The sequence below is a fragment of the Roseovarius sp. YIN77 genome, assembly GCF_057219155.1.
In genome coordinates this window covers 114,499-163,055 of record NZ_JBXVVI010000004.1, presented here as the reverse complement: position 1 = coordinate 163,055, position 48,557 = coordinate 114,499, and the positions used below count along the sequence as shown (strand labels likewise).

Sequence of the window (48,557 nt, the reverse complement as noted above, 5' to 3'; positions counted from 1 at the left end):
ATGCCCTCTGGCGGCCAGAGCCAGGTTTTGGCCGATCCCTCGGCTGGAAAACCCTACCAGTTCTGTGCGGACAATTTTGGACTCGAAATTGCGAAAAAATGGAGTTTTTCAACAGTATCAGCCCATAACCGTCCTTCAAACCGGGGGGACTCCAAACCGGGGGGACTCCATTCTATCGATGTCTGAGGTTGCCTTGGTTCTCTTCGAGCTCATTGGCTCACGATGGGGTTGGCTGGAGGTAGGTCGGCAAGGTTGAAACCGCAATCTAGCCGAAGCCGCTGCTACAGAATCGACGCCGTGTCCTACGCCCTCCCTCGGGCATCGTTCCCGCTGGGAACTGGTGTTTGGAATCCTCGTGTTGGTCTTTGCAGTCTCAGGCCGCTCTGAAATCGGTTTGATTTCGCATGATGGCATGAAGAATGATTGCGAGACGTCTGGCCAAAGCCGCGCGCGCCTTTCGCATCTTAGACCTGGCAGCGATTGCCAGCGCCCATGACTTCAGCTTGAGCGGTGCTGCACATCTAATCAGCATGACGTTCGCTGCCTCGTAAAGGAGGGTCCGAATTCTGACATCACTTCGTTTCGAGATGCTCCCGGTATAGTCGACTTCACCAGATTGGTGTCGTTGTGGGACCAGCCCCAGATAGGGCCCCACATCGCGCGATTTCCTGAAGCGATGCGGGTCATCAATGGCTGCGGCAAAGGCCAATGCAGTAATGGGGCCAACGCCTGGCACGGTCACACCGCTTTTCAAGCAAATCGGCGGCCGCCCATTTCCGATCAATTCAAAGAACAAGAGCCTTTATCACGCAGCGGCTGTGTTCTCGAACAACTTCGCAACGGTTTTACAAGCTATCGCACGAGAAGCTTGGGACGCCGCTGGCGTACCGATTGAGGTTTCTCAGGAGCTGAACAAAAAGCTGCTACAAGCAACGTTCGAGAATGTCGTTGCGAAGGGCAAATACGACAACCAGTCCACGGATCTGATTGTCGATTGTGACGCGTCGCCCGACCAGCTTCTTGCGTGTCGCAATGTGCGCGCGGACAGCATGGGCGGACAGCGATTTGACATGTGTCGGTTTATAGAACCCAGTTCGCGCCAGATGTGCCAGTCCACGAGCATCATTGTGATCTGTCTTGTGCCCCGCCAAAGCCTTCAAAGCCTGATAGGCCTGCCTGCTCTCTATGCACTGAACAGAAATGCCAAGTTCAACAAGGCCGTGATAGAGCATCGGGGCCATCCTACCGGTCTCGAATACAACACCTTTGCATTCTGGCCCGCAAGCGAGAAAATCGCTGATCGCCATTGGCGACGTGGCGGTCTTTCCTTCCCGGATCAGAACCCCTTCGCGATCCAAAACGCAGATGTGTGTGTCTTCCATCGAGACATCCAATCCAGCAAAGTATTCCATCTCTTAGCTCCTCAAAATGACGTATGATCCCAACCTTACCGTGGCTTCAATCGGCGGGATGATGATTACGACATGTTGAAAAACAAAGTGTTGCTGGTGCAGAAAGTACTGATTGAATAAGTGCGCGAGCGCCTTTCTTGTCAGGCTTTGCGCGTTTGCTGCGGTGTAGGAAAGATCTTGGCGAGTTTGCGGGGGTTTTGGGCGGTGGCGGCGAGTTGGAACTGTTCTGTCGCGCCTTTGGGTCCTCGGAGCCGCATCATCCGCAAACCGATGTATCGTTTCAGATGGGCAAACAGCATTTCGACCTTCTTTCGGAGCTTCATTGAGATGTCATATTGGCGTGTCTTTGCGATGTCGCGTGCGACGTCTCGGGCGGCTTCGTGCACGGGCCGCATGAGGCGTCTCCCGTGGTCTTTTGGGTAGCATTGCGGCCTCAAAGTGCATGCGTCGTAATCTTGCTTGGAGGCGCGGTATCTTGTGAACCCATCTTTGCCGCCATTTGCTTTTGGTGGCTTTGAGAAGTTCCGCCGATATGTTTGCAGGGCTTTACCGTTCGGGCAGATATAGCTGTCGGTCGCCTGGTCGTAGACAAAGTCTTCCCGCGAGAATATGCCGTCGGTGCGTTTGGATTTGTCCCAGACCGGGATGTGTGGCGCGATCTTGCGGTCCTCGACCAGCCAGCCGAGCATCTCGGCCGATCCGTAGCCTGTGTCGCCGACAAGCTTGTCGGGTTTAATCCCGAAGCGCTCCTGCACCCTGTCAATCATGTCCCTCGCCGCACGCGCCTCAGCGGGCCGGATAGGAGCCGTCGATTCGACGTCCACAATGACCGCATTATCCAAATCCACCAGATAGTTGGTGGAATAGGCAAAATACGTGGCACCGCCGTCAGCCTCCGTCCAGCGCGCGGCTGGGTCCACAGGCGAGATATATTTAGAAACGGCATCAGTAGATGCGCCGAAGGCTGCGTCGTCGAGTGCCTCAAGATACTCATCCACGGCGCGGGATGTCAGATCTGGCGGCAACCTTCCTTGCTATCAACGCCACGCGTCTGATTGACATTCGCCGGGATCAGACTGGAATCAACACCAAAGTTGTGACCACCAACCAGCCCCTCATCCACGCAACGCCGCAAGACAGTCTCAAACAGGTGCCGGAACAGGCCGCTTTCTCGGAAACGATCATCGCGGTTCTTGGAGAAAGTCGAATGGTCCGGCACCGGGTCAGCCAGATCGAGCCTGCAAAACCAGCGATACGCCAAATTGACATGGACCTCTTCGCAAAGCCGCCGCTCAGACCGGATGCCCTGGCAATAGCCAAGCAAAGGCATCCGGATTATCAGTTCAAGATCAATGGAAGGACGGCCATGTGAACTGTAAAACGGCGCAAGTAACGGTCGCTCTTCAGACCGGTCAAGGAAACGATCAATCCAGCGTATAGGATGATCCTGCGGCACAAACTCTTCAATTGAGAACTCATAAAACAGCGCGCTTTGAGCCACCTACCTCGGTCCCACCATCGTCAAACCCTCCACTCTCAAATCGAGAGAATCAGAGCCTCGGCAACCAATCAACTGACTTTTTCAACAGTATCCTTAGCGAAGACCTCATTCAGCATTGGTTGGCAAAAGCCCCTTGGCTTTCGAGAGAAAGGCCATCTAAATGAAATGAGAGACCGGAAAGCAAGCGTTACAAGCCCATGTGCTGGCTGTACCGTTACCGTTCTGAGTGCTAAAAACCTGCGGAATATCCGTAGATTGCGCACTCGCAGCAGTCGCCATCATCAATAGCGGGGCGGCGATGATGCACCATTTATAGAAATTGCCGCGCTTGGGGCGTGCTGTATCTGCCTGCATTGTTTCCTCCATTTTGTCTCTCACCTGAAAACATTCCCCGTTACCCTGGGGAAACTTAAAATAAAACGTTAACAGAATCCACGCAGATATAAGTCTTTTTAAATCAAATGGATAGGGTATGTAGGCTTGTTGAAAAATTACACATACAGACTGCGCAACGCCTTTGTAGTTCAGCACTGAGCCACCATACAGGCCAGAAAAATTGTTCCTAAATTAGTTACAGATCGATTTTAGATTTGGGGCTGTTGCCGATTTTGACCCACACATCCCAAAGATAAAGCCCGACAGGCTATATCTGCCGGCCTTACCCTTACTTAACCAGCACGTTTTTGAACTGCCAAGGATCGCTTTCATCTATGTTATCCGGGAATTGCGTTGACCGATCTGTCAGCGGGGTCCAGTCCGTATAGTGCGCCTCGACCGGGCCCAAGTATGGCATCTGGATTTCCAGACAGCGGGCATGGTCCATTTCGTCCGTCTCGACGATCCCGGCCTCAGGGTTTTCCAGCGCCCAGACCATGCCCGCCAAAACCGCAGAGGTTACCTGCATCCCCGTAGCATTCTGAAACGGGGCGAGGCCCCTGGTTTCCTCATTCGACAGGCGCGAGCCGTACCACATGGCGTTTTTCTCATGGCCATAAAGCAGCACGCCCAGTTCATCGATGCCCTCGACAATCTCGTCGACCTCTAGGATTTGATGTTCAGTCTGCACCTTGCCTGATCCGAACATTTCGTGCAGTGACAACACAGCGTCATCGCTGGGGTGATAGGCATAATGGCAGGTCGGGCGGAATTCCGGTGCGCCGGGGTCGCCGAGGGTGAAGTAGTCAGAAATCGAAACTGATTCATTGTGGGTGACGAGGAAGCCGAATTGCGGCCCCGGCGTTGGGCACCACGTACGCACCCGGGTATTGGCACCGGGTTGATCCAGCCAGATCACCGACTGACAGCCCTCTGTATAGCTGTGGGCATTGGCGGGCTTCCATTTCTCATGGGTGCCCCAACCCAGTTCCGACGGTTGGTGGCCTTCAGAAATGAACCCTTCGACAGACCATGTGTTGACGAAGACATCGCGCGGACGGGGTCGGGTGCGGGCTTGGGTGTCGCGCTCAGCAATATGCACACCTTTGACGCCAAGGCTTTGCATCAGTCTGCCCCAGCCTTCGCGGGTTTGGGGGACCTCTGTCGTGTGGCCGGTATCCTTGGCGAGGATCATCAGTGCCTCTTTCACAAACCAGCTGACCATGCCGGGGTTGGCCCCGCAGCACGAAATGGCGGTGGTGCCGCCGGGGTTTGCCGCCTTCTCGTCCCGCACTTTTTGGCGCAGCGCATAATTGGTGCGTTCTGCGTTGTCCTCTGTCCCAAAATAAAAACCCAGCCAAGGTTCAACCACCGTGTCGATATAGAGAACCCCCATCTGGCGGCACAGTTTCATAATATCCAGTGATCCGGTATCAACCGACAGATTCACGCAAAACCCGCGCTGTTCCTGAAACAAGGTCCCCAGCACCTGACGCAGGTTTTCCGGGGTCAGGGCGGTATCGACAATGTTGATACCTCGGGATTTCAGATAGTCGTGGTTGTCGATGTCGGGTTCGATCACCGTCAGCTTATCAAAGTCGAAATCGAAATGACGTTCGATCAAGGGTAAGGTGCCACGCCCAATCGATCCAAAACCAATCATGACGATCGGGCCATCAATGCGCCCATAGTTAGGATAAGTGTCGGTCATTTTCGCCCCCCGCTCAGCTTTGTCAGAACCTTGGGTCTGGCAAACATGGGCCGTTGGGTCAATGGGGAATTGAATTGCGCATAGATGCAACAGGGCCGCGCCCGACCGCGGGTGGGCAGTGGAACAGATGTGGCAGACAGTTTATCGCGCCGGTGCATCTGAGATTGGTGAGGCCGTATGGCATTGCCGAAGCGCCCGCCCATGAGGGCGGTCGGGCGCGGCCCGGCGGCGCGAAGCGCCTTGATTCCGGGCTGAAGAAACGCTCTCTCAATTACAAAATACCTACAGCCACAACTGCAACAAAAACCGCTCATAGTTGTGCCGTAATCCGTGCGTATCTCGAGAATGAACTACAACTTAGAGGCGTTTTATGAAGTTAAAACTATTTCTATCATCCATTCTTTGCACAACGGTTTTTTTATCTGGATGTTCATCAACTCCAAAAGTGGAAAAGCCGATAACACTTACCACAATCGAGGAACGGAACAATTATCGCAAAAGTTTTCTTATTCCTGGAACGGATCAATTTGGCCAGAAGGTTCACTTAAATGTGCATGTCGCTACTATGGCAGTTAAGCCATATCTATACTCAAGTACCGGTACTGGGCTTGGCTATCCGATTGACGTAGAGATTGGACCTAACCGATTGTTCATTTCTAAAAGCAGTGATCCTTCTGATTGGTTGGCGAATGACGATTCAGCTAAAATCTCAAGCACATTTGGCCCCAACACCAACAAAGACCTTATCCACAGATACGCGCGTGCTGTCGCAGCTTCTACTTTTTGTCGCGGTGGCCGCTTGGCAGACAACACAGTTGGGACAAGAGTTAATAATCCCGAAGAAATTGCCAAAATACTTGCCGCCAACAATGGTAATGTGTTCGGGGGAACAATACCACCTGGCGTAACCCCGACCCCGATCCCTGTCGTGGATTGGACACCATATGCGGGTGGAGAGTGGCGTGTTCGTCTACGGTGTTCGCGCTGGAGGCAAGAGTAAATGCCTTTCTTTAAGTCAGGAATTTTTATTCTTGCTATGGTAACCCTCGTGGCTTGTTCGGCGGGGTATTCGGAGAAGGAATGGGCGGAGAAAGAAAGGGCTGAAGCTGAAAAGATTGCCAGCTATCCGCCGGAAACTTTCACCAAGGCTGGACTACGACAACGTTATTCGGGTGCCACCATTCTGGATTACAGCAAACAGCATGGCACGCAGGTTGAATACCTATCACCGGATGGCAAAGCCTATCTTTGGTATCCGGGAAACCAAGGAATCGTCTTTGGTGAATGGAAAACCGAGGACCCGCCCGAACACGCCAGATACGGTCGCATCTGTTTTCGATATGGGGTGAATGCATACAATCCTGTCACCAGACAGATGGGTGGGTATTTTCAGTGCGTGCCGGGCAATCGCAATATTGTGCACGAAGACGAATACACACGCGGTGATCCCTTCAATTTGAAAAGCGGGCGCATCCCCTATGTTCTACCCAAAGAGCGTCAATTCTCATTCGCTCAAATCGGTCGTCGGTTGGGCATTACCATCACACCAGTGCACTGAAGCTTAGGATCTTTCCAGTAACAAAAAAGCCGCCCCAAGGGCGGCTTTTCCGTATTATTGACACGATCTGAACCTTAGTTCTGAGCGTAGTATTCGATCACCAGGTTCGGTTCCATCATGACCGGGTATGGCACGTCGCCCAGGCCGGGGGTGCGCACGAAGGTGGCGGTCATTTTGGAGTGGTCGGCGTCGATGTAATCGGGCACATCACGTTCGGCCAATTGGACGGCCTCCAGCAGAACAGTCAGCTGCTTGGAACGGTTGCGAACCTCGATCACGTCACCCTCTTGCACACGGTAGGAGGGGATGTTGACCTTTTGGCCGTTCACGCGCACGTGGCCGTGGTTCACGAACTGACGGGCTGCAAACATGGTGGCAACGAACTTGGCGCGGTAAACGACGGCGTCCAGACGACGCTCCAGCAGGCCGATCAGGTTTTCACCTGTGTCGCCTTTGACACGGGACGCTTCTTTAAAGATGCGCTTGAATTGCTTCTCGGTCAGGTCGCCGTAGTAACCTTTCAGCTTTTGCTTGGCGCGCAGCTGCAGGCCGAAGTCGGACAATTTGCCCTTGCGGCGCTGACCGTGCTGGCCGGGGCCGTATTCACGACGGTTGACCGGGGATTTCGGACGACCCCAGATGTTTTCGCCCATCCGGCGGTCGATTTTGTACTTGGCAGCGGTGCGTTTGGTCACGGCTGATCTCCTTCATAAGGTTTCGAAGGGCGTTGTCCTTTGCCTTGCGGCTGACAGGCATCCCCTTGCGGGGGCCACCAACACCAAATGAATGCCCCGGCCTTTTCAGACCGGGAACGGGCGGCTTCTATGCTTGCTTTCAGGATGAGTCAATGCCCGATCAGGCCGGAAGTCCCATATCTGTGCGAAAAATCATGGCTTCGGCGCGGTTCAGCAAACGGCGGGCAAAATCGCCATATGCAAAGGGATCGCCTGCGACCCCTGGGAATTTCTCATGGAGCTGTTCGCGCTGGGTGTTTGCCAAAAGGGCGGGATCGCAACCGGCCGGATGGAAGGTCTCTGTATCCATCCCATTGGCCCAGATGATCTGATGCCTGTCCAGTGCAAGATGGATATATGTGACCTCTCGCAAACCGCGTATTGTGGAAATACTCCGGTCATTAACAAGATCGCGCGCGGTGACGAGCACTTCGTCCGTGTTAAACAGCTCCTGCGCACGTGTGCCGCGCAACAACATGCGGTGATCTGGTGACACGATCAGATCCTGTTCTGGTGCACTTTCGCCCAAGGCCCCGGCCTGGATGCGCACGGGGCACAAATGCGGCATTGCATATAGCCGGGCACCGGTCATGCGCCGCCGCCCAATCCAGCGAATATCTTGCACCCCGTCATCCCGGGTCAGCACCCGATCGCCTTCGGACAGATGCTCCACACAAACAGGCCCATACGGCGTTAAAATCCGTGTGCCCGGGGTAAAGCAGATCACCCCTGCCCCCATCAGATCTGATTTAAGCGGGCGCTTGGCAGTGCGGCTGCAATGCAGAACCTGAAGATCCACATTTGCCGGCGGCACATTGTCCTGTGCCATCAAAAGCGGCACTGACACACCCGGGGCATCAACAATTGATAGCTGATAATCCACCTGGCCGTCGGTTAAAATCAAATTTGATCCCTCATACTCTGCGCTACTCTCATCCTTTGTGATGAAATCCGGTACATCAATCACAGCCCCCAACACCTGACGCACGCGCTGCGCGGCACGGTGATGGACACTCATATCGTCAGAAGATTGCAATGGCAGAACATCGCGCATGCCATCAATTCGCATAGCTTGACCGTGCCAGCGCATTTGGGCACCAGCTTTCAATTGCCCGGGATCAGCGCCCGGCCAGCCATTCAACCGTATTTGATGCCATGCAATGACAAACGTGCCGCGATAGCCCGTCTTCATACCTGCTCGTCCTGCTTTTTATTCTTGCCAAAAGGTTAACAGATCAGAGCTGTCGAGGAAAGCCCGCTTTACGCGTCAGACCTTAGTGATCTGGTTGCTGTTGCAGCCAGAGCTACGAGACAAATCAACCCTATCAATGACGTGGTTTTACCAATGCGGGGGTTTCTGGTCCGCCAGCGGGATGGAACCGCCAGTGTCCAATTCACGTTCTGCTTCACGGTTCAACAGCATTTCAACCCGTCGGGTCAAAATCGAAATTTCACGTTCCTGGCGGGAAACGATATCTGAAAGGTCCTCGACCGTGTGGGTCAGGTGGGCGATGGTTTCTTCAAGCTGGGTCATCCGGTCCATAGGGTTGAGATAACGCGGCGGTTTGGGTTGGGCAAGCTGTTATCAACAAGGTTCACCCGGCGATATCAAATGGCAGGTTAAAATCGCCCTATACCATGGCTGGCTGCGCACTCCGTTCAGGTCGTGCGCGTTTAACACCCGCTAAAACCGCGCCGTTTTCGGCCATGTATATTCGAAACCCATTGCGATCGGAGAGCTTGTGGAAATGCACGTATAAAAGCCATCTTTTTCGCCTTTTTCGCAATGTAACCCTTTATCGACGAACAGTTTTTACAATCCTCTCATAAAGGGATTCGATTTCGGATTAATTTTCCGCTACAATCGTAAAAATGAAATTATCTGACACAGAAAGAAAGATACTTCGGGAAATTCAGAGAAACTCAGCCCAATCTCTGGCAGAACTGGCTGCGCGTTGCGACATGGCGCAAAGCACAGTCTGGCGAAAACTGCAGGAATTGGATGCGGGCGGGGTCGTGATGGGCCGACGGGCGATCCTGAACCCGAAGGCAGTGAACGCCAGTCTCTGTGTCTATGCCAGCGTGTCGCTCAAGGACAACAGCCCGGAATCACTGTCGGAGTTTGCCAAGCTGATCAATGACCGTCCCGAGATCATGGAAGCCCATATTCTGTCGGGGGCGACGGATTATATCCTTAAAATGCGCACATCGGATGTCGCTGCTTATGAAGAGTTCAGCAGCAGTTATCTGCTGGGCAATCCGCTTGTGCAATCGGTGGTATCCAGCTTTTCCCTAAAAGAGCTGAAAGCAACAACTGAACTGCCACTTTGAACTCTGCTTGCCCCTCGGGCGCGGTCGGGCTAAACCCCGGCGCGAACGTGATCCCAAGGGACAGCCATGGCCAAGCAGAAAAAAGCCCCCCGCCCCAAGGCCGAAACGCCGAAAGGCTTTCGTGACTATTTCGGTGCCGAAGTCACCGGACGCAAATCCATGTTGGATGCGATTGCGGGCGTGTATCATCGATACGGCTTTGACGCGCTGGAAAGTTCGGCCGTGGAAACGGTGGAAGCGCTGGGAAAATTCCTGCCCGATGTGGACCGCCCGAACGAGGGCGTTTTTGCCTGGCAAGAGGCAGACGAGGACGGCAAGGGTGATTGGATGGCGCTGCGCTATGACCTGACCGCGCCCTTGGCCCGGGTCTATGCCCAGCACCGCAATGACCTACCCACCCCATATCGCCGCTTTGCGATGGGGCCTGTGTGGCGCAATGAAAAGCCAGGACCAGGAAGGTTTCGACAGTTCTATCAATGCGATGCCGATACTGTCGGCACCGCGTCAATGGCCGCGGATGCAGAAATTTGCGCGATGCTGTCTGACACGTTGGAAGAGGTCGGTATTCCCCGCGGCGATTACGTGGTGCGGGTGAATAACCGCAAGGTGCTGAACGGGGTGTTGGAACAGATGGGCCTGTCTGACGACGCCCAGCGTGACAATGTTCTGCGCACCATCGATAAATTCGACAAGGTGGGTGAGGCCGGGGTTCGCGAACTGCTGACCACCGGGCGCAAGGATGCCTCTGGCGCGTTTATTGATGGTGTCGGCCTGCACATTGAACAGGCCGGGCCGGTTTTGGCCTTTCTGACATCGAAAGCCGATGACGTTGAAACCACGCTAGCCAACCTGCGCGTTGCTGTCGGCGACAGCACAATCGGGGCCGAAGGCGTGGCGGAGATGGAACAGATCGCCAACTTACTGGAAGCCCAAGGCTACGGCCCGGACCGCATCCAGATTGACCCCTCGGTCGTGCGCGGGCTCGGCTATTACACCGGCCCGGTGTTTGAGGCCGAACTGACCTTTGAAATCCTCGATGAAAAGGGCCGCCCGCGTCAGTTTGGCTCTGTCGCCGGGGGTGGTCGCTATGATGATCTGGTGGCGCGGTTCACCGGGCAGAAGGTTCCTGCGGTGGGCGTTTCCATCGGTGTGGACCGTCTGCTGGCTGCTCTCCAGATGAAGGGTCGGATGGACAGTGCCAATACAGGCCCTGTTGTCGTCACCGTCATGGACCGCGACCGGATGGCCGATTATCAGGCCATGGTGGCCGATCTGCGCAATGCCGGCATTCGTGCAGAGGTCTATCTGGGCAATCCCAAGAATTTCGGCAATCAGCTGAAATATGCGGACAAACGAAACTCCCCTGTCGCCATTATTCAAGGTGGGGACGAGGCCGACCGCGGCATGGTTCAGATCAAGGACCTAGTCCTTGGCGCCAAGATCGCCGAAACCGCGACGCTGGAGGAATGGAAAGACCAGCCCGCCCAGCGCGAAGTACCCCGCGCCGATCTGGTGGCCGAGGTACAGAACATACTGGATGGTCTGGCCCGATGAATGCCAAACGCTACATCAAGGCCGAAGCAGACGATCTGATCGCCTTTTTCGAGGCTTCAGGTGCTGCACGGATCGAGGCGGATATTCTGCAACCAGCAGATACTCTGCTGGACCTCTATGGCGAAGACATCCGTGCGCGCGCTTATGTCACCCACGACCCCCTGCGCGGTGAACTGATGCTGCGCCCGGATTTCACCGTGCCCGTGGTGCAGATGCATATGGATGGCGGGGCGGAACCGGCGCGCTATACCTATGCAGGTGAGGTGTTTCGCGCACAGGAAGAAGATACCGACCGGCCCAGCGAATATATGCAGGTGGGTTATGAGGTGTTTGACCGCGAAAACCCTGCCGCAGCGGATGCAGAGGTCTTTGCTCTGTTCTGCGAGGTTCTGACACCTTTTGGTCTGCGTGCTGTCACCGGTGATCTGGGCATTCTGATGGCCGCAGTTCAGGGATTGAAAACCACCGAACGGCGCAAAGCTGCCCTGATGCGCCATATCTGGCGGCCGCGCCGGTTTCGCGCGTTGTTGGATCGTTTCAGTGGTCGTAGCTCCCCTCCGGCCAGCCGTGAAAAACTGTTGGCGCGATTGGCCGAAACGAGTGCCGCGCAGCTGATCGCCACCGCGCAACCTGCAACAGGTGCGCGTGATGAAAGCGAAATCCTTGAACGTTTGCAGACCCTGCAGGATGACGCCGCTGAACCGCCCATCAGCCGTGGCGAAGCGGATCTGCTGGATGAGATTGTGCACCTGCGTGAAGTTGCGCCCAATGCTCTGGAACATCTTTTGGACATCGCCGTGGATGTACCGAAAATCCGCCCGGCCTTGGACCGTATGTCCGCCCGGCTAGAGGCACTGTCGTCCAGAGGCATCGATATCGGGACGCTTGAATTTGAAGGCAGCCACGGGCGGACGACTTTGGAATATTACGATGGTTTTGTCTTTGGCTTTACCAGCCCAGCCCATCCGGAGTTCCCACCAGTGGCGACAGGGGGGCGCTATGATGCGCTGACCCGTGTTCTGGGGCGTGGAAAATCGATCCCTGCCGTTGGCGGCGTGATCCGGCCAGAGCTGATCGCCCAGTTAAAAGGGGATAGCGCATGACCCTGAAACTTGGTGTGCCCTCCAAGGGCCGATTGATGGAAAAGACCTTTGACTGGTTTGGCAAGCGCGGCGTGACCTTACGTCGGGCCGGATCAGACCGGGAATATGCGGGTGTCGTGGATGGTGTCGACGGGTTGGAGCTGATCCTGCTCAGCGCCGGCGAAATCCCGCGTGAACTGGCGGCGGGGCGTATTCATCTGGGTGTGACCGGCACAGATCTGGTCCGCGAAAAACTGGCGGCATGGGATAGCCGGGTCAAGGAACTTGCCGCAATGGGATTTGGTCAGGCCGATTTGATCATCGCCGTACCCAAGGTTTGGGTGGATGTCGAAACCTTGGACGATCTTGATGCCGTGGCCGCGCAGTTTCGCCGAAACCACGGTTTTCGCCTGCGCATCGCCACCAAGTACCACAGGCTGGTGCGTGACTATCTGCGCACCAATGGGGTTGCGGATTATCAGTTGGTCGACAGTCAGGGCGCGACCGAAGGCACTGTGAAGAATGAAACGGCAGAGGCCGTGGCAGATATCACCTCAACCGGTGAAACCCTGCGCGCCAATCACCTGAAGATCCTGTCCGACGGGTTGGTGCATAAAAGCCAGGCCACATTGCTGAAGTCCAAGGCCGCGACGTGGGGGGAGGCTGAAAAGGCAATCCTGACGACTCTGCTAAAGACATTAGATCTATAAGATACAGATCAGAATTCGCGCCTGAAGGGTTCCGTTCGCTGAACAATTCGGTCAGGCGCGTCTGTGTCGCCGTCTTACAACACACCGATTTCGGCAAGTGCCGCAGACAGATCATGGGGCAACGCATCTTCTTGCACGGCTCCGGCCTTCAGATCGGGGGGGCTGTCTGCGGGTTCCAGATAACGCCAGCCCTGAAACGGGCGGCGCGGGGCGGCGGTGGTGCGCACGAGTTCTGGCTCCAACACAATCGCACAACGCCGAATGCCGTCTGATCCGATCACCTCATCAAACCGCAAGATCCGTTGACGGCACTGCACGATGCCCTTGATCACCCAGTAAATCGAACCGCCATTCAAAACCTCGGCCTCTCGCCGTGGCCACATCCGGGTGATATGGCGCGGCAATCCGTCCTCCCCTTGGGCGCGTGGCGTGCTTTGCCATTCGCTCAGGCCGTCGACCGACTCGCTGCCAACGGAAAGCTTTATGAGGTTGATATGGTTGGTCATGGTCGGATCAGTATAATACCTTTGTTGAGAGAATCACCTGACTGTTAACGAATTCAACATAATGAGGTAGCGCTTGCAATAGACACCATATCTGGTGTAGATTTGTATTCCTCTCCTCTAGATCAAGGACCTACCGATGAGCCGTTTCGCCGCCCCGATCGCTGAACAAATCTGGGATATGAAGTACCGGTTGAAAAATGCAGACGGCCAGCCCATGGACCAGACGGTCGAGGATACCTGGCGGCGGATCGCGCGTGCGCTTGCAGTTGTTGAAAAAGAGCCCGCCAAATGGGAAGATAAATTCTATTCCGCATTGGAAGATTTCAAATACCTGCCCGCAGGTCGGATCACGGCTGGCGCGGGCACCGGACGATCAGTGACGCTTTTCAACTGCTTCGTCATGGGCACGATCCCCGACAGCATGGGTGGCATTTTCGACATGCTGAAAGAGGCCGCGCTGACCATGCAGCAAGGCGGCGGTATCGGCTATGATTTCTCTACCATCCGGCCACGCGGTGCGGATGTGAAGGGCGTTGCCGCCGATGCCTCTGGCCCTCTATCCTTCATGGATGTGTGGGATGCGATGTGCCGCACGATCATGTCCGCAGGCTCCCGCCGTGGGGCGATGATGGCGACCATGCGCTGCGACCACCCGGATATCGAGGATTTCATCACCGCCAAATCCGACAGCGCGCGTTTGCGCATGTTCAACCTGTCGGTCCTGGTCACCGATGCGTTTATGGAGGCCGTGAAGGCTGGCAAAAGCTGGGATCTGAAATTCGGTGATACGGTCTATCACACGATCGAGGCGCGTGATCTGTGGAACAAGATCATGCAATCGACTTATGATCAGGCTGAACCGGGGGTGATCTTCATCGACCGGATCAACGCGACGAACAATCTCGCCTATGTGGAACAAATCGCCGCCACCAATCCTTGCGGCGAACAGCCTCTGCCGCCTTACGGGGCCTGCCTGTTGGGTTCGATCAACCTGGCCCGTCTGGTGTCTGACCCATTTGAAGATGCTGCCAAACTGGACCAAGAGGCGCTGAACGATCTGGTCGCCACAGCGGTACGGATGATGGACAACGTTGTCGATGCCTCCCGCTTCCCATTGCCGGAACAGGCGCAAGAGGCCCAGGCCAAGCGCCGGATCGGGCTGGGGGTCACAGGCCTTGCCGATGCGCTCTTGATGCTGGGCCTGCGCTATGGCTCTGAAGAGGCCGCGCAACAGACAGAGGCCTGGTTGCAGGCGATTGCGAACGCGTCTTATCTGGCCTCTGTGGAACTGGCTAAGGAAAAGGGGGCGTTCCCCCTGTTTGATGCGGAAAAATATCTGGCGTCAGGATCGCTGAAGCACATGGATCAGCACGTGCGCGATGCAATCGCCAAGCACGGCATCCGCAATGCGCTCCTGACCTCTATCGCGCCCACCGGCACGATCAGCCTTTATGCAGGCAATGTCAGTTCGGGCATCGAACCGGTCTTTGCCTATGCCTATACCCGCAAAGTGTTGCAACGTGATGGATCACGGACGGAGGAAGAGGTCGTCGACTACGCCGTTCAGCTGTGGCGCGAAAAATTTGGTGACAAGGAACTGCCGGATTACTTCGTCAACGCCCAAACGCTGGCCCCATTGGATCACGTACGCATGCAGGCGGCCGCTCAGAAATGGATCGACAGCTCCATTTCTAAAACCATCAACTGCCCCGAGGATATCAGCTTTGAAGATTTCAAAGATGTTTACATGGAGGCTTGGGATACCGGTTGCAAAGGCTGCACCACCTACCGGCCCAATGACGTGACTGGTTCGGTTCTGTCGGTCAGCGAAGCGACCGAGAAAGCACCAGAGGCCGACAGTGGTGCGGATGTGGTCTACATATCCGAACCGCTCGACCGTCCGCAGACGTTGGAAGGCAACACCTACAAGGTCAAATGGCCCGACAGTGAGCACGCGATCTATATCACCATCAATGATCTGGTGGTAAATGGCCATCGCCGCCCGTTTGAGGTGTTCATCAACTCCAAAAACATGGAACATTTCGCCTGGACCGTGGCGCTGACCCGGATGATTTCCGCGGTGTTCCGTCGTGGTGGCGATGTGAGTTTCGTGGTGGAAGAGCTGAAGGCCGTGTTCGATCCCCGCGGCGGGGCCTGGATGAAGGGCAAATACGTCCCCTCAATTCTGGCCGCCATCGGCGGTGTGATCGAAACCCACATGATCCATATCGGATTTATCGCGGGCGAGGGCATGGGCCTGAAATCCGACCCACAGGTCGAAGCGATGCGCGTCGGCGAAGCCCCCCGCGGCCCCGCTTGTCCGGCCTGCGGTCAGTTTGACATGCGCATGGTCGAAGGGTGCATGACCTGCGGCAGCTGCGGCCATTCGAAATGCGGGTGAGACCCTAGCCTTTTCCTTTCACCCAAAATACCTCGGGGTGAATGCGCCGCAGGCGTAGAGGGGCGGCGCCCCTCAGATCTCTTCCACGGTCATAACACCGGGCAGGCTTTTCAGCGCGCCTTTGACCTGGCTGTTCAATGGGTAGTCCTGCGCAAGCGTCAGCTCTACTTCTCCCGGCAAGTCAGGGTTCATCAGGCACAGGCAGACGGGGCCTTTGCTGCGCGCCTTGGCCTGATCCAGTACGGAGGCGACGAGAGGCAGGGCGTTGGCCTGATCAACAAAAACCTTGAGCCCCATACCCCCTGCCCCGGCAACAACCGTTTCCACCGGCAAAAAGCCACGGGCGAGGAGCTTTAGCTGTTCCGCCTCCATCGTCGCCTCGACAGTGACCACCACATTTGATCCGGTCTCCAGATAATCGCGGGAGCTTTCCAAGGTATCAGAGAACACCGTCACCTCGTAAGACCCCGACGGATCGGACAGTTGAACAAAGGCAAATCGATTGCCGCGTGCAGATTTTCGTTCCTGCCGGCCGGACACGGTGCCCGCGAGTTTACAGACCATAGCCCCATTTTTAGCCTTTGTTTCCAACTCTGACAGGGTCAGGAACGGGGTTGCATTGCTCTTGGCGTGGACCCGGCGCAGGGCTGGCAAATCGTCATCCAACGGATGACCTGACAGATAGAACCCGATGGCCTTGAACTCTTCGGCTAGGCGTTCGGCGGGCAGCCAGTCTGCAACCGGTGACAAGCGCGGTTCGGGCAGATCCTCGCCCGCCTCCCCAAACAGCGACACCTGAGAGGAGTTTCTTTGTTCATGAACCGCGGCGGAATAGTTCACCAACACATCAACACTATCAAAAACCTTGCGCCGGTTGCGGTCCAAAACGTCAAAGGCCCCGGCACGGGCCAACATTTCCATGGGCCGCTTGCCGACGCGTTTCAGATCAACCCGGCGGGCAAAATCAAACAGGTTCACGAAAGGTTTGTCGCCGCGACCCTCGGTGACCAGCCGCATCGCTTCCACCCCTACGTTTTTCAGGGCACCCAGCGCATAGACCAGATGGCCCTCTGCTACGTCAAATGTCGCCTGAGACCGGTTCACGCAGGGCGGGATGTAAGGCAGGCCAAGGCCTTTCTTCACCTCTTCGAAATAGACCGCCAGCTTATCCGTTAAATGGATATCGCAGTTCATCACGCCGGCCATAAACTCGACTGGGTGATTGGCCTTCAGCCACGCAGTTTGATAGCTGACCACAGCATAGGCAGCGGCGTGGGATTTGTTAAAACCGTAGTTGGCGAACTTTTCCAGCAGGTCGAAAACTTCGCTGGCCTTTTTCTTGGCCACACCGTTTTCTGCGGCCCCTTTTTCAAATTTGGGCCGCTCGGCATCCATTGCCTCTTTGATCTTCTTACCCATCGCCCGACGCAACAGGTCGGCACCGCCAAGGCTGTAGCCCGCCATCACCTGCGCGATCTGCATCACCTGTTCCTGATAGACGATAATGCCCTGAGTTTCCTCAAGAATATGGTCGATCAGCGGGTGAACGGATTCGCGTTCTTTCAGACCGTTTTTGACCTCACAATAGGTCGGGATGTTTTCCATCGGGCCTGGACGATAAAGCGCCACCAGCGCCACGATATCCTCAATACAAGTGGGTTTCATGCGCTTTAGCGCATCCATCATGCCCGAGCTTTCCACCTGAAACACCGCCACGGTTTTGGCCGCAGCGTAGAGGTCATAGGACGCCTGATCGTCCAGCGGGATTGCCCCGATGTCATCGACCGCGCCCTCTGGAGGGTCATAAAGCTGTGTTCCATCCGGTGCGATATGCAAGTGGCGGCCGGTTTTTTTGATCAGATCGACGGCATTCTGAACGACTGTCAGGGTTTTCAGACCCAGAAAGTCAAATTTGACCAGCCCGGCCTGTTCGACCCATTTCATATTGAACTGGGTGGCTGGCATGTCGGATCGCGGGTCCTGATAAACCGGGACCAGCGCATCCAGAGGTCGGTCACCGATCACAACCCCGGCGGCGTGGGTGGATGCGTTTCTGAGGAGCCCCTCCAACTGCTGGCCATAGGTCAGCAGACGATCGACAACTTCCTCCGATTTGGCCTCTTCGCGCAGGCGGGGTTCTTCGGCCAGTGCACGTTCGATGGACATGGGCTTTACGCCCTCAACCGGGATCATTTTCGACAGGCGATCCACCTGGCCATAGGGCATTTGCAAAACCCTGCCCACATCGCGTACCGCGGCCTTGGACAGCAACGCGCCGAAGGTGATGATCTGGCCCACTTTGTCACGGCCGTATTTTTCCTGAACATAGCGGATCACCTCTTCGCGGCGGTCCATGCAAAAGTCGATGTCGAAGTCCGGCATCGACACCCGTTCCGGGTTCAAAAATCGTTCAAAAAGAAGCGAATAGCGCAGTGGGTCAAGGTCTGTGATGGTCAGCGCATAAGCCACAAGGCTGCCCGCACCAGACCCCCGGCCCGGACCTACCGGAATGTCTTGATCCTTGGCCCATTTGATAAAGTCGGCCACAATCAGGAAGTAGCCGGGAAAGCCCATCCCTTCGATAATCCCAAGTTCGAACTCCAGTCGTTTTTCATAGTCTTCGACCGGGGCAGCGTGGGGGATGACGGCAAGGCGGGCTTTTAGCCCTGCCTCGGCCTGACGGCGCAATTCGTCGATCTCGTCATCTGCAAATTTGGGCAGGATCGGATCGCGGCGATAAGCCATAAAGGCACAGCGCCGGGCGATTTCAACTGTGTTTTCAAGCGCTTCTGGCAGATCAGCAAACAGTGTCGCCATTTCCTGCGGGGTTTTGAAATAATGCTGCGGGGTCAGACGGCGGCGCGGTTCCTGTTGATCGACATAGGCACCCTCGGCGATACAGATCAGGGCATCATGCGCCTCATACATCTTTGATTTTGGAAAATAAACATCGTTGGTGGCGACCAAGGGGAGGTCCATTTCGTAGGCCATTTCGATGAAGGGGCGCTCTAACAGGCGCTCTGCTTCTGACTGGCCGCCGCCCTCCCCCGGATGACGTTGTAGTTCGACATAAAGCCGATCGCCAAACATCGCGGCCAATTGGTCCATCAGCGCCTGCGCCTTGGGTCGTTGACCGGCCTGCAACAACCGCCCAACCGGGCCATCGGGCCCACCCGTCAGACAGATCAGCCCGTCGGAGTGTTCCGCCAATTCCTCCGCCGTGACCTGCGGCAACATCCCGGGCTTGGTCAGATAAAGGCACGAGTTCAGCTTCATCAGGTTTTCATACCCGACCTCGCTTTGCGCCAATAAAACAAGGGGGGCGGGCGGGCGCGGCTTTTCCCCTTGCTGGGCCGGATCATAGCCCAGATCGACCTGACAACCGAGGATCGGCTGGATGCCCGCGCCGGACAAAGTGACCGAAAATTCCAACGCTGCGAACATATTGTTGGTGTCGGTCAGGGCCACGGCGGGCATCTGTGCGTCCTGACACATGGCGGCCAATTTTTTCACCCGAACGGCCCCTTCCAACAGGGAATATTCGGAATGAACACGAAGGTGAATGAATCGGGGGGCGCTGCTCATGCGGGCAGGTTAGCGCGAGCCGGGTGCGGGGAAAACAGCCCATTTCAATGATGCTGCATCACGTCGGTATTTTGTCGGTATTGCGACGGTGCGGATTAGCGCCGGACCTTCCCTGTGAATTGTTCGAAATAATGTTGAATGGCGGCTTTATATGGAAAAGCCTGAAAGTCCTTCATCCCCGCTTTGCATTTCATTTCTTGCCAGAATCTTATTTTCGGGCTTTCCTTGAGATAGGAAATGGGAGGCGCATTGGACTTTACGTCGCATCGGGTCCAGGCGGTTGAGGGGGAGACCCCTCCGAACAGAAAGCGACAAGGGCATCACATGGAACGGGTATCCTTTCTTCTGAATGGGGAGTCCGTCTGTCTGACCGACATCAACCCCACCAAGACGCTGCTGGATTGGCTGCGTGAGGATCGAGGTTTAACAGGGACGAAAGAGGGCTGTAACGAGGGCGACTGCGGCGCCTGCACCGTCATGGTGACAGATGATCGCGGCTCAAAAGCGTTGAACGCCTGCATCCTGTTTTTACCGCAACTGAATGGCAAGACGGTCCGCACGGTCGAGGGTTTGACCGGACCGCAGGGTGAATTGCATCCGGTTCAGGAAAAGATGATCGACCTGCATGGGTCGCAATGCGGGTTCTGCACGCCGGGCTTTGTCATGTCGATGGCAACGGCCCATCGCAATGGCGCGACCGATCATGACGATCAACTGGCTGGCAACCTGTGCCGATGCACCGGCTATGCCCCGATCATTCGCGCGGCAGAGGCGGCAGAGGCCGATCCGGTTCCCACATGGATCAACGATGACCTGCCGTCGGATGTACCCGTCGATGCTGCCCTGCCCCGGTCCAGTGATGAACTGGCCACGTGGTATAGCGACAATCCCGATGGGGTTCTGATTGGCGGGGCAACCGATGTGGGCCTGTGGGTCACCAAAGGGCTGCGCGATCTGGGGCCGGTGGCCTTTCTAAGCGGGGTGGATGATCTGAAATCCATTGATGTCAGCGACGATGACATCCGTATCGGGGCCTGTGTCACGCTGAGTGAACTGATGCCCGCGATCGCAAACTATCACCCCTCCTTTGCCGAAATGATCCGCCGTTACGGATCGACCCAGGTGCGCAACGCCGCCACCATTGGCGGCAATATCGCCAACGGTTCACCCATCGGTGACAGCCCGCCCGCGCTGATCGCGCTGAATGCCACGTTGCATTTGCGCAAGGGTGACACACGCCGGTCACTCCCGCTGGAAGATTTCTTTATCACCTATGGCAAGCAGGATCGCGCGCCCGGCGAATTTGTCGAAGCGGTCAGCATCCCGCGTCAGGCTGATACGCTGCGCTGCTACAAGCTCTCCAAGCGCTTTGATCAGGACATTTCCGCCGTCTGTGGATGTTTCAGCATCACGGTTGAGGATGGAACCGTGTCGGATGCACGCATTGCCTTTGGTGGTATGGCAGGCACGCCTTGCCGTGCCAGTGCAGTCGAGGCGGCCCTGATTGGCAAACCGTGGACATCGGAAACGATTGCAGCTGCAAAGCAGGAGTTTGGTAAGGACTACACGCCAATGACCGATATGCGCGCCTCTGCCGAATACCGTCTGGCCTCTGCCGAAAACATGCTGGAGCGTTATTTTGCGGAGACTGAAGGCTCTGCCACCAATGTGCTGGAGGTGTCCCTATGAGCGTCGCAAAATCCCATACCCATGATGCCGCCCGCCTGCATGTGACTGGTCAGGCGCGTTACATTGATGACATTCCATCGCCCCGGGGCACATTGCATCTGGCCTTTGGACAGTCTGCGGTGGCCCATGGCCGGATCACTTCGATCGATCTTAGCGCGGTGCACGCTGCTGACGGCGTGGTTGCGGTGCTGACTGCCGGTGATCTGCCTGCCGCCAATGATGTGTCACCATCCCTGCACGATGAACCTTTGCTGGCCGAAGGCACGGTACACTATGTGGGTCAGCCGATTTTTGTTGTGGCGGCCACCAGCCATCTGGCCGCCCGAAAGGCCGCCAAGCTGGGCAAGATCACATATGAGGAGCTGCCGCCGCTCTTTTCCTATGAGGACGCGATGGAGGCCAATTCCCGATTTGAGGAAGGCCCCCGGATTTACAACAAGGGGGATGCCGCCAGCGCCATCAGAGGGGCCACCCATGTGATCGAGGGCACCCTGAATATGGGCGGGCAAGAACATTTCTACCTGGAAAGCCAGGCGGCGATGGCCCAGCCGCAGGACAATGGCGATGTGATCGTCAATTCCTCCACCCAGCACCCGACAGAAATTCAGCACAAGGTTGCCGAAGCCCTGGGGGTGCCCATGCACGCCGTTCGGGTGGAATGCCGCCGGATGGGCGGGGCCTTTGGGGGTAAGGAAAGTCAGGGTAACGCCTTGGCCTGCGCTTGCGCGATTGTCGCGGTGCAAACAGGCCAAACCTGCAAGATGCGCTATGACCGCGACGATGACATGGTCATCACCGGCAAGCGCCATGATTTCCGCATTGGGTACAAGGTCGGTGTTAACGCAGATGGCTGCATTCAGGGGATCGAGTTTCATCAGATGACCCGGGGCGGTTGGGCGCAGGATCTGACCCTGCCCGTGGCCGACCGGGCCATGCTGCATTCCGACAATGCCTATGACATCCCGAACATCCGCATCGAAAGTCACAGGCTAAAGACCAATATGCAATCAGCCACCGCCTATCGCGGTTTTGGCGGCCCGCAAGGGATGCTGGGGATTGAACGGGTGCTGGATCACATTGCCGGCCATCTGGGCCGTGACCCGCTGGAGGTGCGCCGCGCCAATTTCTATGCCGATATGGGCGATGATGCGGCCGCGGGCCAGACCACGCCCTATGGGCAGGAGGTCACCGATTGCACCATCAATGCGCTGGTGAAACGGTTGGAAGAAACGTCCGACTATCAGCGCCGCCGCGCGGAAATTCAGGACTGGAACGCGAAAAACCCGGTTCTGAAGCGTGGGATTGCCCTGACCCCGGTCAAATTCGGGATCAGCTTTACCCTGACCTTCCTTAATCAGGCGGGCGCGCTGGTCCATGTTTATCAGGATGGATCGGTTCACATGAACCATGGCGGCACGGAAATGGGCCAGGGCCTGTTCCAAAAGGTCGCCCAAGTGGCCGCCAGCCGCTTTGGCATCCCGATCGACAAGGTCAAGATCACCGCGACTGATACGGCCAAGGTGCCGAACACGTCGGCCACAGCCGCCTCCAGCGGGTCGGACCTGAACGGGATGGCGGTGCGCGCGGCTTGCGATACGATCCGCGACCGAATGGCCGCCCATGTGGCCGAACGCCATCAGATCGCACCCGAGGATGTGCGCTTTGCCGATGGCAAAGTCACTGCGGGGGGCGAGGAATACACCTTTGAACAGGTGGCGGCCTCTGCCTATCAATCGCGGGTCAGCCTGTCGGCGACCGGGTTTTACAAAACACCCGAAATTGAATGGGACCGGATCAAGGGCCATGGCCGTCCGTTCTTCTATTTCGCTTATGGTGCTTCTGTCTCTGAGGTCGTGATCGATACGCTGACCGGTGAAAACCGGATATTGCGCACCGATATTCTGCATGATGCTGGTTCCTCCCTGAACCCTGCCCTTGACATCGGTCAAGTCGAGGGCGGGTTCGTCCAGGGGGCAGGCTGGTTGACGACAGAGGAACTGATCTGGGACAACAAGGGCGTATTGCGCACCCATGCACCGTCGACCTACAAAATCCCGGCCTGCTCTGACCGGCCTGATGTGTTCAATGTAGACCTTTGGGATGCCCCCAACCCGGCGGACACGATCTATCGGTCCAAGGCCGTGGGCGAGCCGCCCTTTATGCACGGGATTTCCGTTCTGATGGCGCTGTCTGATGCGGTTGCCGCCTGTGGCGATGGCAGCGACTATGTCAATCTAGATGCGCCCGCGACGGCAGAAACCATTTTGAAAGCGGTTCAGCGCCAGAATGGTGCGGCATGAGCTTTGATCGCGACATCCTGGCCCAACAGATCGCGGCCCATGGCCCGGTCTGCCGGGTTGTCGTGGTTGATGCCAAGGGATCAACCCCGCGTGAGGCTGGGACCGCGATGCTGGTTTGGACCGGTGGCCAGTATGGCACCATCGGTGGCGGAACATTGGAATACGACGCCACGCTGACGGCGCGCAAAATGCTGGCCGAAGGTCAAGCGCATCTGATGGCGGCCAAACCTTTGGGCCCAGCGCTGGGCCAATGCTGCGGCGGGGCTGTGACCCTGTTGTGGGAAGTGTTCGAGCGCGCCGAACTGCCCGATCAAGGTGGCGTTGATGGGTTTTTCATCCGTCCGGTTGCGGCAGATGCAAACGCTGAAGTGCCGCCTGCCCTGTTACGGCAAGGCCGCAGGCCAGAAGCCGAAGAGATTTTGCACCTGAACGGCTGGATCGCTGAACGGCTTACACACCCACAAGTACCTGTCTGGATCTATGGCGGTGGGCATGTGGGCCGGGCCTTGGCGGCTGTTCTGGCCCCTTTGCCCGACTTTGATGTGACGTTGATTGACACCAGCGCCAATCGCCTGCCCGACCCGATGCCGCTTGGGGTCACCCCATTGGTAGCCACCAATCCGGTGCATCTGGTGCCGCATGCGCCTGATGACGCGCATCATCTGATCATGACCTTCAGCCACGGGCTGGATCTGGATCTGTGCCATGCATTGTTGGGCCGGACTGCCGGATTCATCGGCCTGATCGGATCGCAAACCAAATGGGTGCGGTTTAGCAAACGTTTGGCCACGCTGGGGCATTCCAGGGCTGACATCAACCGCATTACCTGCCCGATCGGCGATCCCGGTCTGGGCAAACATCCGCAAGAAATTGCCATTGGCGTGGCAGGCAGCCTGATCAGGGCGGCCCAACGACAGATCACAGGGGAGGAGATCGCATCGTGAGTGATACGCAGGCAACAAGGGAAGAGGTCATGGCCAACGCACCGGTTCTATTGACGGTGGACGGGCTGACCAAGGCCTATCCGGGCGTTGTGGCCAATGACAAGGTCTCTTTCACCATCAAAGAGGGGGAAGTCCATTCGCTGTTGGGGGAGAATGGTGCCGGAAAATCCACCCTTGTGAAGATGATTTATGGCCTTGTCCGCCCCGATAGCGGCAAGATGATCATGCGTGGCGCAGCCTTTGAACCGTCCGAACCACGAGAAGCGCGCGGATCAGGCGTGGCGATGGTGTTTCAGCACTTTTCGCTCTTTGACGCGCTGAACGTAGCCGAAAACATCGCGCTGGGCATGGAAAACCCGCCCAAACAGGCCGAACTGGCCGAACGTATCCGCGAGGTTTCTGAAAACTACGGCCTGCCGCTTGATCCCTATTCCATGGTCGGCAACCTGTCGGCGGGCGAACGTCAGCGGGTGGAAATCATTCGCTGTCTGCTGCAGGATCCGAAGCTGTTGATCATGGACGAACCGACATCGGTTCTGACCCCACAAGAGGTCAAAATCCTGTTTGAAACGCTGACCAAGTTGTCGTCGGAAGGGACGGCAATTTTGTATATTTCCCATAAGCTTGAGGAAATTCGCACCCTATGTGACAGCGCCACGGTTCTGCGTTTGGGCAAGGTGGTCGATACCTGTAACCCACGCGAAAAATCGGCGCGCGAACTGGCCGAGATGATGGTCGGCCAAACCCTGCATGTGCCAGAAAAGGCCCCCGGCGAATTGGGCGACGTTGTGCTGTCCGTGCGCGGCCTGACAATCCCCTCGCCCAGCCCGTTTGGAACCACTTTGAAAAACATTCACTTTGAGGTCCATGCCGGGGAGGTGTTGGGCATTGGCGGGGTTGCCGGAAACGGTCAGGATGAGCTGTTATCAGCCCTATCGGGGGAGGCTACGACCTCTCCGGATGCGGTTCTGGTGAATGGTAAATCGGTCGGTAATCTGGGGCCAAATGAGCGCCGACATCTGGCCATTCTGGCGGCACCAGAGGAACGGCTGGGCCATGCGGCGGCCCCGGATATGAGCCTGACGGAAAACGCTCTTCTAACCGGGGCAATTCGCAAGAACCTGACCAACAGGGGGTTTTTGAACTGGCCTGCGGTGCGCGAGTTTGCCGAAACGGTAATCTCAGAATTCGACGTGCGCACCCCGGGGCCGGGCAATGCGGCGCGGTCGCTGTCCGGTGGCAATTTGCAGAAATTTGTGGTCGGCCGTGAGGTGCTTCAAGAACCTGACGTTCTGGTCGTGAACCAGCCGACATGGGGCGTTGATGCCTCTGCCGCGGCAGATATCCGGCAATCATTGCTGGATCTGGCGGCCAATGGCACGGCTGTGATCGTGATCAGCCAGGATCTGGATGAACTCATGGAAATCTCTGACCGCTTTGCCGCCCTGAACGAGGGCCGGATGAGCGCACCACGCCCGGCGCGTGGCCTGACGATTGACGAGATCGGCCTGATGATGGGCGGTGCACATGATATGGAGGTGGCTCATGCTGAGGCTTGAGAAACGACCCCAGCAATCCCAAGGCTGGACAATGGCGACGCCGATACTGGCGGTCATTGCAACGATGATTGCGGGCGGGCTGCTGTTTGCGGCCCTTGGTAAACCACCGATTGAGGCGATCCGCACGATTTTCTGGGATCCGCTGTTTTCGGAATTTGCGTGGTATTATCGCCCGCAGCTGTTGATCAAGGCCGCACCACTGGTTCTGATCGGGATCGGGCTGTCCTTGGGCTTTCGCGCTGGTATCTGGAATATCGGGGCCGAGGGGCAATATATCATGGGGGCGGTGTTCGGCGCCGGTGTGGCGCTCGCGTTCTATCCCGCTGATTTCTGGTTCATTTTCCCGTTGATGATCATTGCCTCGATTGTCGGGGGCGTCTTGTGGGCGATGATCCCGGCGCTGTTGAAGGTCCGCTTTGGCACCAATGAAATCCTTGTGTCCTTGATGCTGGTCTATGTGGCCGAACACATCCTGTCGTCGGTTTCCTTTGGACTTTTGCGAAACCCCGAGGGGCAAGGCTTCCCCGGGTCGCGGAACCTGCAGCAATATGAACCTGCCTCCAACCCCGAGATTTGGGCCGGGTCGGGCATCCACTGGGGCGTGATTGCCGCCGTGATTGCCGTGATCGCATCCTACATCCTGCTCAATCGTCACATACTGGGTTACCAGATCCGTCTGACAGGTCAGGCGCCGCGCGCGGCCCGTTTTGCCGGTGTGCGCCCGAACCTTCTGATCGTTACCTGCATGGGCATTTCCGGCGGCCTGGCTGGCCTTGCTGGTATGTTCGAGGTTGCAGGCCCGATGGGGCAAATCAGCGTTGATTTTAATCAGGGGCTTGGCTTTACCGCGATTATCGTGGCCTTCCTTGGCCGTCTGCATCCGGTCGGTATCCTGCTGGCGGGTCTACTGCTGGCGTTGACCTCGGTCGGGGGTGAGATTGCCCAATCCAATCTGGGCCTGCCTGCGGCGTCGATCAAGGCGTTTCAAGGGATGCTTTTGTTCTTCATCCTCGCGATGGATGTGCTGTCTAACTACAAAATCCGCATCGGCAAAACGGAGGCCGCGTAATGGACCTGTCTGCAATTAATCCGCTCGTCCTGATTGCCTCCCTCATGGTGGCGGCGACGCCGATCCTGTTGGCGGCCATCGGGGAACTTGTTGTCGAAAAGGCCGGGGTTCTGAACCTTGGGGTCGAGGGCATGATGATCACCGGCGCGATCTGTGGTTTCGCCATCGCGGTGGAAACCGGCAGCCCGTTTTTAGGCTTCATCGCCGCCGCTGTTGGTGGCTGCCTGTTGTCCCTGATTTTTGGGCTCCTGACCCAGGTGTTTTTGTCCAATCAGGTCGCAACCGGTCTGGCGCTGACGCTGTTTGGTCTGGGCCTGTCGGCAATGCTGGGCCAAAGCTATGCCGGGATCAAACCGCCGTCATCCTTCAAACTGGACATTCCGGTTCTGTCTGATCTGCCGGTTGTGGGCCAGGTTTTGTTTCAACACGACATGATGGTCTATGTCTCGATCGCGCTGGTTGGCCTGATCTGGTGGGTTCTGAAAGCCACCCGCGCCGGTCTGATCCTGCGCGCGGTCGGCGAAAGCCACGACGCCGCCCATGCGCTGGGATACAAGGTCATTCGCATTCGGATGCTGGCCATTGCCATTGGCGGGGCTTGTGCCGGGTTGGGTGGGGCGTATCTGTCGCTGATCCGGGTGCCACAATGGACCGAAGGCATGACAGCCGGTGCTGGCTGGATCGCCTTGGCCATCGTCGTCTTTGCCAGTTGGAAACCTTGGCGCGTGCTGTTGGGTGCTTACCTCTTTGGCGGAATCACGGTGTTACAGTTGAACCTGCAGGCCGCAGGTGTTGATATCCCGGTCGAGTATCTGTCAATGTCGCCCTATATCATCACCATCGTGGTTCTGGTGATCATTTCATCGGATCGCAGCAAAGCTGCCTTGAATGCCCCGGCATCTCTGGGCAAGATATTCCACGCGACCAGCTAAGGAACATGAGTGTCTCGAACCGACATAGTCAGCATTCTGGATGGTGCCCACCCCAACTGGGGGCCGGCGCCAGCCCTGTTTTTGCAAGGGCTTATCCTGCTGTCGGCCATCGCCATCGCGGTGGAAACCGTGCAAGGCATTCCGGCAGGGCTGTCACGGCTGCTATATGGCATCGAGTTTCTGCTTCTTGGGGTTTTCATTCTGGAATATCTGGTTCGGGTGATCTGTTCGCCGAAACCATTGCGATACATCTTCAGCTTTTGGGGGATCGTCGATCTGCTGGCCTGTGCCCCTGCGCTGGCCCTGCTGCAGCCGCAATGGCAGGTGATCCGCACATTGCGCCTGTTGCGGCTGGTGCGTCTGTTGAAACTGTTTCGCACCTCTGTCGCGCTCGATCGGTTGGGGCGCGCGCTGCAATTGGTCAAGGGGGAGCTGATCGTGTTCGGCATCCTGTCGGCGCTGATGCTCTATGTCTCTGCCGTGGGCATTTATCTGTTCGAACACGAGGCACAGCCAGAGGCGTTTTCGTCCATCCCGCAAAGCCTGTGGTGGGCCGTCGCGTCCTTTACCACAGTGGGCTATGGCGATCTTTACCCGATCACAACTGGTGGTCGGATATTCACAAGCCTCGTTTTATTCATCGGTCTGGGCATCGTTGCGGTGCCCTCAGCCATCATCACCACCGCGCTGGTCGAAACCCAAGGCACGGGCCTGCGCGACACTTCAAAATCACAATCCAATACAAAACTGGGAGAGTAGAATGAAACCACTCAAATCAATACTCACAGCCGCCGCGCTTAGCGTCGGTCTGGCTGGCACGGCCATGGCGCAAGATCCGCTGAAAGTCGGCTTTGTCTATGTCGGGCCGGTCGGCGATTTCGGTTGGTCATATGAGCACGATCAGGGCCGTCTAGCAGTTGAGGAGCACTTCGGCGATGCCGTTGAAACTTCTTACGTCGAAAGCGTACCGGAAGGCGCAGACGCCGAACGCATCATGACGCAAATGGCACTGTCCGGGCATGACCTGATCTTTACCACCTCTTTCGGCTACATGGATCCGACCATCAATGTTGCGGCCAAGTTTCCGAATGTGAAATTTGAACACGCCACCGGCTATAAGCGGTCTGACAACGTGTCCACCTATTCGGCGCGTTTTTATGAAGGCCGCGCCGTCATCGGCACGATCGCGGGTCGCATGACCCAAACCAACAAGATCGGTTACATCGCGTCCTTCCCGATCCCCGAAGTTATCCGTGGGATCAATTCGGCCTATCTGCACGCCAAAAAGGTGAACCCCGATGTCGAGTTTAAAATCGTCTGGGTCTACACTTGGTTTGATCCCGCGAAAGAGGCAGACGCCGCCAATGCGATGATCGAACAGGGCGTTGACGTGATCATGCAGCACACGGATTCCCCGGCTGCGATGACCATTGCCGAGGAACAGGGCATCATGGCCTTTGGTCAGGCCTCTGACATGGTTCAGTTCGGCCCAACGGCACGCCTGTCGTCAATCATCGACAACTGGGCGCCTTACTACGTGGCTCGGACCCAAGCCGTGATCGACGGTTCGTGGGAAAGCACCGATACATGGGACGGGATCGCCCCGGGTATGGTTGAAATCGGCCATTTCTCTGATCGCGTTCCTGCCGATGTTCAGGCAGAGGCTCAGGCCCTTGCTGATAGGCTCGCATCGGGCGAATACCACGCCTTTACCGGCCCGATCAACAAACAGGACGGTTCTGCCTGGCTGGCCGAGGGTGAGGTTGCTGATGATGGGACGCTGGCCACAATGGGCTTCTACATTGAAGGAGTCGAAGGCGAAATTCCGAACTGATATCATCTAATAAAACAATTAAAGCCCGCCTAGATGGCGGGCTTTTTCGTTGTGGTACACTTTGCGCTGCCTGTGGGTCTTAGACCTGATCGGGCAGATAGGCCTTGGACTTTGCCACCGGATGATTGACGGCGGGGAATGCCGCACGACGTGGGGAAAGGTTTGGAAACAGGTCCAACAATTCCTCACGCGTTTCAACATCCATCAGGGCGATGGTTTTGGGTGTGGGACGCAGGCTTTCGATTGGTAATCCGTCAACGCAGAAAACCTGATGATCCTCAAAAATCAAATTGTAATATGTGATTTCATCGTCGCTGCGATCCACATAGGCGGCATCGTTGGGGGCCGCGACGGCATCAATGCTCATCAGATAAGACATGTTATCCGCCACATCGGCAATCCGGTAGCCGGGGATCAGCGCCTTGTGGCCGGGCGCTATACGCAACGGGCGCGTCGGCATCATCGGCCCAATGGCACGCGGCGACAGGCAGATCGGCGCCAAATCCGGTGACTTGGCCAGTTCAACCGCGCTTACAATATGTTTCCAGATCATCTTGACCGGCTGAAGGCCATTATCACGGGTGACAATCAGATCGCCGGGGCGCACCATTTCAACGCGCCGCGCCCCAAAAGGCGTGCGCACATTCGCGCCGGTGCAGACACCGGTCAGCGTCCGGCGGTTGGGTTTTTCGGCGGCGGTGGGTTTGCCCATGTAGCTCATTCAACAATCCCGATCTGATTCTAGAATTGGTTAATGTTTCAGAAACAATGCGGCAGGATTGTGGAGGATCGGTGAAAACGCGGTGTTTTGTCCATAAAACCATAAGAAAAACCCCCGCAGATGCGGGGGTTTACTTGTTTTCCGATAATTTAATCGACTTACCCGTCGATGCGGATCACGGCGTTTTTCGGGTCATACGGGCTGTCGCAGGTGACGACTGCATCCCAGAGCTTGTCCTGAATCTTGACCTGCAGCTTGGTGCCTTCGACCGCTTGTTCAGGTTTGACATAGCCCATGCCGATCGATTTCTCAAACGCGACCGAATACCCGCCAGAGGTCAGACGACCAACGCGTTCGCCCTCGGGGGTGTAGAGCGCCTCGCGGCCCCATGGGTCGGCATCGGCCGGCCCGTCGATCAAAAGCGTGCAGCATTTCACCCGAATGCCGGTTTCCACCAGTTTATCCTTGCCGTGGAATTCTTTTTCAAGATCGACAAAGCGCGGCAGGTCAGCCTCTAGCGGGGTCGCATCGCGGCCCAGTTCGGTGCCAAAGGCGCGATAGGATTTTTCCTGACGCAGCCAGTTTTGGGCCCGTGATCCAACCAGTTTCATGCCATGCTTTTCACCAGCTTTTTCCAGAAGGTCAAAGAGGTAATTCTGCATCTCGATCGGGTGATGCAGCTCCCATCCCAGTTCCCCGGTATAGGCCACACGGATCGCATTCACCGGGCACATGCCCAGCTCGATCTGCTTGGCCGACAGCCATGGGAAACGCTTGTTGGACAGGGCGGTTGCCGGATCGGCGTCGTTGATCACCTCTTTCAGAACATCGCGTGACTTCGGGCCTGCGATGGCGAAAACACCCCATTGCGTGGTCACATCCTGAATTTCGATGTAACCGAACTCATCCATCTTATCCTCTGCCGCCTTGCGCATGAAGTCGGCATCATATTCCGTCCAGGCACCGGCAGAGACGCAGTAATAGCTGTTTTCGCCCGCCCGCACGATGGTGTATTCCGTGCGGGTCGTGCCATGGCTGGTCAGCGCATATGTCAGGTTGATCCGGCCAACGCGTGGCAGCTTGTTACAGGTGAACCAGTCCAAAAACGCGGTCGCGCCGGGGCCTTTGACGACATGTTTGGTAAAGGCGGTCGCATCGATCAGGCCAACGCCCTCGCGCACCGCTTTGGCCTCTTCCACGGCATATTCCCACCAACCGCCACGGCGGAAGGAACGGCTGTCGTGGTCAAAGTTTTCAGGCGCATCAACGGGGGCGAAATAGTTCGGGCGTTCCCAACCATTGACCCAGCCAAACTGTGCGCCGCGTGCTTTCTGGCGGTCGTACGCGGGGGCAGTCCGCAACGGACGGCAGGCGGCACGCTCTTCATCCGGATGGTGCAGGATGTAGACGTGCTCATAGCACTCTTCGTTCTTGCGGGCGGCGAATTCGGTGGTCATCCAGTTGCTGCTGTACCGTTTCGGGTCGAGCGAGGCCATGTCGATCTCTGCCTCGCCATCAACCATCATCTGAGCGAGGTAGTAACCGGTGCCGCCAGCCGCTGTGATCCCAAAGGAGAAACCCTCTGCCAGCCACATGTTGCGCAGGCCCGGGGCTGGACCAACCAGCGGGTTGCCATCGGGAGTGTAACAGATCGGGCCGTTGAAATCATCTTTCAGGCCGCTTTCAGCGCAGGATGGAACGCGTTCGGCCATCGCCATGTACTGATCGGCAATCCGGTCCAGATCCAGCGGGAACAGGTCTGCGCGGAAGCTGTCCGGCACACCATGTTCAAATTGCGCTGGTGCTCCATGTTCATAGATACCCAGGATCCAGCCGCCGCGTTCCTCGCGGGCGTAGGATTCGTTGTCGGCGTCACGCACAACGGGGTGTTCTGGGTTGCCAGCCTCGCGCCATTTGACCAGCTCTGGGTCTTTGTCCATGACGATGAAGGTGTGTTCGACCGGGATCGCCGGCATCTTGATGCCCAGCATCTTGGCGGTACGTTGGGCATGGTTACCTGATGCGGTCACGACATGTTCGGCGGTGATCACCACCTGTTCGTCGGTGGGAACAAGGTTGCCGCCCTTTTCCGCCATCACGGTGCAGGTGACTTCCCAATGGGTGCCATTCCAGTGGAAGGCATCGGCCTGCATCTTGCGCACGATCTCAACCCCGCGCTGACGGGCACCTTTGGCCATCGCCTGAGTGACGTCGGCCGGGTTAATATAGCCATCTTCGGTGTGATAGATCGCCCCTTTCAGGTCAGAGGTTTCAATCAGTGGCCAGCGTTCTTTGATTTGATCCGGGGTCAGCCACTCATAGGCAACATCACAAGTTTCAGCAGTGGACGCATAGAGCATGTATTCATCCATACGTTCCTGCGTCTGGGCCATACGCAGGTTGCCCACGACGGCAAAGCCTGCATTCAGGCCGGTTTCTTCTTCAAGCTGCTTGTAGAAATCGACCGAATATTTGTGAATATGGGTCGTCGCGTAAGACATGTTGAACAGGGGCAAGAGGCCAGCAGCGTGCCAGGTCGAACCGGATGTCAATTCATCCCGTTCGATCAGCATCACATCATCCCAGCCGGCCTTGGCCAGGTGATAGGCGATAGAGGTGCCCACCGCACCGCCACCAACAACAAGGGCTTTTACATCGGTCTTCATTTTGCGACTCTCTTTGAGAATAAAGTTGGCGCTAATCTGGCCTAAATTGACGCGTTATTCAAAAGCCATCCGACCCAAAGACGCGCAAAACCGACTTCGTGCCAGTCTGGGGACGACAAGAAGGGTAAAATCTTTTTGCAGTTGCAGCATAAACTTGCGATATACAGAGCCAAACGACCGGAGCCACAGAATGCAGCTGTGCCACAGCATTGATGAAATTCAACGCGCCGTCGCCGATCTGCGGTCTGATGGGGGGCGGGTGGCATTGGTGCCCACAATGGGCGCGCTGCATGCCGGGCATATGGCACTGGTGAACTATGCCAAACATCATGCAGACCATGTGGTGGCGACGATTTTCGTGAACCCGACCCAGTTTGGAAACCCCGAAGATCTGGAAAAATACCCGCGCACGCTTAACGATGATCTGGCACAGCTTCGCGCCGCCGGGGTTAAGGCCGTCTTTGCGCCGGAACCGTCCGCGATTTATCCCGATGGCGCAGAGACCATCGTTGAAACCACGCGACTGGCCAATATGCTGCACGGGCTGGTGCGCCCCGGGCATTTTCGCGGTGTGACCACGGTGGTGAACAAGCTTTTCAACATCATCCGCCCTGATGCCGCCTGTTTTGGCGAGAAGGATTATCAGCAATTGGTGGTGATCCGGCAGATGGTTCGTGACCTGTTCATGGGGATCGATATTATCGGCGTGCCCACCCAACGCGAAGCGGACGGTTTGGCCATGTCATCGCGCAACGTCCGGCTGACACCCGAAGATCGCGCCGCCGCGGTTGTCTTGTCACAGTCACTGGCGCTGGCGGAGGGCTTGGTGCGCCAAGGCACCACGGTTGAGGCGCTGAAACAAGCCGTCGAGGATCATATCCGATCTGAACCCCGTGCCAATCTGAAAGCGGTTGATATCACCGCCCAAGACCTGACAGAAGTCAGCGGCGCTATCACCCGCCCCATCGCCCTGATGATTTCCGCTGAGTTTGGCGATATATTATTGATAGATCAGCGTGTTACCTCCCCCGGAAAGGAGAGTTAAATGTCCGCACAGAAAGAAATTCGCCGGATCACAGTCCCACAACTGGCCGCGCGCAAGGGAGGGGAGCCGATCGTATCGCTCACCTCTTACCATGCCCATACGGCGGCAATTGTCGACAAATATGCCGATTTCATTTTGGTGGGCGACAGCCTGGGTATGGTCATGCATGGTATGGATTCGACCGTCGGCGTGCCGCTCGATCTGATGATCATGCATGGCAAGGCGGTGGTGCGTGGCACCCAACGCGCGTTGGTCGTGGTGGATATGCCCTTTGGCTCGTATGAGGAAAGCCCGAATATGGCCTTTCGCAATGCCGCCAAGATCATGAAAGAAACCCAATGTGGCGCGGTCAAGCTGGAAGGTGGGGCGCGCATGGCCGAAACCATCCGCTTCCTGACTGAGCGTGGCATCCCAGTGATGGCGCATATCGGCCTGACCCCGCAATCCAGCCACGTGATGGGCGGGTTCAAGACCCAAGGTCGCGAGGAAGACAGCTGGCCCCTGCATGAGGCCGACGCCAAGGCCGTGTCGGACGCCGGTGCTTTTGCCGTAGTGCTGGAAGGGATGGTAGAACCTCTGGCTGCCCGGATCACCAAGCAGATTGGCATTCCCACGATCGGGATCGGGGCCTCTGCCGATTGTGACGGTCAGATTTTGGTGCTGGAGGATATGCTGGGCCTGAACAAGCGCCCGCCAAAATTCGTCAAGGTCTACGGCCAACTGGGTCCGATGATCGAACAGGCCGTATCAGACTATGCCGAAGAGGTGCGCAATCGCAGCTTCCCGGGGGAGGATCAACTTTATCGCTGATCCCCGTTACCCTCGTCTGCAAACGCCTGATTAGGCGGATGCGCGATCGATGCTTTGCTGACGAAACATCTCTTCGGCGATGAACAGCAGCTGATCACGATCCTCATCCTCCAGATCGCTGGCGATGGCCAGAAGGCTGCCCAACTGCGGGTCCTGCCGCAATTCAACAAAGGTCTGAACAATGTCGGCGTCATGACATTGCAGAATTTGCCGAATAAACGCGGCAACCACCGAAAGCTGCGCCTCGCTCAGGCATGACACCTGATGAAGAACTTCCTGCGTCCCCCGCGGTTTTATCGCGTTTCTGGCGAAGGGGAGTTTTGCAACATTGTTATATGTGGTCATGAACGTGTTTCCGTAGCAAGAGAATTACCAAAGCGTTTTCCGTATGTTAACAAGGCAGCCACCAGGATCAGCATGGCCGGATACCAGGCATCTGACACACCGCGCGCCACGATCAGCCCGACAACCAGGATCATCCCCATCGACCCCAGCAATCGCGCTGCCATATGGTCTGACAGCCGCATCAGCACCAGCGCTGCGGCGGCATATAAGATCAGAAAATTCTGTCCTGCCGTCGCCAAAAGGGCGCCCAGATCAAACAATCCGGCCCAGGCCGCACACAGAACCAGCAAAAGCGCACTGACCGTCAGCCGAATGGCGTTTCGCGGCAGGCCGCCTTGCAGATCGGCGATGGGGGTGGGCAGCAATCCCTCTTGTGCTGCAGACCAGATCATCCGGGACACCGCCCAGATCGCCGCCGACAGGTTGGCCCAGATCAGCAGGACCGATATCAACCCGATCGCGATGGTTCCCGCTGGCCCATATTCCTGTCCGAACATCGCGGCGAACGGGGCCTCATACATGCCAGACAGGTTGGCGGATTGAACAACCGCTGCGAGAACGCCGTAAAGCCCAACCGCGATCGCAAAGGACAGTAAGATTGCCAGCGGCACGTTTCGGTTAGGGTTCTTGAACTCTCCGCTCAAATTGGCGCCAACCTCCCACCCGGTGAAGGCAAAAAAGACCATCATGAAACCGGCCAGAAACAGCTTTCGTTCCAGAAAATCGATTGGTTCGGGTATCAACGCGCCGATGTCGGGTTTTGTGATCGTCCAACCAACCACGGCGATCATCACCAGAATGATCAATAGGACCGAGGCCAGCACGGTGTTGATCTGCGCCGCCCGTTCCGCCGAGATCAGATTGACACCCACCGCCGCCAAAAGCAGCAGCACTGCCAACAGATGCGGGGACAGGCCCAGCATCGCCGCCGCATAGTGGCCACCCGTCAGGGCGATCGCAGGCAGGCCAAAAATCACCGCCCCCAGAAACAGAAACGTCGCTGACACATAGCCGAAATCGCCAAAGGCGCGCTTCAGAATCGCGGCCAGACCCCCGGAATTGGGATATTTGCGCCCCAATACGGCAAAAATGATCAAGAGCGGCGCCGCCGCCGCTGCACAGGCCAACCAGATCAGAAATGCCCCATCCCCCGCGGCCTGCACCGCAAGACCGGGCAGGGTTAATAACCCTGCCCCCAGAACAATGTTCAACAGCATCGCGGTCCCGCGCCATACGGTTAAGGTTTGCCTGAGCTCAGTCACGGCGTGGCAAGCTCGCTTGATGGAACGCGATCAGATAGGTCGCCCCGTGATCCAGGGCAATGGATCCGTGCTGCATCCCGGCGGGTAGGGAAATGACCGTGCCTTTGCCGCAAATCTGTTCACCCTGATCCCAGTAAAACCGAACGGTGCCATCCAGGATCACCAATGTTTCATCCGAATCGTGATGATGCCAGGCGTGTTCCTTGCCCGGAACATCGCGCTGCACCTCGATACAGCCCTGATCCGGCAACAGCTGTTCGACCAATGGGCGCAGATCGGCTGTGTCAATCCGGGTGGTGAAAATCCGAAAGTCGTTATCGGCATCTATGGTGCTGTGGTCCAGGCTCATGCGACCTCTCCTTTGTCATCTTTCTCAATTTCGGGGGTGATGCCCAGTTGATGGAACGGGCATATTGGGGTCTCGTTGCTATCGCCCAGAAAATACTGTTGAAATTCACGATTTTCGGTATCACCGAACTGGCCCAGATAGGGGGCCGGATCGATGGCATCGAACATTTCCAGCCGATCACGAACCAGATCAAGGGCCCGCGCCTGTGCTGGATCAGTCTTGTCCATGATCCCGTCAAACACCCAGCGCGGCTGGAACGTGATCATAAAGGCCGTGGACCGGCGGCTTTGGCGCAGAACATGGGCAGGGGTGTTGCAAACCACAAAGATCGGCTCCCCGGCAAAGCAGAATTCCCATTTATCGCTGTCCAGATCGCGGGCGATATCCGTTGGGCGGGGGGTGTCGTCCAGTCGTTCCAGATCATCCAGGATCGACCAGAACTTGTTGCGATAATCCTCGATCCCGCGAACCGGGCCAGGGCGGGCGAACAAAACCAGAGAGGTCATGCGCCCGAACTAGCGGGCCTGCGACAGATAACTGCGCAACACTGGCGCGATTTCCTCTGCGTTGAACGGATCAAGAAACGCAAACCGCAATTGGTCGGCTTTAAATCCCGTCACGCCAAAAACACATGGAAATGGTCTGGATTTACTGGTTAAAGTAGCCTCAAACTCTGAAAACAAGATACGACGCCAGTCAGAACCGGCAAAAGAATTTGGAATTTCTTCACGCTTTAACAATTTTTGCATATTATCAGCCCCTATTTCGATAAGATGAAATCTGATCTAGTTTTGACAAAAGATCAGGCTTTCGAATTGAAGATTCTTCTTCGTTTCGAAGAAAAACACACCTATAAGATGATCAATCACAGGTAGAATGGAAGATTCATGCTGAATCCGACGGAAAAAAAGATTCTGGAATTGCTTCGGGAAAACAGCCGCCGGTCCTTGACCGAAATCGGCGCGATTGTGGGATTGTCCCGCCCGACCGTGCGCCATCACATCGACAAACTGTCCGCCAAGGGCATCATTCGCCGTTTCACCATCGAGATCGATCACCCCGACATCGAAGTTCCCCAAGGCGTGCGGGCACTGTTTGACCTGCGTCTGCGCCGCAATGTCTGTGGCAAGGTGTTTTCGTCGATTGCTGGCTGGAGCGAGCTGGTATCGTGCTGGTCCACATCCGGGTCGACCGATATGCGGGTTTTGGTTGAGGCTGCTGATCAGACCATTATCGAGGGGCTGCGCGACCGGCTGGCCCGACATCCAGAGGTCGCCTCGCTGACCACCACGATGATCCTGAAAACCTGGTGTGAACGCATTTCCGGCATCCATGAGACCACACCAGAGGACTATGTCATCTCACGCCGCGACGCCACCTAAGACAGGCCTCAAGCCTTGCATCGCAGGGCAACTTCGGTCAAGACAATCAGGCGAAGCACGAGGATCAGATGGCGTTACCAGTTCAGCATCAAATGAAATATTGGGGCATTGCGACAGCGGTGTTTTTGCTGGCGCTGTGGTATCTGGGGCAGGTGATCATGCCGTTTTTGCTGGGCGGGGCGATTGCCTATTTTCTGGATCCGGTCGCGGACCGGTTAGAACGGATGGGATGCACCCGCGTCGTGGCCACCGCGATTATAACTCTGGTCGCCGTGCTGATTTTTATCATCATGGCGCTGATGATTGTGCCGACATTGGTCCAGCAATCGATTGCGCTGGTCGGGGCGGCGCCGGAACTCTTCGGTAAGCTCCAAGCCTTTTTGACGGAACGGATTCCGGCATTGATGGATGAAAACTCTTCGCTACGTCAATCGCTGGACAGTCTGGGCAAGGCGATTGAGGGCAAAGGCGGTGAGTTTCTGAACGGGTTGATCAATTCGGCGCTGAGCATCGTGAACGTTATCGTTTTACTCGTCATTACGCCAGTTGTGGCATTTTACCTGTTGCTGGATTGGGACCGGATGGTCGCACGTATCGACAGCCTGCTGCCGCGGGATCATGCCCCGATGATCCGCCAAGTGGCCGCGGATATTGATCGGACCATGGCCTCTTTCCTGCGCGGACAGGGAACCGTGTGCCTGATCCTGGGCACGTTTTACGCCATTTCGCTGATGTTGGTTGGCCTGAATTTCGGGCTGGTTGCCGGGTTTATTGCAGGGGCGCTGACCTTTATCCCCTATGTCGGTGCGCTGGTTGGTGGGGCGCTTGCGATCGGGCTCGCGCTCTTTCAGTTCTGGGGCGAATGGTGGTCCATCGGTCTGGTGGTGGGAATATTCGCTGTCGGACAGGTGTTGGAAGGCAATGTGATCACCCCCAAACTGGTGGGATCAAGCGTGGGTCTGCATCCGGTCTGGCTGATCTTTGCCCTATCGGCCTTTGGCACATTGTTCGGCTTTGTCGGCATGTTGGTGGCAGTGCCGGTTGCTGCCGCGATTGGTGTCATCACCCGCTTTCTGGTTGCCGAATATAAACGTGGTCGGCTGTATCTGGGCGTTGCGGGCCGCGATCAAGATCCGGAATAGTCCTATGGCAGAACAGTTGATTTTTGACCTGCCGGCGAGGCCCGCGCTGGGACGAGAGGATTTCTTTGTCTCAGACGGGAACGCGGTTGCCGTGGCCACATTGGCGGCGGTTGATAATTGGCCCCTGTCCAAGCAATTACTGATCGGCGAAGACGGCAGCGGCAAAACTCATCTGGCCCATGTTTGGGCCGCGGAAACCGGTGCGCGGATCCTGTCCGCCAGCGATTTGCACGGGCAAGACATGTCCGACCCCCAGACCCCGATCGTGGTCGAAGATGCCGACCGGATCGCGGCGCGACCAGACGATGAGGTCGCGCTCTTTCATCTGCACAATGTGATGTTGGAACGGCGGCTGCCACTTCTGGTGACCGCGCGTTCGGCACCGCGCGACTGGGGCCTTACCCTGCCCGATCTGGCCAGCCGAATGCAGGGCACGTCGGTGGTGCAGCTTCCAGCCCCTGATGAGCAGCTTTTGGGTGTCGTCATGCTAAAACTTTTTGCCGACCGGCAATTGCAGGTGGCCCCCAATCTGGTGGAATATCTGCTGCGCCGCATGGATCGCAGTTTCGCCGCAGCCCGTCAGTTGGTGGAGGAATTGGACCGTGCCGCCCTTACCCAAAACCGCGCAGTAACACGCCCTTTGGCGCGTGCAGTTCTGGACAAGCTCCATGAAGGTAACGCATAACGGTTACGCAGATGTCATGTGGGCAATTAATAAGGGCGATATGGTACAGACTGATTTTTTGACAGCACCATTCCCCGAACCCACGATGTTGCCACAGGCCGACATTCAGGGGCCCAAACGCTTTGTCAATCGGGAGCTTAGCTGGCTGGCCTTTAACTGGCGGGTGCTGGAAGAGGCCCGTAATCCGCGCGTCCCGCTGTTGGAACGGCTGCGGTTTTTGTCGATCTCTGCTACCAATCTGGATGAATTTTACACGGTGCGCGTTGCCGGTTTAAGGGAACTTGCGCAGGCCGGAAATCAAACCCCGGCGGCGGATGGCCTGACGGCGGCGCAACAGCTGATCCTGATCAATGCCGATGCCCGCAAGCTGATGGAAACCCAACAGCAAACCTGGGAACATCTGCAAAAAGAGATGGAGCAGTCAGAGATTTTCATTCTGAACCGCGACAACCTGACCGACGCGGACAAAGTGTTTCTGGAAGGGCATTTCCTATCGCAGGTCTTCCCAATTTTGACCCCGCTGGCGATCGATCCCGCGCACCCGTTTCCATTCATCCCCAATGCCGGTTTTGCCTTGGCCCTGCAACTGGAACGGATTTCCGACAAAAGGCCTCTGCAAGCCTTGCTGCCTGTTCCACAACAGGTTGACCGGTTCATCGCCCTGCCCTCGGACAATGGCAGCGACCGCTTCCTTCCGCTGGAGGAGCTGCTGCTTTTGCACCTGAACGCGCTGTTCCCCGGGTATAAAACCAAGGGATCATGTAACTTTCGGGTGCTGCGCGACAGCGATCTGGAGGTCGAGGACGAGGCCGAAGATCTGGTGCGCGAGTTTGAGGTCGCCCTGAAACGGCGCCGTCGGGGGCGTGTGATACGATTGAAGCTGTCAACCGGTGCGCCTGCAAAACTGCGCCGGTTGATCATGGAGGAACTGCCCGCCACGGAAACCGAGGTGGTCGAAATTGACGGGCTGATCGGTGTGGCGGATTTAAAAGAGCTGGTTCTGGACAGCCGCCACGATCTGCTGTGGCCGCCGTTTACACCCCGGGTGCCGGAACGGGTTCAGGACCATGACGGCGATATGTTTGCCGCGATCCAGCAAAAGGACATGCTGCTGCATCACCCCTATGAAACCTTTGACATGGTGGTGCGGTTTCTGACCCAGGCGGCCCGTGACCCGGATGTTGTCGCCATCAAACAGACGCTTTATCGCACATCGCATAAAAGCCCGATTGTCGAGGCGCTATGTGAGGCTGCAGAGGCTGGCAAATCCGTCACCGCGCTGGTGGAGTTGAAAGCGCGCTTTGACGAAGCTGCAAACATTCAGCAATCCCGGCATTTGGAACGGGCCGGGGCACATGTGGTCTATGGGTTTCTGAACTATAAAACCCATGCCAAAATCTCGACCGTTGTCCGGCGCGAGGGCACCAAACTTGTCACCTATACCCATTACGGTACTGGCAACTATCACCCGATCACCGCGCGGGTTTACACGGATCTGTCGCTTTTTACCTGTGATGCGGCATTGGGGCGTGATGCGACGCGAGTCTTTAACTATCTGTCGGGATATGCGCAGCCCGAATTTTTGGAAAACCTCGCCATATCCCCGATCACGCTGAAACCCAAGCTGCTGGAAATGATCAACGCCGAAGCGGCCCACGCGGAAAATGGCAAACCGGCAGAGATTTGGGCGAAGATGAATTCGCTAATCGACCCAGACATCATTGACGCACTTTACGCCGCAAGCGGCAAGGGCGTTAAAGTCAACCTGATCGTGCGCGGGATCTGCGGCCTGCGCCCCGGCATTCAGGGCCTGTCCGAAAACATCCGCGTCAAATCGATCGTTGGACGCTTTTTGGAACATTCCCGCATTGTGTGTTTCGGCAACGGCCATGGGTTGCCTTCGAAAAAGGCTCGGGTGTTCATGTCATCGGCAGATTGGATGGTGCGCAATATGGATCACCGTGTCGAAACCCTGGTCGAGGCCACCAACCCAACAGTTAAGGCACAGATCGTCAGCCAAATCATGGCCGCTAATCTGGCCGATCAGGCCCAAAGCTGGATCATGGGCCCGGATGGTAGTTTTACCCGACCAGATATTTCCGGCACCAACCGTCCGTTTAACTGCCACCGCTTTTTCATGGAAAACCCATCCCTGTCTGGCCGCGGATCGGCCGGGGCATCGGATGTTCCGCAACTCACCCATTCTGAAATAGAAACGCAATGACTGACGGCCAAGGCGACACACTGGAACATCTTTCAACAGATCCGTGGGATCCGTTTGACCGCCCCATTTTCGAGGACCCGTCGGCCCGTGCATTAGCCCGTGTCGGCGTTGTTGATATCGGATCGAACTCTGTCCGTCTGGTGGTGTTTGACGGGGCCGCACGCAGCCCCGCCTATTTCTTTAACGAAAAGATCATGTGTGCCCTTGGCGAAGGTTTGGCAGATACAGGTCATCTGAACCCCGAGGGGCGCAAACGCGCGCTGGAGGCGATCCGGCGCTTTCAACTTTTGGCCCGTGGCATGAATACTGGCGCCTTGACCGCCGTAGCCACCGCCGCAGTCCGCGAAGCGGTCGACGGGGCGGATTTCTGCGAACAGGTTCTGAAAGAAACCGGTCTGGTAATCCACGTCATTGATGGCCAGGAAGAGGCGCGCCTGTCTGCACAGGGCGTCTTGTTGGGCTGGCCCAATGCCGAGGGTCTGATCTGTGATATCGGTGGCGCCTCGATGGAGCTCGCCAGCATATCCGACGGCAAGGTTGGCGGTAGGGTCACCTCACCACTTGGGCCCCTGCGGTTAAAAACCGTAAAAGGTGGACAAAGCGGGTTGCAAAAGCACATTCGCAGAATTGTTAAAGAATTGGCGCAAGAACTGCCCCCCGATCACGGGCGCCTGTTTCTGGTGGGCGGATCGTGGCGGGCCTTTGCCCGGTTGGACATGGAACGACGGGATTATCCACTGAAGGTCCTGCATGAATATCGCATGACAACCAAATCAGTCGAAGCAACGTCAAACTATCTGGGGGCATACGAGCTGGAAGAGCTCAGTGCCCGCACCGGAACCTCGATGGCCCGGATGTCGTTGGTTCCTTATGCAACCTTGGTCCTGAACGAGTTGATCAAGGTGTATAAACCCCGCGATATCGCGGTGTCGTCTTATGGTATCCGCGAGGGGTTGCTGTATGAGCTGATGCCGGATCGCTTGCGCCGCCGCGACCCATTGCTGGAGGCTTGTCGGTTTTCCGAGGCAAAGGACGCGCGCCTGCCTGGTTTCGGCAAGGCGCTTTACACTTTCATCAAGCCGCTGTTTCCGGATCGGGATCCAGAACTGATCCGCCTGATCAAGGCGGCCTGTCTGCTTCATGATGTGACGTGGCGCGCCCATCCCGATTATCGGGCCGAGGTGTGTTTTGACAATGTGACCCGGGCCAATCTGGGCGGACTCAGGCATCGTGAACGGGTGTTTTTGGGATTGTCGCTGCTGCATCGCTATAAAAACAGCCGCGAAGGCAGCCGGTTTCAAAACCTGTTCGGCCTGCTGAGCGACGATCAGATTCAGCTGGCCGAAACCGTGGGCAAGGCGATGCGGTTCGGGGCGATGTTTTCCGTCGAAAACCCGGCCGCCATGGCTGAACTGAAATACATCCCCAAAGAACAGGTTTTGTTGTTGAAACTGTCCAGCGGGGCCGCGCCCCTATTTGGCGAAGTGGCACAAACGCGCCTTGCCTCTTTGGCCCGATCGATGAAGGCCGAGACCCGGGTCGAAACGTTGTTGTTATAGCTGAATCAGGGGCGTTGCCCCTCTTGCCCCGCCAGTGCGGGGCAATTCACACCAAGGCATTTCGGGCGAAAGGCAGGCCTGAGAATTCGGGTGCTCAGAGATCAATCTCTGCCTCAGGATCCTGACCAGGGGGTTCGACCATCAACGGGATTTTCCGCCGGATGATAATGTCACCATTGGGTAGAACTTCGGGCAGGTGATAAGCAGACAGATCGCCAATCATGGCGCGCAGTTCTTCCATCACCGGGCTTAGATCCTCTGCCATCTGATCCAGTTCGGTCAGCGCATCTTCCATGCCCTCCATCAACTGGCGCATGATCAGTTTGCTGCCCTCTTCGATCAGGTCGAGCCCCTCTTGCGTGTCGTCTTGCGGATCGTCCTGCGCGGCGGCGGGCGTCAGGCTGAGGCAAAAGGCGCAGAGAACAAGAGCAAAAGGTTTCATGCAGGCAATATAGGCGTAGAGCGCACAAATTTTAAGTCACAAGTCTATGTCGATTGTCACCGGGAAATGATCAGAAGCTGTCAGTAACGCCTCTTTCAGTTCCGGTGTTTCAAAACAAACCGGATCATCAAACGGGTGCCAGATGCGCCAACCCGGCGACTTTGCACGTAGATCGGTCGACACCATAATATAATCCAGAAGCGCCGACAGATAGCGTTTCTGGCTGCTGATGTAAAACCGCGCACTGACCGGTTGCACACCCCCACGGCGAAGCAAGGCCTGATGAGCGTGGGGATCAAACAGGCAATCAGTGCCGTCCTCGCCCAACACGACCTCCACCCCTGACCGGCCAAAGAGCTTTTCATACTCATCCAGACCGGGGCCATCGTTGAAATCGCCCATGACCATTAGACTGTCGCCTTGGCCCAGGTGTTCCTCCACCCGTTTGCGCAGCCAGATGCATTGCGCCAATTGCTTGCGCCGGTTTTCGATCGAAATGCGCATAGCCTCCTTGGCATTCCGGGCCCCATGCGGGGCCTTGGATTTGGCGTGAACCCCGATCAGGCGGAATTGGGCACCGGATGCGGTTTCGACCGCGAGTTCCAATGGCGGCTTGGACCAGCTGACCTTGTCCGGTGACATATCCGTATCCAGATCAAGCCGATAAACACCATCAAATCGCGGGGTGGGCCCATGAGTGCCGATCGATGCCCCTTGCGGATCATGGCGTGCGCTTAGAACCGTTGGATCATAAAGCAGCGCGATTTCCTGTTGGGTGTCGTTGGCAAAGCCTGACACGGCCTTGTTCGCCCGCAATCCATAGCGGGTTGCAAAGGTTTCGAGCGCCCGAACGGTTGATCGCTTGCCATTGGTATCAGGCGCCTCGATCACCATCACCGCATCTGCATCCAGCGCGGTAAACACGATACCCAGCGCCGCCAGTTGATCGGCACGTGTCACATTATAGCGCGCCGACCATTCCCCATCATCCAGCAGATGGCCCGCGTCATCAAAAAGCGCGTCGAACCATTCCACGTTATAGGTGGCGAACCTCATGCCGCCCGGCTTTGCTGTATTTCCTCCCAGGCGGCATTGATGGCGACCAGACGATCCTCTGCCAGTTTCACAGCCTCTATGGGCACGCCACGGGCAATGACGCGGTCGGGGTGATGATCGCGGATCAATTGCCGCCAGATTTTGCGGATCTCTGCCAGTTCCATCTCTGGGGCTACGCCCAAAACTTCGTAGGGGTTGGGGTCGGCATCCGGAACGAAGCGGGTGCGCAGGCTGCGAAAGGTCAGATCGTCCATGCCGAGGATATCAGAGACCTGATGCAGGAAGTCATCCTCATTGGGGTGATATTCCCCATCTGCCATGGCGATGTGAAACAGCCCCTCCATCAGATAGCACATGGTCTGGTCTTCAGCCTCGAACATGCGGGCGATGCGACGGGCGTAATCCTCGAACCCGGCCACATCCTGACGCGCTAGGTTAAAGACCCGGGCCGCCTGCGCCTCGTCCTCTTGGGCGATCTGAAATACCTCTCGGAAGGCCGTGACCTCATCGCGGGTCACTTGCCCGTCCGCCTTGGCCATTTTGGCCCCCAGCGCAATAACCGCGATGGTAAAGGCAACAGAGCGTTCCGGCGGGCTGCGCAGCTGGTCAAACACCGCGCTCAGGCTTTCGCCCTTGGCCAGTGCCTCCAGCGCGGCGGATATGCGGGTCCAGATCGACATGGTGTTATGGTAACCGATTGAATTGCAGGCGGTAAGGGAGTGTCACAGAGTTTTCTGCATTACAACAAGGTCATGCCAACGGTCAAACTTCCATCCTACTTCTGGGACGCGGGCGACTTCGACATAATCCATTTTCTGGTGAAACCTGATCCCATCCAGATTTTCATGGCTGACCCCGGCAATCATCAAATGGCCCTTTTGTCCGCGCGCGTGGTCTTCGATCACACCCAGCAACACCCGCCCCAGCCCCGCGCCCTTGGCCTGTGGCGCAATATAAATCGAATGTTCAAAGGAATAGCGATACCCGATCCCATTGCGAAACATCCCGTAGAAAGCAAAGCCGATGATGGCGCCGCCCTGTTCCGCCACCACGAACGCATGCTGTTGCTGTGCCTTATCCTCGATCATCGCGGCGATGGTCTCGACCGTGTGGGGCGCGCTGTTGAAGGTTGCGATATGGCCTTCAATAACCGGGTTCCAGATGGCCAGAATGCCGGGAATGTCGGCAGGCGTTGCGGGACGTATAATCATAGGGTCACCTTCTTACCCTGTGCTGTTGTGATTTCGGCCAAAAGTCGCGGCGCGCCTTTTGCAAAAGTGACGCGCGGGTCGGACAAATACGGGGCCAAAAGGGCGGATAGTTCCGCCGCCTGCGGATGCTGGATGCCAATCCCTGTCAAACGGTACCCGGTTGGGCGCAAACGTTCTGCCGGATGCCCACCGGACTGCCATTCGATCAAAGCTGGGAAAGTCTGGTCAAAGGGCAATATCCCGTCATTTGGCACCGCCATCCGCCAGCTAAGGTCCCCACGAGATAAGGCGACGGGTTCACCAACCCTGCAGGGTAAGATCGCCAGCATATCGTTCAGCGCGGCACACCGGCAAATCCAGTTTCCCAGACGAGGTAGGCCGCTGACCTGATCCAACCCGAACCAGCGGGCGCGATCTGGCGCGGGGAGTGACGGGTCGATGGTGATCACTTCCAGATATTCACCGCCCTCCAACCCCATCAGCCGGTTATGGGTGCCCATCACCGGGTGCTGACCGCCGGGTTCCGTTTGAACGCCCAAACGCTCTTCGACCCAAGCCTGCCCTGCGTCCAACGTTTCGGCGACAATTGCAACGTGATCCAAAACCAACATGGCGCGATGCTGACCCCAGCACCGCGCCATGCGCAAGACTTAATTCGTCACAAATCAGAAGGATTCGAGGATCAGACGCGCGTTACATTGATTGCCATCATAGGTCCCGATCCAGATATCATAGACACCATCGCCAGATGGTCGGGTTAAACGGATCTTATGCACTACGAGTTTCACGGATCAATTTCAGGATGTCCTGCGCGGCATCCGGGATATTGGTGCCCGGTCCAAAGATCGCTTTCACCCCGGCCTTTTTCAAGAAGTCATAATCCTGTTGCGGGATGACCCCGCCGCAGATCACGATGATATCCTCGGCGTCCTGATCTTTCAGCGCCTGGATCAGATGCGGGGCCAATGTCTTGTGCCCTGCTGCCTGGGTGGAGACGCCGATAACATGCACGTCATTGTCCACCGCATCCTGCGCGGCCTCTTCGGGGGTCTGAAACAGCGGTCCCACGTCGACATCGAAGCCGATATCGGCAAAGGCCGTGGCGATCACCTTGGCGCCCCGGTCATGGCCGTCCTGGCCCATTTTCACCACCAGCATGCGCGGGCGGCGGCCCTCTGCCTCGGCGAATTCCTCGACCGATTTCTGGATCGCGGCAAAACCTTCGTCGCCTTCATAGGCCGCCCCGTAGACACCTGCGAGCGTCTTGACCTCTGCGCGGTGGCGTCCAAACTCATCTTCCATAGCCATACTGATCTCTCCTACAGAGGCGCGGGCGCGGGCCGCAGCAACGGCGGCTTCCAACAGGTTGCCACCTTCACGGCAGCGGCGGGTGATCTCTGACAAGGCCGCGTCACAAGCAGCCTGATCGCGGGTGGCGCGGATATCGTTCAGGCGGGCGACTTGCGCTTCGCGCACGGCGTGGTTGTCGACATCCAGAATGTCCAGCTCGCCCTCTTTTTCCAGCCTGTATTTGTTGACACCAACGACGACTTCTTCACCGCGGTCCACCATCGCCTGACGACGGGCGGCGCTCTCCTCAATGCGCAGTTTCGGCATACCCGACGCCACTGCCTTGGTCATGCCGCCCATTTCCTCGACCTCTTCCATCAGGGCCCAGGCGGCCTCTGCCAGTTCATGGGTCAGGCTCTCGACGTAATAGGACCCCGCCAGCGGATCGACGACATTGGTGACACCCGTTTCCTCTTGCAAGACCAGCTGGGTATTCCGCGCGATGCGGGCGGAAAATTCGGTGGGCAGGGCGATGGCCTCATCCAAGGCATTGGTGTGCAGCGACTGTGTGCCGCCCAGAA

41 protein-coding genes and 5 pseudogenes (1 of these 46 running past the window's edge) are annotated in these 48,557 nt (G+C 57.0%); 24 read left to right on the top strand and 22 right to left on the bottom strand.

All coding sequences use genetic code 11. From position 1 onward, the window contains the following. A partial coding sequence (locus tag AC2D8P_RS06905) for a hypothetical protein (RefSeq protein WP_484701536.1) occupies positions 1-186 on the top strand: 186 nt, incomplete at its 5' end. Positions 187-373: 187 nt separating this feature from the next. Here AC2D8P_RS06905 and AC2D8P_RS06900 read toward each other — a convergent pair. Then, positions 374-739: pseudogene (locus AC2D8P_RS06900) on the bottom strand (transposase); the annotation flags it as partial. On the opposite strand from AC2D8P_RS06900, the pseudogene AC2D8P_RS06895 reads away from it, so the two are divergent. Continuing rightward, a pseudogene (locus AC2D8P_RS06895) lies at positions 690-911 on the top strand (DUF2520 domain-containing protein); the annotation flags it as partial. The pseudogenes AC2D8P_RS06900 and AC2D8P_RS06895 overlap by 50 nt on opposite strands. Positions 912-950: 39 nt before the next feature. Here the strand turns inward: AC2D8P_RS06895 and AC2D8P_RS06890 are convergent. The 4 genes and pseudogenes from AC2D8P_RS06890 to AC2D8P_RS06875 all read right to left on the bottom strand — a co-directional run. Beyond that, positions 951-1,412, bottom strand: a pseudogene (locus tag AC2D8P_RS06890) (IS110 family transposase); the annotation flags it as partial. A 140-nt stretch (positions 1,413-1,552) separates the two neighbouring features. Further along, a pseudogene (locus tag AC2D8P_RS06885) lies at positions 1,553-2,913 on the bottom strand (transposase). A 156-nt stretch (positions 2,914-3,069) separates the two neighbouring features. After that, complete coding sequence (locus tag AC2D8P_RS06880) at positions 3,070-3,444, bottom strand: hypothetical protein (RefSeq protein ID WP_484701535.1); 375 nt, start codon at positions 3,442-3,444, stop codon at positions 3,070-3,072. 133 nt (positions 3,445-3,577) lie between these two features. Next, positions 3,578-4,999 (bottom strand): homospermidine synthase, encoded by a 1,422-nt coding sequence (locus tag AC2D8P_RS06875; RefSeq protein WP_484701534.1) that lies wholly within the window; start codon positions 4,997-4,999, stop codon positions 3,578-3,580. A gap of 370 nt (positions 5,000-5,369) precedes the next feature. On the opposite strand from AC2D8P_RS06875, the gene AC2D8P_RS06870 reads away from it, so the two are divergent. Continuing rightward, on the top strand, positions 5,370-5,999 hold the full coding sequence (locus AC2D8P_RS06870; protein ID WP_484701533.1) for a hypothetical protein: 630 nt from the start codon (positions 5,370-5,372) through the stop codon (positions 5,997-5,999). Continuing rightward, positions 6,000-6,557, top strand: coding sequence for a hypothetical protein (locus AC2D8P_RS06865; RefSeq protein ID WP_484701532.1), 558 nt, complete (start codon positions 6,000-6,002; stop codon positions 6,555-6,557). It abuts the gene before it with no gap. A gap of 74 nt (positions 6,558-6,631) precedes the next feature. Here AC2D8P_RS06865 and rpsD read toward each other — a convergent pair whose 3' ends face one another. From rpsD to AC2D8P_RS06850, 3 genes are all read right to left on the bottom strand, one after another. Beyond that, the gene (gene rpsD, locus AC2D8P_RS06860; RefSeq protein ID WP_484701531.1) at positions 6,632-7,252 is read right to left on the bottom strand and encodes a 30S ribosomal protein S4; all 621 of its coding nucleotides are present in this window, start codon (positions 7,250-7,252) and stop codon (positions 6,632-6,634) included. A gap of 160 nt (positions 7,253-7,412) precedes the next feature. Next, positions 7,413-8,483, bottom strand: coding sequence for a Hint domain-containing protein (locus tag AC2D8P_RS06855; protein ID WP_484701530.1), 1,071 nt, complete (start codon positions 8,481-8,483; stop codon positions 7,413-7,415). A gap of 147 nt (positions 8,484-8,630) precedes the next feature. Then, positions 8,631-8,825, bottom strand: coding sequence for a SlyX family protein (locus AC2D8P_RS06850; RefSeq protein ID WP_484701529.1), 195 nt, complete (start codon positions 8,823-8,825; stop codon positions 8,631-8,633). Between the two features lie 338 nt (positions 8,826-9,163). On the opposite strand from AC2D8P_RS06850, the gene AC2D8P_RS06845 reads away from it, so the two are divergent. From AC2D8P_RS06845 to hisG, 4 genes are all read left to right on the top strand, one after another. Next, complete coding sequence (locus AC2D8P_RS06845) at positions 9,164-9,622, top strand: Lrp/AsnC family transcriptional regulator (RefSeq protein WP_484701528.1); 459 nt, start codon at positions 9,164-9,166, stop codon at positions 9,620-9,622. A gap of 66 nt (positions 9,623-9,688) precedes the next feature. Further along, a complete protein-coding gene (gene hisS / locus AC2D8P_RS06840) occupies positions 9,689-11,176 on the top strand; it encodes a histidine--tRNA ligase (protein ID WP_484701527.1) in 1,488 nt (495 codons plus the stop codon). Further along, positions 11,173-12,279 carry an ATP phosphoribosyltransferase regulatory subunit gene (locus AC2D8P_RS06835; protein WP_484701526.1) on the top strand — a complete coding sequence of 369 codons (1,107 nt, stop codon included), beginning with the start codon at positions 11,173-11,175 and terminating at the stop codon, positions 12,277-12,279. The genes hisS and AC2D8P_RS06835 overlap by 4 nt, the downstream gene beginning before the upstream one ends. After that, complete coding sequence (gene hisG, locus AC2D8P_RS06830) at positions 12,276-12,968, top strand: ATP phosphoribosyltransferase (protein ID WP_484701525.1); 693 nt, start codon at positions 12,276-12,278, stop codon at positions 12,966-12,968. The genes AC2D8P_RS06835 and hisG overlap by 4 nt, the downstream gene beginning before the upstream one ends. A gap of 74 nt (positions 12,969-13,042) precedes the next feature. On the opposite strand, the gene AC2D8P_RS06825 is transcribed toward hisG, so the two are convergent. Continuing rightward, positions 13,043-13,474: a DUF1489 family protein gene (locus AC2D8P_RS06825; RefSeq protein ID WP_484701524.1), complete on the bottom strand. Its 432-nt coding sequence runs from the start codon at positions 13,472-13,474 to the stop codon at positions 13,043-13,045. Between the two features lie 136 nt (positions 13,475-13,610). Here AC2D8P_RS06825 and AC2D8P_RS06820 point away from each other — a divergent pair, with 136 nt between their 5' ends. Beyond that, positions 13,611-15,875 (top strand): adenosylcobalamin-dependent ribonucleoside-diphosphate reductase, encoded by a 2,265-nt coding sequence (locus AC2D8P_RS06820; RefSeq protein WP_484701523.1) that lies wholly within the window; start codon positions 13,611-13,613, stop codon positions 15,873-15,875. 72 nt (positions 15,876-15,947) lie between these two features. On the opposite strand, the gene dnaE is transcribed toward AC2D8P_RS06820, so the two are convergent. Beyond that, positions 15,948-19,460, bottom strand: a complete 3,513-nt coding sequence (dnaE, locus tag AC2D8P_RS06815; protein WP_484701522.1) for a DNA polymerase III subunit alpha — start codon at positions 19,458-19,460, stop codon at positions 15,948-15,950. 324 nt (positions 19,461-19,784) lie between these two features. On the opposite strand from dnaE, the gene AC2D8P_RS06810 reads away from it, so the two are divergent. Genes AC2D8P_RS06810 through AC2D8P_RS06775 form a run of 8 tightly spaced genes read left to right on the top strand, consistent with a single transcriptional unit; the run spans position 19,785 to position 29,787 of the window. Beyond that, positions 19,785-21,149 carry a xanthine dehydrogenase small subunit gene (locus AC2D8P_RS06810; protein WP_484701521.1) on the top strand — a complete coding sequence of 455 codons (1,365 nt, stop codon included), beginning with the start codon at positions 19,785-19,787 and terminating at the stop codon, positions 21,147-21,149. Then, positions 21,146-23,449, top strand: a complete 2,304-nt coding sequence (xdhB, locus tag AC2D8P_RS06805; RefSeq protein ID WP_484701520.1) for a xanthine dehydrogenase molybdopterin binding subunit — start codon at positions 21,146-21,148, stop codon at positions 23,447-23,449. Before AC2D8P_RS06810 ends, xdhB begins: the two co-directional genes overlap by 4 nt. Further along, positions 23,446-24,393, top strand: a complete 948-nt coding sequence (xdhC, locus tag AC2D8P_RS06800; RefSeq protein WP_484701519.1) for a xanthine dehydrogenase accessory protein XdhC — start codon at positions 23,446-23,448, stop codon at positions 24,391-24,393. The genes xdhB and xdhC overlap by 4 nt, the downstream gene beginning before the upstream one ends. A 29-nt stretch (positions 24,394-24,422) precedes the next feature. Continuing rightward, on the top strand, positions 24,423-25,952 hold the full coding sequence (locus tag AC2D8P_RS06795; RefSeq protein ID WP_484701537.1) for an ABC transporter ATP-binding protein: 1,530 nt from the start codon (positions 24,423-24,425) through the stop codon (positions 25,950-25,952). After that, on the top strand, positions 25,939-27,021 hold the full coding sequence (locus AC2D8P_RS06790) for an ABC transporter permease (protein ID WP_484701518.1): 1,083 nt from the start codon (positions 25,939-25,941) through the stop codon (positions 27,019-27,021). The genes AC2D8P_RS06795 and AC2D8P_RS06790 overlap by 14 nt, the downstream gene beginning before the upstream one ends. Continuing rightward, positions 27,021-27,953 carry an ABC transporter permease gene (locus AC2D8P_RS06785; protein ID WP_484701517.1) on the top strand — a complete coding sequence of 311 codons (933 nt, stop codon included), beginning with the start codon at positions 27,021-27,023 and terminating at the stop codon, positions 27,951-27,953. Before AC2D8P_RS06790 ends, AC2D8P_RS06785 begins: the two co-directional genes overlap by 1 nt. A gap of 9 nt (positions 27,954-27,962) precedes the next feature. After that, complete coding sequence (locus tag AC2D8P_RS06780; RefSeq protein WP_484701516.1) at positions 27,963-28,712, top strand: ion transporter; 750 nt, start codon at positions 27,963-27,965, stop codon at positions 28,710-28,712. A gap of 1 nt (position 28,713) precedes the next feature. Then, positions 28,714-29,787 carry a BMP family ABC transporter substrate-binding protein gene (locus AC2D8P_RS06775; protein WP_484701515.1) on the top strand — a complete coding sequence of 358 codons (1,074 nt, stop codon included), beginning with the start codon at positions 28,714-28,716 and terminating at the stop codon, positions 29,785-29,787. A gap of 79 nt (positions 29,788-29,866) precedes the next feature. Here AC2D8P_RS06775 and AC2D8P_RS06770 read toward each other — a convergent pair whose 3' ends face one another. Both AC2D8P_RS06770 and AC2D8P_RS06765 read right to left on the bottom strand, forming a co-directional pair. Next, the gene (locus tag AC2D8P_RS06770) at positions 29,867-30,508 is read right to left on the bottom strand and encodes a Hint domain-containing protein (RefSeq protein ID WP_484701514.1); all 642 of its coding nucleotides are present in this window, start codon (positions 30,506-30,508) and stop codon (positions 29,867-29,869) included. 158 nt (positions 30,509-30,666) lie between these two features. Beyond that, complete coding sequence (locus tag AC2D8P_RS06765; RefSeq protein ID WP_484701513.1) at positions 30,667-33,174, bottom strand: GcvT family protein; 2,508 nt, start codon at positions 33,172-33,174, stop codon at positions 30,667-30,669. Positions 33,175-33,364: 190 nt separating this feature from the next. Between AC2D8P_RS06765 and panC the strand changes: the two genes are divergently transcribed. Both panC and panB read left to right on the top strand, forming a co-directional pair. After that, positions 33,365-34,219, top strand: coding sequence for a pantoate--beta-alanine ligase (gene panC / locus AC2D8P_RS06760; protein WP_484701512.1), 855 nt, complete (start codon positions 33,365-33,367; stop codon positions 34,217-34,219). Beyond that, positions 34,220-35,029, top strand: a complete 810-nt coding sequence (panB, locus tag AC2D8P_RS06755) for a 3-methyl-2-oxobutanoate hydroxymethyltransferase (protein WP_484701511.1) — start codon at positions 34,220-34,222, stop codon at positions 35,027-35,029. 30 nt (positions 35,030-35,059) lie between these two features. Here the strand turns inward: panB and AC2D8P_RS06750 are convergent, their stop codons facing one another. From AC2D8P_RS06750 to AC2D8P_RS06735, 4 genes and pseudogenes are all read right to left on the bottom strand, one after another. Continuing rightward, positions 35,060-35,374: a hypothetical protein gene (locus AC2D8P_RS06750; RefSeq protein ID WP_484701510.1), complete on the bottom strand. Its 315-nt coding sequence runs from the start codon at positions 35,372-35,374 to the stop codon at positions 35,060-35,062. After that, complete coding sequence (locus AC2D8P_RS06745) at positions 35,371-36,636, bottom strand: APC family permease (protein ID WP_484701509.1); 1,266 nt, start codon at positions 36,634-36,636, stop codon at positions 35,371-35,373. Before AC2D8P_RS06745 ends, AC2D8P_RS06750 begins: the two co-directional genes overlap by 4 nt. Next, entirely contained in the window at positions 36,629-36,985 is a 357-nt protein-coding gene (locus tag AC2D8P_RS06740) for a cupin domain-containing protein (protein WP_484701508.1), read from the bottom strand. Before AC2D8P_RS06740 ends, AC2D8P_RS06745 begins: the two co-directional genes overlap by 8 nt. Continuing rightward, positions 36,982-37,734 (bottom strand): annotated as a pseudogene (locus tag AC2D8P_RS06735) (YqcI/YcgG family protein). Before AC2D8P_RS06735 ends, AC2D8P_RS06740 begins: the two are co-directional and overlap by 4 nt. Positions 37,735-37,872: 138 nt before the next feature. Here AC2D8P_RS06735 and AC2D8P_RS06730 point away from each other — a divergent pair. From AC2D8P_RS06730 to AC2D8P_RS06710, 5 genes are all read left to right on the top strand, one after another. Beyond that, positions 37,873-38,367, top strand: a complete 495-nt coding sequence (locus tag AC2D8P_RS06730) for an Lrp/AsnC family transcriptional regulator (RefSeq protein WP_484701507.1) — start codon at positions 37,873-37,875, stop codon at positions 38,365-38,367. A gap of 68 nt (positions 38,368-38,435) precedes the next feature. Further along, positions 38,436-39,509: an AI-2E family transporter gene (locus AC2D8P_RS06725; RefSeq protein WP_484701506.1), complete on the top strand. Its 1,074-nt coding sequence runs from the start codon at positions 38,436-38,438 to the stop codon at positions 39,507-39,509. A gap of 4 nt (positions 39,510-39,513) precedes the next feature. After that, positions 39,514-40,194 (top strand): HdaA/DnaA family protein, encoded by a 681-nt coding sequence (locus AC2D8P_RS06720; RefSeq protein ID WP_484701505.1) that lies wholly within the window; start codon positions 39,514-39,516, stop codon positions 40,192-40,194. Positions 40,195-40,234: 40 nt separating this feature from the next. After that, a complete protein-coding gene (locus tag AC2D8P_RS06715) occupies positions 40,235-42,418 on the top strand; it encodes an RNA degradosome polyphosphate kinase (RefSeq protein ID WP_484701504.1) in 2,184 nt (727 codons plus the stop codon). Next, positions 42,415-43,977, top strand: coding sequence for a Ppx/GppA family phosphatase (locus tag AC2D8P_RS06710; protein WP_484701503.1), 1,563 nt, complete (start codon positions 42,415-42,417; stop codon positions 43,975-43,977). The genes AC2D8P_RS06715 and AC2D8P_RS06710 overlap by 4 nt, the downstream gene beginning before the upstream one ends. A 94-nt stretch (positions 43,978-44,071) precedes the next feature. Here AC2D8P_RS06710 and AC2D8P_RS06705 read toward each other — a convergent pair whose 3' ends face one another. The 6 genes from AC2D8P_RS06705 to scpA all read right to left on the bottom strand — a co-directional run. Beyond that, positions 44,072-44,419, bottom strand: coding sequence for an AAA+ family ATPase (locus tag AC2D8P_RS06705; protein ID WP_484701502.1), 348 nt, complete (start codon positions 44,417-44,419; stop codon positions 44,072-44,074). Positions 44,420-44,455: 36 nt separating this feature from the next. Further along, positions 44,456-45,475: an endonuclease/exonuclease/phosphatase family protein gene (locus AC2D8P_RS06700; protein WP_484701501.1), complete on the bottom strand. Its 1,020-nt coding sequence runs from the start codon at positions 45,473-45,475 to the stop codon at positions 44,456-44,458. Continuing rightward, complete coding sequence (locus tag AC2D8P_RS06695) at positions 45,472-46,155, bottom strand: TerB family tellurite resistance protein (protein WP_484701500.1); 684 nt, start codon at positions 46,153-46,155, stop codon at positions 45,472-45,474. The genes AC2D8P_RS06700 and AC2D8P_RS06695 overlap by 4 nt, the downstream gene beginning before the upstream one ends. Positions 46,156-46,197: 42 nt before the next feature. Beyond that, a complete protein-coding gene (locus AC2D8P_RS06690) occupies positions 46,198-46,686 on the bottom strand; it encodes a GNAT family N-acetyltransferase (RefSeq protein WP_484701499.1) in 489 nt (162 codons plus the stop codon). Further along, complete coding sequence (locus AC2D8P_RS06685; RefSeq protein ID WP_484701498.1) at positions 46,683-47,327, bottom strand: VOC family protein; 645 nt, start codon at positions 47,325-47,327, stop codon at positions 46,683-46,685. Before AC2D8P_RS06685 ends, AC2D8P_RS06690 begins: the two co-directional genes overlap by 4 nt. A 127-nt stretch (positions 47,328-47,454) precedes the next feature. Then, positions 47,455-48,557, bottom strand: partial view of a methylmalonyl-CoA mutase gene (gene scpA / locus AC2D8P_RS06680; RefSeq protein ID WP_484701497.1) — the 3' portion only. 1,030 nt of this gene lie beyond the right edge of the window; the window shows 1,103 of its 2,133 coding nt (coding positions 1,031-2,133); the start codon falls outside the window, past its right edge — the gene reads right to left on this strand; the stop codon is at positions 47,455-47,457.

Coding starts and splice junctions, on each gene's coding strand:
- AC2D8P_RS06870 (WP_484701533.1), top strand. CDS start 5,370: ATGAAGTTAAAACTATTTCTATCATCCATTCTTTGCACAACGGTTTTT.
- AC2D8P_RS06750 (WP_484701510.1), bottom strand. CDS start 35,374: ATGACCACATATAACAATGTTGCAAAACTCCCCTTCGCCAGAAACGCG.
- AC2D8P_RS06855 (WP_484701530.1), bottom strand. CDS start 8,483: ATGAAGACGGGCTATCGCGGCACGTTTGTCATTGCATGGCATCAAATA.
- AC2D8P_RS06695 (WP_484701500.1), bottom strand. CDS start 46,155: ATGTCGATCTGGACCCGCATATCCGCCGCGCTGGAGGCACTGGCCAAG.
- AC2D8P_RS06790 (WP_484701518.1), top strand. CDS start 25,939: ATGCTGAGGCTTGAGAAACGACCCCAGCAATCCCAAGGCTGGACAATG.
- AC2D8P_RS06785 (WP_484701517.1), top strand. CDS start 27,021: ATGGACCTGTCTGCAATTAATCCGCTCGTCCTGATTGCCTCCCTCATG.
- AC2D8P_RS06795 (WP_484701537.1), top strand. CDS start 24,423: ATGGCCAACGCACCGGTTCTATTGACGGTGGACGGGCTGACCAAGGCC.
- AC2D8P_RS06825 (WP_484701524.1), bottom strand. CDS start 13,474: ATGACCAACCATATCAACCTCATAAAGCTTTCCGTTGGCAGCGAGTCG.
- AC2D8P_RS06820 (WP_484701523.1), top strand. CDS start 13,611: ATGAGCCGTTTCGCCGCCCCGATCGCTGAACAAATCTGGGATATGAAG.
- AC2D8P_RS06740 (WP_484701508.1), bottom strand. CDS start 36,985: ATGAGCCTGGACCACAGCACCATAGATGCCGATAACGACTTTCGGATT.
- AC2D8P_RS06810 (WP_484701521.1), top strand. CDS start 19,785: ATGGAACGGGTATCCTTTCTTCTGAATGGGGAGTCCGTCTGTCTGACC.
- AC2D8P_RS06835 (WP_484701526.1), top strand. CDS start 11,173: ATGAATGCCAAACGCTACATCAAGGCCGAAGCAGACGATCTGATCGCC.
- AC2D8P_RS06705 (WP_484701502.1), bottom strand. CDS start 44,419: ATGAAACCTTTTGCTCTTGTTCTCTGCGCCTTTTGCCTCAGCCTGACG.
- hisG (WP_484701525.1), top strand. CDS start 12,276: ATGACCCTGAAACTTGGTGTGCCCTCCAAGGGCCGATTGATGGAAAAG.
- xdhB (WP_484701520.1), top strand. CDS start 21,146: ATGAGCGTCGCAAAATCCCATACCCATGATGCCGCCCGCCTGCATGTG.
- hisS (WP_484701527.1), top strand. CDS start 9,689: ATGGCCAAGCAGAAAAAAGCCCCCCGCCCCAAGGCCGAAACGCCGAAA.
- AC2D8P_RS06720 (WP_484701505.1), top strand. CDS start 39,514: ATGGCAGAACAGTTGATTTTTGACCTGCCGGCGAGGCCCGCGCTGGGA.
- AC2D8P_RS06685 (WP_484701498.1), bottom strand. CDS start 47,327: ATGGCGCGGTGCTGGGGTCAGCATCGCGCCATGTTGGTTTTGGATCAC.
- AC2D8P_RS06690 (WP_484701499.1), bottom strand. CDS start 46,686: ATGATTATACGTCCCGCAACGCCTGCCGACATTCCCGGCATTCTGGCC.
- panC (WP_484701512.1), top strand. CDS start 33,365: ATGCAGCTGTGCCACAGCATTGATGAAATTCAACGCGCCGTCGCCGAT.
- xdhC (WP_484701519.1), top strand. CDS start 23,446: ATGAGCTTTGATCGCGACATCCTGGCCCAACAGATCGCGGCCCATGGC.
- panB (WP_484701511.1), top strand. CDS start 34,220: ATGTCCGCACAGAAAGAAATTCGCCGGATCACAGTCCCACAACTGGCC.
- AC2D8P_RS06865 (WP_484701532.1), top strand. CDS start 6,000: ATGCCTTTCTTTAAGTCAGGAATTTTTATTCTTGCTATGGTAACCCTC.
- dnaE (WP_484701522.1), bottom strand. CDS start 19,460: ATGAGCAGCGCCCCCCGATTCATTCACCTTCGTGTTCATTCCGAATAT.
- AC2D8P_RS06715 (WP_484701504.1), top strand. CDS start 40,235: ATGGTACAGACTGATTTTTTGACAGCACCATTCCCCGAACCCACGATG.
- AC2D8P_RS06770 (WP_484701514.1), bottom strand. CDS start 30,508: ATGAGCTACATGGGCAAACCCACCGCCGCCGAAAAACCCAACCGCCGG.
- AC2D8P_RS06765 (WP_484701513.1), bottom strand. CDS start 33,174: ATGAAGACCGATGTAAAAGCCCTTGTTGTTGGTGGCGGTGCGGTGGGC.
- AC2D8P_RS06875 (WP_484701534.1), bottom strand. CDS start 4,999: ATGACCGACACTTATCCTAACTATGGGCGCATTGATGGCCCGATCGTC.
- AC2D8P_RS06845 (WP_484701528.1), top strand. CDS start 9,164: ATGAAATTATCTGACACAGAAAGAAAGATACTTCGGGAAATTCAGAGA.
- AC2D8P_RS06700 (WP_484701501.1), bottom strand. CDS start 45,475: ATGAGGTTCGCCACCTATAACGTGGAATGGTTCGACGCGCTTTTTGAT.
- AC2D8P_RS06725 (WP_484701506.1), top strand. CDS start 38,436: ATGGCGTTACCAGTTCAGCATCAAATGAAATATTGGGGCATTGCGACA.
- AC2D8P_RS06775 (WP_484701515.1), top strand. CDS start 28,714: ATGAAACCACTCAAATCAATACTCACAGCCGCCGCGCTTAGCGTCGGT.
- AC2D8P_RS06730 (WP_484701507.1), top strand. CDS start 37,873: ATGCTGAATCCGACGGAAAAAAAGATTCTGGAATTGCTTCGGGAAAAC.
- AC2D8P_RS06850 (WP_484701529.1), bottom strand. CDS start 8,825: ATGACCCAGCTTGAAGAAACCATCGCCCACCTGACCCACACGGTCGAG.
- AC2D8P_RS06710 (WP_484701503.1), top strand. CDS start 42,415: ATGACTGACGGCCAAGGCGACACACTGGAACATCTTTCAACAGATCCG.